Here is a 57,671-nt window from a genome sequence, read left to right on the forward strand (position 1 = left end):
CAGCACCTCGATCTCGCGCATGGTCTGGAACGGCCACAGCACCATGTCCCACGGGCCTTGCGCGACCAGCTGGGCCAGGGTGGCGTCGTCGAGCCATGAATCGACGACGTTCAGCACGTTCTGGCCGGCCGCCTGGACCTGGAACATCGAATCGACTTCCGCATCCATCGCCTCGCGCGGCGTCACGCGCAGTGGCCCGACCTGCACCGCCTCGTTCAACCGCAACGGCGTCACCCGCGTGAACCCCAGCTGTTTCACCATCTCGAACAGCTCGTCGAACACGCAATAGATGTACAGAGGCGTGCCGCGCTCCAGCAGGTCGAGGCTGTCGAGGGAACAGTGATCGTCGTGGAAGTGCGAGATGAAGACGGCGTCGAAACGCTGCTGGCGGATCGCCGCGACGTCGAAGCGCACGTCCGGGAACGCATGGCAGTTGCGGCTGAACGGGTTTTCGAAGATGGGGTCGAAGGCGATGCGCGTGCCGGCGCATTCGAATACGTAACCGGCATGCAGGATGCGGGCGATGGTCAGGGCTGGCTGGGTCATGGGAGTCTCGGTTTCGGCCGCATTGTAACCCGCCGGCCGAGCCGTGCGACCGGCGATCACGGAATCGGGGCACCATAGCCACGTCAACGACAATCACCGACGAAAGGAACACGATGAAGCGAACCACCAGACGTATCGTCATCACCGGCGCCTCCAGCGGGATCGGCGCCGCCACCGCCATTGCCTTTGCCCGCCAGGGCTGCCAGCTCGTGCTGGGCGCACGCGGCCGGGCAGGACTCGAAGACATCGCCAGCCAGTGCCGCGCGGCCGGCGGCCAGGCCCAGATCGGCATCGTCGATGTCACGGACGCTGCCGCCGTGCGACGTTTCGCGGCCGAGGCGCGCGACGCGCTGGGCGGCATCGACCTGTGGTTCAGCGACGTGGGCATCGGCGTGGTGGGCAAGTACCTGGACGTGCCGATCGCCGACCACCAGCGCGTGATCGAGGCGAACCTGCTCGGCCATATGAACGACGCGCACGCGGTGCTGCCGATCTTCCAGCAGCAGGGCCATGGCATCTGGGTCAACATGATTTCCATCGGCGGCTTCATCACGTCGCCGTACGCGGCCGCCTATGCGGCCAGCAAGTTCGGCCTGCGCGGCTTCAGCGCGGCACTGCGCGGCGAGCTGCGCGACTGGCCGGACATTCATGTGTGCGATGTCTACCCGACGTTCGTCGACACCCCGGCGATCTACCACGCCGGTAACTACACGGGAGCCCGGCTGACCTTCCCGCCCGGCGCGCTGACGCCCGAGAAGGTGGCGGACGCCGTGGTGAAGCTGGCGCGCCGCCCGCGCGACACGACGGTGCTGGGCGCGCCGGAGAGTGCCTTGCGGCTGGGCGAGTTCGCCAACCCGGTGGCGGCCTCGCTGATGAACCGCTTCATGGACGCATGGTCGAAGAAGGCCGCGCCGGCGCGCCCCACCACCGGCACGATGTACGCGCCGCCGGCAGGCCCCAGCGGAGTGCGAAGTGGCAGCGGCAGCGGCCAGCAACGCTCCAGCCAGGGCAGCCATACCGCGCTGCTGGTCGGCGCGGCGGTGGCCGCCGCCGCGCTGGGGATGCGGCTGGCGCGGCGCGCGCCGTGAAGCGCGGCTGTCTTACTTGATCCAGACCGCGTAGTTGGTCCCGGAGGTCTGCAAGGTCCAGCCGCTGCCCGGGCTCCAGCTGTTCGGGCCGATCTTCATGGCCAACTGGCGCGTGCCGCCCGTGACGATGGCGGCGTACAGCCCCTGCGTGGCCTGCTGGATCGCCACCGGCGACGTCGACGTCACGCCGGCCGCCTTGCGTGCGTTGATCAGCGCGCCGATCTGCGCCTTCAGGCCCCAGTCGTAGACGTGCGGGTAGAACACGGTCGGAATGCCCGGGTGGGTCAGGATGTAGGCATAACCCTGCATCACGCTGCCGCATGGCGCCGCCCACAGGTTCTGCCCGCTGCCGCAGCTGGCGGCCGGGCCGGTGTCGTGGTTGTCGACGAACGTCACCGACATCGCCGGCCACCAGCCGATGGTGCCCTGCGGCTTGCCGTCGGTGGCTTTCAGGCGCCAGTAGTTGCCGTTGGCGAGGGCATCGTTCAGGATGCCCTTGGTGGTGAAGTCGAAGGCGCCGCAGGCATTGCCGGTGCCGTTGATCCAGTCCATGATCATCTGGCGGTTGGCGTTCAGGTTGTTCAGGTCGAAGTCGGGCCACACCTCACCCACGCAGAAGTCGGGCGCGAAGGCGTTCGCATACTGGCCCGCGTAGCCGGCGCCGAAGCCGCGCACGTAGTCGAAGCGCAGGCCGGTGAAGCCGACCGGCTTGATCGTGTAGTTCAGCCAGTGCTTGATGCCGTTCTGCGTTTCGCCCACATTGGTGTGATCGAGATCGCGACCGGCCGAGAAGCCGGTCCCGGTGTCGCCACTGCCCATGCCGCAGTTGCACTCGTCGCCATTGACGACCGTGTAGGTACTCCAGGTCGGATTGGTGAAATCGGCCCAGCCCTTGGTGCCGACCCGATGATTGACGACGATGTCGGCGATGGACTGGATGCCCTGCTCCTTCAGCGCACGCACTGCTTCGTACAGGTCGCCCGACGTACCGTAGCTCGAGTCCAGCACGTCGAGGCGGCGCGGCAGGTAGCCTTCCGGCGCCGCCGAATCCGACGACGGCGGGAACCACACGTGCGTGATGCCCAGCGCGGCCAGGTCGGTGGCATTGCCGCGCAGCCGGTTGTACCAGTTCGGATTGGTGGCGCTGGCCGACTGCCAGTGGAAGCCCTGCAGCAGGATGGCCTTGCTGGCGCCGGCTTGCTGGGTAGGGGTGGCGGCGCTTGCGTTCGGCACGGCGGCAAACGTCCCCGCCGCCAGGGCGGCGGCCAAGATGTGTTTTTTCATTGTTGTCTCCAAGGTTGAACGCCGAACTACAGCAGTCGTGTAGTCGGACTACTCTCCTCGGCCTGCCTCTGTTGGTCGAGGCTCGGTCCGGGATGATGCGATTGTTCGCCATACGCGCACGCACGTCAATCGAAATCCGGCAGGGTTAGTAGTTTTGGTACAGTAATTCTGACAGGTGACTTCGCATATGTAGTCTGAATACACTGCCATCGCACAGGCACGGCAACGCCGTCCCACGCAATCGTGCGGGCTGGGATCGACCTGAACTGATACTCTGAGTATTAGTTGATGCCGGCATTGGCGCCGGCACGGATGACCCATGCGCCCCCACTCTCCTTGCTCCGATCGCCCCGTTTCCTTGGCCCTGCTGCTCGCCCTGCTGTGCTGCTATCCACTGTCCCTGGTGATTCCGCCCGCCTGGGTGTGGGAAAACGGTATCGTCGAGGACGGTGACGTGATTGTCCTGGGGCTCGGTTGCGCGTGGGCGTTGGCCGCGTGGCTGCGCGAGCGCCCCGCCCCGGCGGCGCTGCTGGCACGCAGCGTGGTGCCGCTCTGGACGATCCTGATCGGCCGCGAGATGAGCTGGGGTGCCGTGCTGTTCGCCCCGGATCACATGACCGTCGCGGGGCCGGTCTTCACGTCGCACCACTTGTGGTATCGGCCCGCGGTCACGCCGCTGCTGGTGCTGCTGTTTGCCTGGGCGGCATGGTCGGCCTGGCGCTGCCGGCTCGACCGCCAGCTGTACGGCGTGCTGGCGCGCGGGCGCTTCCCGTGGCCCGCCCTGATGGTGGTGCTGGCAGCGGCCGTGGGCTCGAGCTGTGCCGAATCGCACCTGCCGGCCTGTGTCGCTTCCCTGCAGAACCAGCGCTTCGAGGAATTGGCGGAACTGGTGGGCTACATCGCGCTGGTGGCCGTGCAGGCGCGCGTGCTGGCGCAGTGCCGCACCACCTCCCCCGCGGCGGCGGCGACGCCGGCGCGCGCCGGTTGACACAGTCTAGGTGCCATCCGGATCGCGCAGCCGCCCCGCCTCGACCGCCAGTTGCCACGCCCGCGCCGCCAATTGACGGCGGCGCTCCGGGTCGCGCGCATACAAGGCCCCACCCAGCAGGGCCGCCAGCAGCAAGGCGTCCTCGGCCTGGAAGTCGGCGCGGCACGTGCCCGCGGCGCGCGCCCACGCGACCGGCTGTGCGAATGCGGCAACGAAGCGCCGCTGGGCAAGTTGGAACTCGGCGCTGTCATGGTCGAACGCCTGCCAGTACTCGGCCAAGGGCGCGCGCGCGACCATGTGCTGGGCCAGGAAACGCAGCAAGCGCACCAGTGCGTAAGGATCGCCGGGCGCACTAGCCGCCTCGGTCTCCAGCGTGGCCAGCGTGCGCTGCAACAGGCCGGCGATCAGCGCGTGACGGTCGGCGAAATGCCGGAACAGCGTGGCACGGCCAATGCCGGCCCGCTGCGCGACCGCGTCGAGCGGTGCATTGACACCGCTTTCGAGGAACACGGCTTGCGCCGCGTCCAGCAGCCGATCGCGATTTTCGACCGCGTCGGCCCGTCGGCGGGCGGCGACCTTCGGCTGTGACGGCGTCGCACTCATGCGCACGACGCAGCGCGAGCGCGCGTGGGAAAACTGTCAACCGGGCGGAAACGGGGCGGAACGGTCATGACGTGTGCCGATGCTTGGGAGCCGGCAGTATGCGCGCTGCCTCCTGCCATGGCAAGCGTGCGTTCGACCGATCCTGCGCGCCGTCCCGCCCTCCCCATTACGGCTGCGGCTCCCACCCCGCGCCGCCGCCATACCCCGCGAACACCTGGGCGCGGCTGGCGAAACCGGCCGCCACCTCGTGCGCGCGCAGCTGGTAGCCGCCGACGCGGGCGGACAGGTCGAGCGGGTTGCCGGCCAGGTCCATCGTGCCGTATTCGCGCCAGCCCGACGTGGCGTTCGGCGTGGCGGGATGGGGCGCCGGCTGGCCGTTCACGCCCTGGCCGGCCCATCCGGCCGGTGCCACGTGCCGGTCCATGCGGCAGTGGATGAAGGCGATATTGTCCCAGCTGGCCGTGCCGCCCGGGCTGCGCGCCAGGTAGGTGGCGCCGGCCGGCACGTCGCCGTGGCGCGGCCCCGGGCCGGGGCCGTGCGTCAGGCGGCTGTTGAGGAACACGAAGCCCTTGTCCGTGGCCGCCGGCACGCGCGCCTGCAGCACGTAGCCGCCGCTGGTGGCGCTGGTGGTGTCGCCCACCGAGCGGATCTCGCTGTCCTCGAACAAGGCGGCGCGGCTGCCGCCCCAGATGAAGTCGACATTGCCCGCCACCAGCGTGCGGTAGAACCATGACCAGCCCTTCAGGTTCAGCGTGTCCTGCTCGCTGAGGAAGGCCGCGTCCTGCGCAATCAGGCGGCCGGCATCGCTGTTGAAGTACAGCGTCTCGGCCTGGCCGGCCATGCCGGCCGCACGCAAGGTGGTGTTGTTCAGCGTGAGCCGTTGCAGCCGTAGCATGTCCGCGCCCTCCACCAGCAGCAGTGCGCGACCGCCATTCGTGCCGCTGCTGGCCGGCCCCTGGCTGGCGCCCGTGCCGGGGTTCAGCGTCTCGTTGTTGGTGTAGCGGATCACGACGCCGTCGCGGGTCTCGCCAACGATGGTGACGTTGTCCTTGCCGCGCAGGTAGAGCAGCTCGTCGTAGGTACCGTTGCGCACGCCGATCGTGACGGGCGTGGCTTTTGGCACGTATTGCATCGCGTGGTTCAGCGCGCCCTGCACGGTGCGGAAGTGGGCGCTGCCGTCGTCGTCCACCACGAAGGTGGTGCCGTCGGGTGCGGCGGCCCGGGTCGTGAACGTCCAGTTGGCGGCCTCGCCGATCCCCCGGAACGGCACGCCGCCCAGCTTCGTGTTGGTGAACACGCCGTCGGCGACCGCCACGTAGTACTCGGTGTTGTAGGCCAGCTTGTTGCCGTGCAGGTGAATCGTCGCCGTGTTGCCGTCGATGCGGATCGGCGCCGTGCGCACCTTGCGCACCTGGGCCTGGCCAGGGTAGCCCAGCACGTCGGTCTCGCCGCTGGTACGCACCACGTCCACCAGCACATCGTCGATCTTGCGGTACACGCGCACGCTGCCGCTGCCCAGCGTGGGCGGCGTGTCGAACGCCAGCCGCAGCGGCGTGTCGACCGGTTCCACCCCGCCCGCCGGGGCCGGATAGGTGGCGCGCTCCAGGCCATAGGTCTGCGTGGGCTGCTCGAAGCCCGGGGCGACGCTGACGACGATCGTCCGCATCAGTGCCGGGTCCGAGCCGGAGCGCAGCACGATCTCGGCGCTGCCGGCGGCCAGCGGCGCGATCGCGACCGTGTTGCCGTCCAGCGTGACACTTGCCACCGTGGGATCGCTGGAGGCGGCCGTGAAGCTGTCGGCGCCGCCGTCCGGCGCCACCGCGTTGACCGAAAGGCGGTATGGCGCGTCGCCCGCCTCCGCCTCGATGCTGGCGATGCCTGGCGCGAGCGTCAGCTGGGCGGGCTTCCTGGCGGGGTCGCCGATGCGCACGTCGTCGATCTGGAACGATTTATTGGCCGTGTACAGGCCCACGAGGCCGCGCGCCGCGAAGGTCTCGTCCGTGATCGAGCCCAGGTTTTCGCCATCCAGGTACACCGTCAGCGTGCTGCCGGCCAGTTCGAAGCGCACCGTGTAGAACGGTCCGTCCATGGCGATGGACTTCTTGACCTGCTTCGGCCGGCTCAGGCTCCCCGCCAGCATCCGCGCGATCTCGACCTGGGTGCTGGCCGTGCTGCTCTGCACGTTCAGGCCGGCGCCATACCAGTTGTTCGCATCGACATAGCGCGTGAGCAGGTACAGCTGCTTGTTGCCGGTGGTGCCGTTGGTGAGCGGCCGGATGCGCGCCTCGACGTAGTAGTCGCCGCCTGGCACGGCCGCGAGCGCGCCGGGTTTCAGCAGCGCCAGCACGCCGCCGGTGCTGGCGGCCGTGTACTGCAGCAGCTTGTTCGCGCTGCCGGCCACTTCGTCCTGCACGCGAAAGGCACCGTTCGGCCCGGGCAGCGGCAGCAGGTCCCACTGGGCCGCCGTGCCGGCCTGGAAGTCGTCGCAGAAGTACAGGCCGGACGGCGGGCAAGCGCCGACGGGCCCCGTGTCGATCGTCGTGCTGCCCGTGCCCGTCACCGCGCTCTGCAGCTTGCCGCCGCCGGCCTGCGCCAGCGCGTTGGCCTTGACGAGGCTGGGCGGGCGCACGCTGAACGGGTAAGGCGGCGTCCAGGCCACATCGGCCGACACGCCACAGGCCCCCAGCGGCGCGCCGTTCAGCAGCGAGCCGCTGTCGCGGAACGCGCCCGGCACCGCGCCGCCGAAGTCCTTCACCACGTCGCCGCAAGAGTGCGCGCCCACCACCTCGAACAGATTGTTCTGCGCCAGGATCTTCGCCGCATGCGCCACGCCGACGCTGTACGACACCGGGTAGACGGGATGCGTCTTCGAGCCGGCGAAGTAGTTGTTGAACAGGTGGACCTGGCCGTAGCGCACGCGCGGCGCGCGGCTGGCCACGTCGCGAAACACGTTGTTGCTGAAGGTGACGCGCAGGCGGCCTTCGTCGCCGCTGGCGCTGTCGCTGCCGCCGACCAGGTTGTTCTTGTTGTGCTGCTCGAACAGGTTGTACGACACCGTCACGTAGTCCGAGCCGTTGGTGATGTCCAGCGCGCCGTCGTGGCATTGGCGCACGTGGCCGTTCTCGACGGGCAGGAACGCGTCCGTCAGCGGGGCGTCGGTGAAGCTGACGTGATCGACCCAGACGTGATCCGAGTTGGAGACGCCGATCGCGTCGAACGCGGCGTTCCAGTTGCCCGTGGCGCCGTCGTTCGGGTCCCAGACGGGCCCCACGTCGCAGGCGTTGACCAGCTTCAGGTTGCGGATGATGACCTGCGACGCGTTCGACACCAGGATATGGCCGTTGACGATGCCGGCGTTGGCGCCAGCGCCGATCAGGGTCGTATTGCTCTTCAGGCGCACGGCGCCGCGCGCGGCCTGGTCGGCGCTGCTGGTGAACGGCTGGCCCTCGCTCATGTCGACGATGCCGGTCAGCTTGATGATCTTGGCATTGGTGCCGCCGTTGTAAAGCGCGGCCAGCAACTGGGCGCGGTTGGCGACCGTGTACACCTGGCTGGCCGGCGCGGTCGAGCCGCCCAGGGTGCCGCCCGCCTGGCTGGCCCACCCGTCCGGCGGCGCGGCCTGGCGCGCGGGGTCGGTCGCATCGGCGGCGTGGCTTGCCGTGGCTCGCAGAAGGATAACGGCGGCCAGTGCCGCGATGGATGGCAATGGGCGCATGTCAGCCTCCCTTGGCACGGCGCGGCTTGCGCGTGCGCGTTGCCGCCAATGCGGCCAGGCCGGCCAGCAGCAGCGCGGGCGTGGCCGGTTCCGGCACGGGCGCGGCGGCACTGATCTCGGCCGTGACGGAGCCGAACTCGCTCCACGCCACGTCACCCAGCTCGAGCGCGAAGCTGTCATCGTCCAGCAGCGTGGCCACCGGAATGCCGCTGGCGCCGGCGGCGCTGGTGAAGGTGATGGCGCCGATGGCCGCGGCCAGCCTGCCGCCGAAGTCGAAGCGCATCGTGTAGGCACCGGCGGGAATGGCGCCGTTGGCGATCACCGTCATCGCGCCGCTCGGGGCAAAGTCGATGCCGAACAGGTAGTCGGCGGTCAGGAACTCGACGCCGCTGTCGCTCGGGTCGAGCCGGGTCGTGTTCGAGCCAGGCACGGCGGCGAAGTCATGGTCCAGGCCGAGCATGCCGGCGGCGCTGCCGTTGTAGGTGGCCGTGATGACGGCGTCGCGCAGCGCGATGGGTGCCGCATGGGTAGCGGTGGCGGCGCATAGCGCCAGCACACCAGCAAGGTGTTGGGGTTTCAAGGTGTCTCCGATCTGATTGTTGTGATGGTCGGAAGCGCCGCCGGGGACGGTCGCCGCAGGACACCTCGCGTGTCCCGTGCCAGGTCGAGGTTGCCGGGTGCGGGCCTAGGTCGACGCAGGTAGGTGCCGGAACATCCGGTCAGGCCTATTCTAGATTGGTCAGGCCAGTTTGACAATCAGGCCGACTACAGCCGGGGCTGTAGTGGAAAGTTTGCAACATTGCATGAGCTTGCGGAAGGAGCGTTACCGCAGCAGTAGTATTATTACATCGAGCGTCGCGCGATCGCGCCGTTGAAACGCTCTTCACAAGAATAGACAGGAGACACGATGAACATCGGAAGTAGTTTAAGTTCACGCTTTGGCGTCGGCCTGGCGTGCGCCGTCCTGCTGGCCGGCTGCGGCGCCGGCGGCGACGACAGCGCTGGCGCGGCGCCCACCAGGCTGTCCGGCGGCGTGACCGCCTCGGCGGCGGCAGCGCCGGCGGTCGCCCCCGGCAATATCCGCATGCATTTCCACCGCATCCAGAACGACGCGGCGCAATGGGGCGTCTACTCGTGGGACGGGCCGCAGCATCCCAGCCCGGCCTGGATCTCCGGCCGCTTCATGTTTACCGGCAGCGATGCGTTCGGCGGCTATGTCGACATTCCGCTGGCGGCCGGCAAGAGCGCCATCTGGTTCCTCGTCACGGACGGCAACGGCAGCAAGAACTGCGGCGCCGACCAGCACGCGGACCTGCGCCCCGACGTGATGACGGCCGGCCAGGAGGTGTGGATGCTGGAAGGCGACTGCACCGTCTACACCAGCCAGCCGGCGCTCAGCTTCGGCAACCTGGGCAGCGCCAAGGCGCACTGGCTGTCCGCCACCGCGCTGGCCTGGCCGGGCGCTCCGGCCGGTGCCACGTACAAGCTGTTCTACGCGGCCAACGGCGGCCTGACGGCCAGCCCGGACGCCAACACCGGCCTGGCCGGCGCGGACGGCAGCGTCACGCTGCAGGTGGCCGCCCTGCCCGACGCGATCCGCCAGAAATTCCCGCACCTGGCCGGCGCCACCGGCCTGCGCATGACCGACGCCGATGCCGCCAGGCTGGCGCGGGTCGTCAGCGGCCAGTTCGCCATCGCCCAGTTCGACGGCGACGGCAAGCTGGTACAGGTCACGTCGCTGCAGCAGGCCGGCATGCTCGATGCCGTCTATGCGCCGCTGGCCAGCATGGCGCAACTGGGCCTGACGTTCAACCGCCAGGGCGTGCCGACGTTCCGCGTATGGGCGCCAACGGCCAAGTCGGTGCGGCTCGACCTGTATGCCAGCGCGGACGCGACGACGTCCACGCCGGTCGCGATGAAGCATGATCCCGCCAGCGGCCTGTGGAGCTATACGGCACCGGACGCCTCCTGGACCAACCGCGCCTACTACACCTACACGGTGCAGGTGCTGTCGCGCTGGGCCAACAACACCCTGGTGACGAACACCGTCACCGATCCCTACTCGATCAGCGTGTCGGCCAACAGCACGAAGAGCTTCGTGGCCAACCTGGACAGCCCGGCCCTGAAGCCGGCTGGCTGGGACGAGCAGCGCATCCCGAAACTGGACGCGCCGACCGACATCGCGCTATACGAGCTGCACATCCGCGACTTCTCGGCGTCCGACAGCACGGTGCCGGCCGCCCACCGCGGCAAGTACCTGGCGTTCACCGACACCGAGTCGGCGCCGATGCGCCACCTGAAGTCGCTGCAGAAGGCGGGGCTGACGCACGTGCACCTGCTGCCCGCGTTCGACTTCGCCAGTGTCGACGAAAAGCAGTGCGCGACCCCGGCGATCCCGAACGGCGCCGCCGACGGCACCGTCCAGCAGGCCGCCGTGGCGGCCACGCAAAACGGCGACTGCTTCAACTGGGGCTACGACCCGGTCCACTACAACGCGCCGGAAGGCAGCTACGCCACCGACACCAGCGACGCCGCCGTGCGCGTGCGCGAGTTCCGCGCCATGGTGCAGGCGCTGCACGAAAATGGCCTGCGCGTGACGATGGACGTGGTCTACAACCACACCAGCCAGTCGCAGCAAGGCCCGCTGTCGGTGCTGGACCGCATCGTGCCGGCCTACTACTATCGCCTGGGGCTCGACGGCAACCAGCTCAACGACAGCTGCTGCGCCGACACGGCCCAGGAAAACACGATGATGGCCAAGCTGATGGTCGATTCGGCCAAACTGTGGGCGACCAAGTACAAGATCGACAGCTTCCGCTTCGACATCATGGGCTTCACGCCGCTGGATCTGATGCAGCGCATCCAGAGCGCCGCCAGCAAGGCCGCCGAACGCCCGATCTACATCTACGGCGAGGCATGGAACTTCGGCGCCGTCGGCAACGACGCGCGCTTCGTGCAGGCACGTCAGGCCAATATGTTCGGCACCGGCATCGGCTCGTTCAACGACCGCATCCGCGACACGGTGCGCGGCGGCGGCTGCTGCGACACCGGCAGCGCGCTGGTCACGCAGCAAGGCTTCGTCAACGGCGCCTGGTTCGACCCGAACGGGCAGTCGACCCAGACGCGCGACGACGCGCTGCGCCTGGCCGACCTGGCGCGCGTCGCGCTGTCCGGCACCTTGCGCGACTACCGCTTCACGGACCGCTTCGGCAACGTGCGCAGCAACGCCCAGATCGACTACTTCGGCCAGCAGGCCGGCTTCGCCGGCAGCCCGGCCGAGACGATCAACTATGTCGAGGCGCACGACAACCAGACGCTGTTCGACGTCAACGCCCTGAAGCTGCCGCAGAACACGCCGCTGGCCGAACGGGTGCGCGTGCAGAACCTGGCCAATGCCGTCAACATCCTGTCGCAAGGCATCCCGTTCTTCCACGCGGGCCAGGAGATCCTGCGTTCCAAGTCGCTCGACCGCGACAGCTACAACGCGGGCGACTGGTTCAACCGCCTGGACTACAGCTACGCGTCGAACAACTTCGGCGTCGGCCTGCCGATGGCGGGCGTCAACGAGGGCAGCTGGCCGGTGATGGCGCCGGTACTGGCCAATCCACTCATCGCGCCGGACCGCCGCGCGATCCTGGCCGCCAAGGCCGGCTTCGAGGAACTGCTGGCGATCCGCAAGGACAGCACGCTGTTCCGGCTGCGCACGGCGCAGGACGTGATCGAGCGGCTGAAGTTCCACAACACGGGGCCGAGCCAGGTGCCGGGCATCGTCGCCATGAGCATCGATGGCAGCGCACCGTCGGCCTACCCGGGCGCACAGTACAAGCAGGTGGTGGTGGTGTTCAACGTCGACAAGGCAGCGAAAACCGTCGCCCTGCCGGAGCTGGCCGGCCGCAAGCTGCAGCTGCACCCGATCCAGCGCAATGGCAGCGATGCGGTGGTGAAGGCGGCCGCCTACGACGGCCGCACGGGCAGCTTCGCGATCCCTGGCCGGACGACGGCCGTGTTCGTGCGGAACGCGGCGGACTGACGGGCCGCCAAGGCCGAGTTCGTGTCAACTTCGGGGTCAGGCACGAATGCTGACACGAGCTCGTCCTTACAGTGCACTGCACATGGCAGAGCCCGTGTCCCGCCTTGGGGTCACACCCCGACAAGGACACGGACTCAGCCACGAGTAAGCTGCATCAATGCAGGGCCCGTGTCAGCTTTTGTGCCTGACCCCTCGGTGCGACACGAGCCCAGCCTTGGACTGCGAGGCCTCGGACCAGCGTTGCGCTCAGCGCTCCCCCAGGCAGATGCCGAGCTCGCGCGCCGTCGCCAGCGTGTCGTCGCCCAGGGGCACCGCGCGCGCGTGGCCCGCGACGGCCGCCAGCGGCACCGTGCCGATGGCATCGCCCTGCAGCGCCACCATCACCCCTGACTGGCCGGCCGCCAGCGCCCGTATCGCCGCGGCGCCAAAGCGCGCCGCGATCACGCGATCGAACGCGGACGGCGCACCGCCACGCAGCAGGTGCCCCAGCACCACCGTACGACATTCCTTGCCCGTGCGCCCGGCCAGGTGTTGCTCGAGCCAGGCGCCGATGCCACCCAGGCGCTCGGCGTGACCATCCCGCGGCGCGGCCAGCACGCCAACGCTGCCGTCGCGCGGGTGGGCACCCTCGGCAACCACGACGACCGAGTGGCATGCGCCGGCCGCGTCGCGGCCAAGGATGCAGGCCACCACCACGTCGAGGTCGAAGGAAATCTCCGGCAGCAGGACCACGTGGGCAGCTGCCGCCAGGCCGGCGTGCAGCGCGATCCAGCCGGCATGACGGCCCATGACTTCCACCACCAGCACGCGATGCTGGCTGTCGGCGGTGCTGTGCAGCCGGTCGATGCACGCGGTGGCAAACGCCACCGCGCTGTCGAAGCCGAACGTTTGCCATGTGCCGGCCAGGTCGTTGTCGATGGTCTTCGGCACGCCCACCACGGCCATGCCCTTGCGCTGCAGGCACTCGGCGATGGCCATGGTGCTGTCGCCGCCCGCGATGACGAGCGTCTCGATGCCGCGCTGGCGGCAGCGCCGTACCACGTCGTCGCTGCGGTCCTGCATGACGGGCTGGCCGTCCGGCCCGGGCACCGGATAATGCAGCGGGTTGCCGCGGCTGGTGCTGCCCAGCATGGTGCCACCCAGGTGGGCGATGCCGCGCACATCGGCCGGCAGCAGGCGCAGCACCGGCTCGCCCTCGCAGCGCTCGGGCGCCAGCAGGCCGTTGAAACTGTCGCGGATACCCCAGCACTCCCAGCCCAGCCGGCAGGCCGACAGCACCACCGCGCGGATCACGGCATTCAGGCCCGGCGCGTCGCCGCCGCCGGTGACGATGCCGATACGCCTGGGCAGCAGTGCCATGGCCGTTCCCTCAAGGCGCGACCGGCGGCCGCGGCGCGATGCCCAGCGCCCACTCCACCTCGACCAGGTGGCGCACGGTCGCCACCACCGAATCGGGATTCAGGCTGATGGCGTCGATGCCCTGCTCCACCAGGTAGCGCGCCATCTCCGGGTAGTCCGACGGCGCCTGGCCGCAGATGCCGATGTGGCGGCCGTTGCGGCGGGCGCCGGCAATGGCCTGGCGCAGCATCTCCAGCACGCCGGGGTCGCGCTCGTCGAAATCGAAGGCGACGATGTCGGAATCGCGGTCCACGCCCAGCACCAGCTGGGTCAGATCGTTGGAGCCGATCGAGAAACCGTCGAACAGCCCGGCGAACGCGTCGATCTGGATCACGTTATTGGGGATCTCGCACATCATGTAGATTTCCAGCCCGTGCCGGCCGCGCTCCAGCCCATGCTGCGCCATGGTGGCCAGCACGGTGACGGCTTCCGGCACGCGCCGGCAGAACGGCACCATCACGCGCACGTTCGGCAGTCCCATCTCCTCGCGCACCCGGCGCAGCGCCCGACATTCCAGCGCGAAGCCCGGCGCATAGGCCGGGTGGCCATAGCGCGCCGCGCCCCGGAAGCCCAGCATCGGATTGGCCTCGACCGGCTCGAAGGCCGTGCCGCCCAACAGGCCGGCATACTCGTTGGTCTTGAAGTCGGACAGGCGCACGATGACCGGCTTCGGATGGAAGGCCGCCGCGATCGTGGCGACGCCCTCGGCCAGTTCGCGCACGAAATAGTCGGCCGGCGCCGCATAGCCGCGCGTCAGGCGGGCGATTTCCGCGCGCGCCGCGGGGTCCGCCACCCGCTCCGGATACACCAGCGCCATCGGGTGCACGCGCACATGTTCGGCCACGATGAATTCCATGCGCGCCAGGCCGACGCCGTCGTTCGGCAGCCGGCACGTGGCGAACGCCGCGTCCGGATTGCCGATGTTGACCATGATGTGCGTGCGCGGCAACGCCAGCGCGGCCAGGTCGGTCGTCTCCTTGTGGAAGGGGACCGATCCCGCGTACACGTGGCCGAGCGCGCCCTGCGCGCACGACAGCGTGACAACGTCGCCCGTGCGCAGCGCCATCGTCGCGTTGCCGCAGCCGACCAGGGCGGGCATGCCCATCTCCCGCGCGACGATCGCCGCGTGGCAGGTGCGCCCGCCCCGGTTCGTGACGATGCCGGCCGCCGTCTGCATGACCGTGCCCCAGTCCGGCATCGTGGTGTCGGCGACCAGCACCTCGCCCGGCCGCAGCGCCGAAAGTTCGGCGACATCGGCCACCACGCGGGCAGCGCCGGTGACGATCTTGCCACCGACGGCGCGGCCGGAGACCAGCACGGCGGCGCTGCCGTCCAGGCGGTACTCCTCGAGCGCCGCCCCGATCTGCCGGGACGCGACCGTTTCCGGCCTGGCCTGAACGATGTACAGCAGGTCGTCGACGCCGTCGCAGGCCCACTCCACGTCCATCGGCACCGGCCGCCCGGCCCGCGCGCTGTAGTGCTCCTCGATCGCCAGCGCCGCCCCGGCCAGTTCCAGCACCGCCGCGTCCTCCAGGCAGAAGCGGACCTGGTCGGCGGCGGCGGTCGGCTCGTTGCAGGTGGTGGCGACGCTGTCCGGCTGGCCGTACACCATCCGCACGGCCTTGCTGCCGAGCCGGCGGCGCAGCACGCTGCGCAGCCCCGCGCGCAGCGCCGGCTTGAAGACGTAGTACTCGTCCGGATCGACGGTGCCCTGCACGACGTTCTCGCCCAGGCCGTAGGCGCCGGTGACGAGCACCACGTCGCGAAAGCCCGTTTCCGTGTCGAGTGTGAAGATGACGCCGGAGGAGGCCAGGTCGGAGCGCACCATCTTCATCACGCCGACCGAGAGGTAGACCGCGTCGTGGCGGAAGCCGTGCTCGTGGCGGTAAACGATGGCGCGGTCGGTGAACAGGCTGGCGAAGCAGCGCCCCACGCTGCCCAGCAGCGCCTCCTCGCCCTGCACGTTCAGATAGGTCTCGTGCTGCCCGGCGAACGACGCGCTGGGCAGGTCTTCCGCCGTGGCCGAGCTGCGCACCGCCACGGTCAGCCCGGGACCATACTGCGCCACCAGCTGGCGCCAGGCGGCGCGGATACCCTGCTCCAGCGCGGCCGGCAACGGCGCCGCGCGAACGATCGCGCGCGCGGCCGCGGCACGCCGCGCCAGGTCGTCGATATCGGCCGGGTCGAGGCCATCGAGTGCCGCGTGCAGGCGCTCCCATGCGGCGGCGCCGTCCAAGGTGGCGCGATAGGCCGCCGCCGTCACGGCAAAGCCGTTCGGCACGCGCACGCCGCGCGCCGACAGCTCGCGATACATCTCGCCCAGCGAAGCGTTCTTGCCGCCGACCGCCGGCACGTCGGCAATGCCGAGTTCCCCGAACCAGCGGATGAATGAGTCAGTTGACATGATCGGTTCCCTCCTGCGGCGGTGGTGGCGCGGGCCGGTCTGGCCCGGCGGCGGCGCCCAATGGCCAGGCCAGCAGCAGCAGGACGAACCAGCGCCACCAGTGCGGCCAGCCCGACCGGCGCCGGCGTTCCAAGCTGGCCCGGCGGCGCATGCTCAGGCCCTCCCGTCCAGCGCCATGGCGGCCGGCGCCGTCAGCAGCATGCAGTCGCGCGCCATCGTCCACTCTTCCCGCGCCGGTTCGACGGCCACGATGACGCGGCTGTCCGTGCTGCTGATGCAGCCGGCGCCACGCTCGTTGCGCTGGCTATCGCACTGCACCCCGAGCCAGGCCAGCGCGGCGCAGATGCGCTGGCGCAGGACCGGCTGGTGCTCGCCCACGCCACCGGTGAAGACCAGCATGTCCAGGCCGCCCAGCAGCGCCGCCACGGCACCGATCTCGCGTACGACCTGGCGCACGTACAAGGCCAGCGCGGCATTGGCGGCCATGCCGGCCGGCCCGCCCGCGGCTTCGTGGCGCAGCAACAACGCCGGATCGGCCGAGGCGCCGGACACGCCGAGCAGGCCGGACTGTTCGTCCAGCAGCGCATCGAGCCGCGCCGCGTCGGGCACCATTTCGGCCAGGCGGCGCACGGCCGTGGGCGGCAGCAGGCCGGCGCCGGTGCCAGTCATGAGGCCGTCCATGCCGGACAAGCCGTCGCTGACGGCGCTGCTGCGCAGGCGCCGCAGGCCGCAGACGCTGGCGCTGTGGCCAAGGTGGGCGGCCACCACCCGGCCGCGCGCACGCTGGCCGAAATGGCGCGGCAGCACGCTGGCGAGGTAGTCGTAGGAGAGCCCATGGCAGCCGTTGCGGCGCAGCCCGGCCTGCCAGAAGCGCTGCGGCAGCGGCAGCATGCGCTCGCTCAGCGGCAGGGTGCGGTGAAACCAGGTATCGAACGACGCCACCTGCGGCACGCCGGGCCAGCGCGCCGCCACCAGCCCGGCCAGCCGCAGCGCCGCCTGCTGGGATGCCGGTGCGCCGGCGCCATCGCGTGCCAGCGCGGCGCAGGCGGCTTCGTCCAGCAGCATGGGTTCGCCCGTCGCCTGCCCGGCTTGCAGCAGCCGGTGACCGATCGCCCGCACCGGCTGGTCGCCCAGCCATGCCAACGCGCGCGCCAGCAGGTATGAGAACGCGGCCAGCAGCGGGTCCGGATCGCCCGCGCTCGCAACCGCCGCCTCGTTACCCTCGCTGTCGCGCCAGCAGCAGTCGGGGTGGCCGATGGCGCTCACGCTGCCGCGCCAGACCGGCCGCTGCGCCGGCATGCCGGCGTCCGGCTCGAAGATCGCGCATTTCAGGCTGGCGCTGCCGGCGTTCAGCAGCAACAGCGCTTCCCGTTCGGGCAGCAGGCCGGCGTCGTCCTGCGCGCCGCCCGGCCCGATCATGGCTGGCGGGCGGCGATGGCCAGCCCCTGCAACAGCCCCTGACTGGCGGGCGCATTGGCCAAGCCGGCGCCTGCATCGATCTCGCGGTCGTTCAGCACGAGCCGCGCCAGCAGCGGCTTGCCGGCCAGGTCTGCCAGCGTGTCCAGTACCGCTTCGCCGCCGCGGCCCCCCATCGTGCAGAACGCGGCCAGGCGCCGGCACCGGGAGCCGTACTCGGCGACGAAGGTGCGCACCGGCGCGGCCGGCCGCCCGGTCCACACGGGTACGCCGACCAGCACGGTCTCGTACTCTTCCGGCCGGTACCGCAGCGGCGCCAGCGCCGGCTTGCGGCGCAGCAGCGCATCCAGGGCGGCGCGCACATAGCCCCACTGGCCCGCATAGCCGCGCAGCGGCAGCAGTTCCTCGATATCGGCCGCGCCGGCGTGTGCCAGCGACTGCGCAACGCGGCGCGTGTAGCCGGTGCGTGAATAGTAAACTACCAGCAGAGGTTTCATGGCGACTCTCCCGACGTTCGGCAGGGCTTAGCATGCCTGTCAACCCAATGTACTGCGGCGCGCCAGGCGATGCCGTGATCGCGATCAAATTTGCCTTGCTTCGCGCTGGCGCATCGCCGCCGCCCGTATAGATTGAGCGCAAGGCCCACGCGGCGTGGGCATGGCGAGGACCCCATGGAAGAGCGCGGCGCTGCGGTGCCCGGCATGATGCGCGCGATGCTGCTGTGCCAGCCCGGCCAGCCGCTGCGGGCCGGCCTGCTGCCGGTGCCGGCCGTGGGGGCGGGCCAGTTGCTGCTGCGGGTGGGCGCCTGCGGCGTCTGCCGCACCGACCTGCACATCCTCGACGGCGAACTGGCGCCGCACCGGCTGCCGCTGGTGCCGGGCCACGAGATCGCCGGCACCGTTGTCGCCGTCGGGTCCGGCTGCGGCGACTGGGGTGTCGGCGCACGGGCCGGGGTGCCCTGGCTGGCCGCCACCTGCGGCGCCTGCCCGGCGTGCCGGCGCGGCCAGGAAAACCTGTGCGACAAGGCCCGCTTCACCGGCTACGACGTGCACGGCGGCTATGCCGAATATGCGCTGGCCGACGCGGCGTTCGCGGTGCGGTTGCCGCCCGGCTACGACGATGCGCACGCCGCCCCGCTGCTGTGCGCCGGGCTGATCGGCTATCGCGCCTATGCCATGGCCGGCACCGCCGAGCGTATCGGGCTGTACGGCTTCGGCGCGGCGGCGCACCTGCTGGCGCAGGTGGCGCTGGCCCAGGGCCGCTCCGTGTATGCCTTCACCCGGCCGGGCGACCTGCGTTCGCAGCAGTTCGCGCGCGAACTGGGCGTGGCCTGGACCGGCGGTTCGGACCAGGCCGCGCCAGTGGTCCTGGATGCCGCGCTGCTGTTCGCCCCCGCCGGCGCCCTCGTCCCGGCCGCGCTGCGGGCCGTGCGCAAGGGCGGCAGCGTGATCTGCGCCGGCATCCACATGAGCGACATTCCGTCCTTCCCCTACGCCCTGCTGTGGGGCGAGCGCTGCGTGCGCTCGGTGGCGAACCTCACGCGCGCCGACGCCGCCGCATTCATGGCACTGGCAGAGTGCATCGCGCTGGCGGTGCACGTGACGCCATATCCGCTGGCCCAGGCCAACGAGGCGCTGGCGGCGCTGCGCGCCGGCAGCATCGACGGCGCCGCGGTGCTGGTCCCATGATGGCAAGCGCTACCACACTACGGCCGGGTGCGCCTTGGCCCAGGTCCGCGCCGACGCGACAAATCGACACGATTTTGATCGCGCGCAACGCCGCCGCACGGCGGGCGGCGCTAGCATGCAGTGACCCACACCGAACCCCAAAGGAGCCATCATGAAAGCATTAACGTCTGTCCCGGCGGCGCTCGTCTGCGCCGCGTTGGCATTGCCGGCCGCGGCGCAAGCCCCCGCGCCAGCCGCCGACACCACCTCGTCGGCCGCCGCGCAGGAGAGCACCGCCGCGAAGCACGTGAGCGCCGCGGCCGACGTGGCGCGCAAGCTGGAAGCGGAGGAACGCATGCGGGCGCTGTTGCGCGCCGCCAAGGGCGTCTTCATCGTGCCTGCCTACGGCCGCGCAGCCCTGGGCGTCGGCGGTGCCGGCGGCGCGGGCGTGCTGCTGGTGCACCGCAGCGACGGCACCTGGAGCGACCCGGTGTTCTACAACACGGGCGGGCTGTCGCTGGGGCTGCAGGCCGGCATCGAGAGCGGCGCCTATGTTCTGGTGCTGAACAACGACAAGGCCGTGCAGGAATTCCTGAAGAAGAACAACTTCGGCCTGAACGCCAAGGCCGGGATCACGGTGGTCAACTGGAACAAGATGGCGCAGGCATCCGGCGGCACCGGCGACGTCGTCGCCTGGTCCGACACCAAGGGCCTGTTCGGCGACGTGCTGACGCTGGAGTTCAACGATATCCGCTTCAACCAGCGCCTGACCAACGCCTACTATCGCCGCACGCTGTCGGCCAGCGACGTCGTGGCCAGCAAGACCAGCAATGCCCAGGCCGCGCCGTTGGTGCAGGCCGTGTCGGCCGCGGCCGGCACGACCCGCTGAGGCGATGACGCGTCTCGCGCGCCAGCGCTTGCTGGTCGCCGGGCTGGCCAGATGGCTGCGCCACGCGCAGGGCGCGTGGCCGACCGTATTCGAGACCCACATCTCGTGGGTCATCGTGACCTCGCGCCAGGCATTCAAGATCAAGAAAGCCGTGCGCCTGCCGTTCCTGGACTGGCGCGCCGGCGCCGAACGGGCACGCTGCTGCCGTGCCGAATTGCGCCTGAACCGGCGCTACGCGCCCTGGTTGTACCTGCGCGTGGTGCCGGTCACCGGGTCGGTGGCCGCGCCGCGCCTGGGTGGCGGAGGGCGGGTGCTGGAGTATGCGGTGGCCATGCGCACCTTCGAGCAGGGCGCGCTGTGGTCCGCCAGGCTGGCCGCGGGCAGCCTCACGGGCGGCGAAGTGACGAGCCTGGCCAATGTGCTGGCGGCGTTCCACGCGCGCGCGGCGGTGGCGCCGCCCGGGTCGGCCTGGGGCACGGCGGCGCAGGTGGCGGCGCGCACGCTGGCCGACCTGGACGAGTTGCGCGCGCTGCTGCCCGCTGAAAGCGATGCGCTGGCCGCGCTGGCGGCGTGGCATGCACACGCCGCCAGGGGGCTGCGGCGGCTGTGTGCGTGGCGCCGGGCCGGCGCTGCCGTGCGCGAATGCCACGGCGATCTCCACTGCGGCAATATCGTCACGTTGCGCGGCGTTGCCGTCCCGTTCGACGGCATCGAGTTCGCGCCCGCGCTGCGCTGGATCGATACGATGCAGGACATGGCATTTGCCTGGATGGACCTGCATTGCCACGGCCGCGCCGACCTGGCCAGTACGTTGCTGTCGGCCTACCTGGCGGCCAGCGGCGATTACGCCGGCCTGGCCCTGCTGACCTACTACACGGTGCAGCGTGCGCTGGTGCGGGCCAAGGTCGCGGCACTGCGCGGCGATACGGCGCTGGCCGCGCGCTACCTGCGCTGCGCCGGCGCCTGGAGCGGCCGCCGCCAGCCCGCTCTGCTGGCGACGACGGGCCTGTCGGGCAGCGGCAAGTCGACCGTCTGCGCGGCGCTGGCGCCGGCGCTGGGCGCCATCGTGCTGCGCGCGGACGTGGAGCGCAAGCGCCTCGTGCGGCAGGCCGGCGGTGCGCGGCCAGGCTATGCGCCGGCCGAGACGCGGCAGACCTACGCGCGCCTGCGCCGCGTGGCGCGCCACGCACTGCGCGCCGGCGTGCCGGTGCTGGTCGACGCCGCCTGCCTGCAAGGCTGGCAGCGCACGCTGTTCGTTACGCTGGCGGCACGCCTGCAAGTGCCGTTCCTGCTGCTGGCCGTGACGGCGCCGCCAGAGGAACTGGCGCGGCGCCTGCGCCGGCGTGCCATGATGGGCAACGATCCGTCCGATGCGGACGAGACCGTGCTGGCGCGCCAGCTGGCCGATGCGCAGCCGCTGGCAGCGGCGGAACTGGCCCAGGCGCTGCCGGTCGACTCCGCGGTGCCGTGCCTGCCAGCCGTGCTCGAACGCCTGGCGCCATGGTATCCCCACGCGGCCGGTCCCGCTGTGCCGGCAACCTGACCAGGCGCGCCGCCATGGCCGCGATGGCCGACACTCGGCCGCTACCGGCGCGGCGCCAGCAGCGGCTTGACGGCCTGGGCCAGCGCCAGGTACACCAGCAGCAGCGCCGCGACGGCCGGCCAGTAGGCCCAGGGTAGCGCGACCAGGCCCAGTGCGTGCGCGAACGGCGCGTACGGCAGCCACACCCCCACGGCGCAGGCCAGCAGCGTGGTCAGCGCCAGTGTCGCCGTGCTGCGGCTTTGCAGCAGCGGCAGGTGCGCCGTGCGCAGCACGTGCACCACCAGCGTCTGCGACAGCAGCGACTCGACGAACCAGCCCGTCTGGAACAGCGCCGGCTGGGCGGCGCCGCCCAGCACGAACCACAGCAGCGCGAACGTCAGGTAGTCGAAGACCGAACTGAGCGGGCCGAGCACGGCCATCGCGCGCGTGACGTCGCGCGTATGCCAGCGGCGCGGCTGGCGCAGCCAGGAGGGGTCGACGCGGTCGCCGGCCAGGCCCGAGTGGGCCAGATCGTACAGCAGGTTGTTGAGGAGGATCTGGGCCGGGGCCATCGGCAGGAACGGCAGCAGCAGGCTCGCGCCCACCACCGAGAGCGCGTTGCCGAACACGGAGCCGGCACTGATGTGCAGGTACTTGACGATGTTGCCGAATACCAGGCGTCCCGTGCGCACGCCGGCGCCCAGCGCGAGCAGGCTCTTATGCAGCAGGATGACATCGGCCGTGTCCTTGGCGATATCGGCGCCGTCCGCGACCGCGATGCCGACATCGGCGGCGCGCAACGCCTGGGTGTCGTTGATGCCGTCGCCCAGGTAGCCCACCACGTGGCCGCGCCGCTGCAGCGCGCGGATGATATCGGCCTTCTGCTGCGGCGTGACGCGGGCGAACACGGTCGCGGCCTCGGCCTGCCCTTCCAGCACGGTGCCGCTGCCCAGCGCCGTGCCGCCCAGCGCGGCGGTGACCGGCAATCCGACGTGGCGGCACACGCTGACGGTGGTGCCCAGGCTGTCGCCCGTCAGCACCTTGACGGTCACGCCGGCGGCGGCCAGTTGCGCCAGCGCCAGCGCGGCCGTGTCCTTGGGCGGATCGAGGAAGGCCAGGTAGCCCTGCAGCACCATGTCGGACTCGTCGGCCACCGTCACTTGCGCGTGGCCGGCCGGCAACTCGCGGGTCGCCACCGCGATGACGCGAAAGCCGTCCGCATTGAGCGCGTCCACTGCACCGAACAGGGCGCCGCCGTGTTGCGGCAGCAGCGCGACGGCCGTGCCGCGCTCGTCGACGCTGCGGCAGCCGGGCAGCACCGCCTCGACGGCGCCCTTGCAGACCAGCACATGGTTGCCGTCGCGCCTGGCCACGACCACCGACATGCGGCGCCGCTCGAAATCGAACGGCAGCTCGTCGACCTTGGCCTCGCCGTCGTGCGGGCGCAAGTGCGGCCGCTCGCCGACGTAGCGCAACACCGCGTCGTCCAGCAGGTTGCGCAGGCCGGTCTGGAAGTGGCTGTTCAGCCACGCGCAGGCCGTGACCCGGTCCGAGTCGCGACCACGGTAGTCGACGTGGCGCTCCAGGATCACGCGGTTCTGCGTCAGCGTGCCGGTCTTGTCGGTGCACAGCACGTCCATCGCGCCCATGTCCTGGATGGCCGGCAGCCGCTTGACGATCACCTGCTGCCGCGCCATGCGCAGGGCCCCCTGCGCCAGGTTGGCCGTGACGATCATCGGCAGCAATTCCGGCGTCAGGCCGGCCGCCACGGCGACCGCGAACAGCAGCGCCTGCAGCCAGTCGCCCTTGCCCGCCAGGTTGCACAGGAACACCAGCGGCATCAGCATGGCCAGCAGCCGCACCACCAGCCAGGTATAGGGGCGCAGGCCGACATCGAACGCGCTGGGCGGCTCCATCTGCGCGGCGGCCACGATGCCGCCGAAGGTCGTGTCCGCGCCGGTCGCGAACACGAGCGCGGTGGCGCTGCCGCTCAGGACATGGCAGCCGGCAAACGCCAGGTTCGGCAGCGCCAGGGGCGGCAGCGCGGCGGTGTCCGCCACCGTGTCGGCATGACGCTCGACCGGCATGGCCTCGCCCGTCAAGGTCGAGGCGTCCAGGAACAGGTCGCGCGCCGCGATCATGCGCAGGTCGGCGGGAATGGTGTCGCCGGCGCCCAGCAGGACGATATCGCCGGGCACCAGGTCGGCGGCGGCCACCTCGGCGCGGCCCGCCGCGCTGTCGGGGCGCGCCACCACCACGGTGGTGCGCACCATCGCGCGCAGGCGCTCGGCGGCCCGGGCCGAGCGGCCCTCCTGCACGAACGCCAGCAGCGTGGACAACAGCACGATCGCGGCCACCAGCGCCGCTTCCCAGCGCGCGCCCGTCGCGAAACTGGCCGTCGCCAGCGCCAGCATCGTCAGCGCCAGCGGATTGGCCAGCTGCCGCAGCAAGCGGCGCCAGCCGCGCTGGCGCGGCGCCGGTGCCACTTCGTTCGGTCCGGCGTGCCGGCGCCGCGCCAGGGCTTGCGCCGCCGGCAGTCCCGCCGGCGTGCTCTCCAGCAGCAGCAACGCCTGCGCCGGCGCCAGCGCCGCGATCGCGCCCGGGTCGAGTACGGCCGCCACGATCAGCGGGCCCGCCGGTCAGCCGGCGGCGCCATGGTCGCGTGCCCAACGCTTGTTCATCTCGCCCTCCTCCGTTTGTCGCGCGCTTCGATTCGCCACCGTAGCCGCACACCCGGAAGTGTCCGGCCGATTTGATCCCGGTCAAGTCGCGCCGCCGCATTGGCGCGCCGGCGCACCTACACTGGTTGCAGACCAACTCGAGGAGTCAATCATGTACAAGACCATCGTCGTGCATGTCAGCGACAATCCCGCCTTCGACCGCCGCCTGGCGGTCGCGGCCCGCCTTGCGCTCGAGCACGATGCGCACCTGGTGGGCAGTGCCGTCACCGGCATCAGCCTGCAGGCCTTTCTCGTCGTGACCGCATCCGCCGTGACCATGCTGGCGCCCGACTTCGACGTCTTGCGCCAACGGGCCGACAGCCAACTGGAGCGCTTCGCCGACGCCGCGGCGCGCCTGGGCGTGACGTCGATCGAGCGGCGCCTGATCGAGGACGACGCCGAACGGGCGCTGCTGCTGGAGTCGCGCTATGCCGACCTGCTCGTGCTCAGTTCCGGCACGCCGCCCGAGGCCCGCGGGCACCTGGCGGCCGACCTGCCGGACTACCTGGCGCTGCACGGCACCCGGCCCGTGCTGGTCGTGCCGCCCGATTACGGCAGCGACACGGTCGGCCGCACCGTGGTCGTCGGCTGGGACGCGGGACCGGAAGCGACCCGCGCCGTGACGGCGGCGCTGCCGCTGCTGCGGCGCGCGCACAACGTCATCGTCGCCCTGGTCAACGCCGACCCGCTTACAGGCGGCCATGGGCCGCAGCCCGGCGCCGACGTGGCCACCTGGCTGGGCCGGCACGGCGTGCCGGTCGAAGTCGTGCGCGAACATGCGGGCGACGGCGCCGCGACGGCGCTGCTCGGCATCGCTCGCGACACCGGTGCCGACCTGATCGTGGCCGGTGCCTACGGTCACAACCGGATTCGCGAATGGTTCATCGGCGGCGCGACCCGGGAACTGCTCGATGCCGCCAGCGTGCCGCTGCTGCTGGCGCACTGAGCCGGTACCAGCAGGACGGGCGTCTCGCACGCCCGTCCCGTGGCGCCAGGGCGGTCAGGAGATCTGCAGCTTGCGCCCGCTTTGCGGAGCCTTTTTCGGCAGCGTCAGGCGCAGCACGCCGTCCTCGTACTTGGCGACCGCCGCCGCGTCGTCCACCGCGTGTTCCAGCGTGAAGCTGCGATAGCGGTGCCCCTCGTAGCGCTCGCTGCGCACGCTCTTGCCGTCCTTTTCTTCGGTTTCCTTGTGCAGCTCGGCGGTGATGGCGACGCGGTTGCCGTCAACGTCGACCTTGATGTCTTCCTTCTTCGCGCCAGGGATGTCGGCGCGCACGGTGTAGGCCTTGTCGGTCTCGTTCACGTCCAGGCGCATCGCGCCATCGCCGTCGCCCGGCACGCGGCGGCGCAGATCGCGCCACAGTTCGTCGATCTCACGCAGCGGTGCATAGGTGGCGAGGTCGGTAAAAGGGTCGAAACGGGTCAATAGGTTTGCCATGATTCTCTCCAGTTCTGTTGCCGATAACGGGATTCGACGGCGCCGCGATCGGCCGGCGCGGCGCCGTTGCCGCGCACTGGCGGCATGTGCCGCGGGGCGCGCTGGTGCTGCGGCGACACGATCTCAGTATCGTTGCACGTGGGCGGCGCGGCTAGCGCGCATCCCGGACAGCGCTTGTCGGTGTAACCCTGATTTCCCTGTAGGGATTCCGTTACCCGGCCTCAGGGCACCGGCGCGGCCGATCGTCGCTGCGATTTTGATCAGGGTCAAATGGCGCCCGTGACCGGCCGGCCGCCGGGACTACGGTGACATCGTCCCTGCGAGACGGATGCCCCGATGTACAAAACCATTCTGCGCCACCTGGCCCGCGACGAGGGCATGGCGGCGCGCACCTGATCGGTTGCGCCGCGACGGCCCTGCCGGAACCGGAGCGCGCGGCCGCGGCCGCCGCGGCACTGCGCCATTTCAGCGTTACAGCGGGCAGCCGGGCACCGACCTGGCGGCCTGGCTGGGCCGCCATGGCGTGCAGGCCGAGGTCGAGGTCGGCAGCGCAAACGGCAATACCGCCGCGGCCCTGCCGCAGGCGGCCCGCGCGGGCGGCGCCGACCTCGTGGTGGCCGGGGCCTACGGCCGCAACCGCTTCCGTGAACTGGTGGCGGCGACACCACGCCCGCATTACTGGACAATGCCGCCACTTGCGTGCTGCTGGCGCGCTGACGGCGGCCGTGGCCGGCCTACGGCGGCGCCGGCGCCATGACGATACGGTCGCGGTCCCGGTCTTGCCCCTTGGCGCGATACATGGCGTCATCGCTCAAGCGCAGCAGGCGCTCGACGTCGGCGCCGTCGCGCGGGTAGCAGGCCAGGCCGAGCGAGGCCCCGACGGTAACGCAGCCGGACAGCAGCGCCACCGGTTCGGTCAGCGCGGCGCGCACGCGCTGCGCCACTTCCAGCGCCTCGGCCTCGTCCACCAGCGCCGTCAGCACGATGACGAATTCGTCGCCGCCGGTGCGCACGACCGTATCGCGGCTGCGCACGGCGCCTTGCAGGCGCTGCGCGCTTGCCACCAGCACGGCGTCCCCGGCGGCATGGCCATGCGCATCATTGACGGCCTTGAAGCCATCCAGGTCGACCATGCAGACCGCGGCGCACCGCCCCGTCGCAGCGGCATCGCGGATGGCCACGCTCAGGCGCTCGGCCAGCAGGCGGCGGTTGGCCAGGCCGGTCAGCGGGTCGAGGAACGCCAGCCGCTCCACCTCGTCCTGGCGCCGCCGCATTTCCGTGATATCGGAAAAGAGGGCAACGTAGTGCGACAGCGCGCCATCGGCGCCGTGCACCGCGCTGATCGTGACGAGCGCCGCGAACAGGCTGCCATCGCGGCGCCGGTCCCACAGCTGGCCGCGCCACTGCCCTTCGGTGCGCAGGGACGCCCACATCGCGGCGTAAAAGGCCACGTCGTGCCGGCCCGACTGCAGCATGCGTGGATTGCGGCCGATCAGTTCTTCGCGGCGGTAGCCCGTCATGCGCCCGAACGCCTCGTTCAGCGCGAGAATCTGTCCTGTTGGCGACACCAGCAGGATGCCCTCCGCGCTGGCGTCGAACACGCTTGCCGCGAGACGCAGGCGCGCCGCCTCCCGCTCCGCCTTGGCCACGCGCCGCCGCAGCGGCGCGGCGGCGCGGCGCCAAGCCAGCCACCCCAGCGCCGCGGCGGCGAACGGGGCGATGGCAAGCGCCGCGAACGGCCGGTCCCAGCCGCCCTGCTCCGCATGTGACGCGGCCGCCAGCGCGGCGCCGGCTGATCCCATGAGCAGCCACGCCAGGCGCGACCGGAGGCAAGTCATCGTGGGGTCCTCGCTGTTTGCTGTCCTATCGCAAAGCTTAGCGAGTCTTCTCGCTCACAGGTTTGAGCTGCATCAAAAATGGCTAAACACGATGTGCTAGGTTGAACCGGGCCCATCCAGACTGGCGTGCCGCTGAAGCCGAGCCCGTGTGCTGCTCCGGGGTCGCACCCCGACAAAGACACGGCTCAGCCACAACCGCCGCTGGTAATGCCGAGTCCGTGTCAGGTTTTGTCCTGACCCGGGTGTGCGACACGAACTCGGCCGTCGATCGCGACGCGCCGTGGCTGTGCCACTGTCCCTATCGGGTGTGACCAGATGGTGGACACGGGCGCGGCATTGCGCGGAGTGCTGTTGTGCCCGTGTCCCGTTTTGGTGACTGACCCCGCGGCGGGACACGGGCTGTGCCGTGATGGCGCTAGCGCAGCACCGCCAGCTCGATGGCCGTGCGCGGCAGCGCCGGGGCGAAGCGGTGCCGCGTCGTCTTGTAGGGCAGCACCTGGCCGGCGCCGAGGATCGGCTCATAGATGCGGTCGACGCGGAACGGCTCGCCCGTGCGCCAGTGCGTGACGCTGACGCGGGCGTCGTCATAGCTCAGCAGCACGCAGGGGACATAGCGCAGCCGCAGCAGCGCCGCCGCGCGGGCACGGTGGTTGCCGTCCATGATGATGCCGGTTTCCCTGTCCACCGGAATCGGCGTGGTCCACACGCCCGTGTCGGCAATGGTTGCCGCCAGCTTGTGCACGTCGGCCACGTTGACGTGTTCGGACGAGCGGAAGAACTGGAGCGGCTTGATCGCGACGCAATACGACAGTTCATCGGACATGTGCATTTCCTCCCAGCGGCTGCCGCGCGCTGGCGCGGCGGATCGCAAGCATGGCGAGGACGGCCAGCCCATACGCCAGCGCCACCCAGCCGTAGGTGTACTGCAGGCCCACGCGCTGCATCAACAGGCCGCCCAGTGCGATGCCGGCGATCGACGAGAATTGCGAGACGCTCTGCGCGATGCCCAGCACATGGCCCTGGCGCAGCGTGCCGGCCGCCTTCGAGATCAATGCCATCAGCACCGGCGTGGTCGCCCCCAGCAGCACGCCCCAAGCCAGGTGCAGCGCGGCGAACAGCGCGAACGAATGCGTGCCGGCGGCGGCGGCCGTCAGCGCGACGCAGCCGGCGGCCACCCACGTCATCCGCCGCAGCACGTCGGCCTGGCCGCGCCGTTCGAAGTGGCGCGCCCACAGCGCCGCCGACAGCACGAAGCCCAGCGCCTGCAGGCCATAGCACAGGCCCGTCAGCCAGTTGTCCACGCCGAAGGTCTCGTGCACGTACAGCGCGAACGGCGTCTGCGTGATCGTGCGGCTGACCAGCAGCAGGCCCAGTACCAGCAACAGCCCTGGCAGCACGGAGGCTGGCGGAACCGGCGTCGCCACCGGCGCGGCCACCGGGCGCGGCGCCGTGCCGGCGGCAACCTCCGGCTGGCGCGGCAGCCACAGTGCCACGGCGGCCGCGCACAGGCCGCACAGCAGCGCCGCCGAGACGTTGATCCAGTAGAAGCTGGCGTTGTCCAGGATCGCGCCGCCCGCCACGGCGCCGGCGAGCGAGCCCACGTTGGTCGCAACCTGCAGGTAGGCGAACAGGCGCGCGCGCCGCTCCGGCGCCGTGATGCCGACGCCATAGGCCTGGGCCGGCGCGATATAGCCGGCGCAGGCGCCCTGCACGAAGCGCAGCGCCAGGATGGTCCAGACATCGGCCGCGTGCGCCAGGGCCAGCTGCGTCAGCGCCAGGCCAAGCAGCGCCCGGATCATCATCAGCTGGTGGCCATGACGGTCGCCGACGCGGCCCCAGAACGCGCTGGTCAGCACGATGCCCAGCATCGGTCCGACGTAGACGGCCACGCCGGCAAAGCCGAACAGCGCGTCGGAGCCGGTCAGCGCGCGCAGGTGCACGGGCCAGAACGGCCCGCTCATCTCCATCGCCCCCATCGACACCAGCTGCAGCACGAACAACAGGTGCACCAGGCGCCCCGGCGGCGCCGCCGGCCCCGTCATGCCGGGCCGCCGGCCGGGGCCAGGGAAGTTCGCAGCGGATTGGGTAATTCGTGCGTCAGGCGGTAGTCGGCGTACTGCTGCAGGTGCATGCGCAGCACCGACCGGGTGGGCCACGGTTGCTGCAGGAAGGCGGCGCGCTCGGCTTGCCAGAACGCCGGCTCGACCCGGTCCGCGACGGCGTCGAAGGCCGCCGCCGTCTCCTCGCCCAGGATGCGCCACAAGCGGTCGTCGGCCAGGCCATGGGCGCGCGTCAGCAGCAGCGCCAGCTCGTGCAGGTGGCACACGAAGCAGGCGTCGATGACGAAGGCGCGCACCGGCGTGATGTCGCCGTCGAACACCGTCGGCAGGATGCCGGGGTGGACGTAGGGCTGCAACTGGTGCCCGCGCGCCGCCAGCAGCGGCGCGTAGGTGCGGCCGTCGCCGAAGTCGCGGATCAGGATGCTGGCCGCCAACCCGTCCGCGCCGAACAGCACGGAGGTATTCTGCTGGTGCGCCTCCAGCGCGATGCCGTACAACAGGTAGATCGCCACCACCGGGCGGGTGACCACGCGCGCGTACTGGCGGAACCAGGCTGCCACGTCCCCTGCCCCGACCAGTTCCGAGACCAGCGGCCGGCCGTCCGGCGCCTCGGTCAGCAGCGCCGCCACGGTGACGGGCAGCAGGCCGTCGTCGCGCTCGAACGCGGCGCGGCTGCTGCGGTAGGCCACCGAGAGGTGCCGGCCTGGCCGGTCCTCCTGCTTCACCGCGTGGCGGTAGTGCAGCGCCACTTCCTCGGTGAAGATGGCCAGCTTGCCGTCGAAGCCCCCCTCGTCGGCCAGGATGCGCTCGATCACGGCGCTGATGCGCGGGCCCATGTGGATCGACTTGGCCTGCAGGCTGCGCTGCTCGCTGGTCAGCCACAGCGCCAGCGGCAGCTTGATGAAGGGCGCGTCGGCCGGCGTCAGCGGCATCATCGTGCGGAACGACATGGTCGGCCACGTCATCACGTCCGGGCCGTCCAGCAGCAGGATGCCTTCCGCGATCTCGGCGGCATACTCCTGGCGCACGAAATGCTCCAGCTGCCACGCGTGGATCGGCAGCGGCAGCCAGCCGGCGGGATCGAGGCCCTGCGCGCGCAGGCCAGCCGACCATTCTTGCCACAGGGCCGGGAAATGGCTGGCGAACCAGTCGTGGTAGCTGGCCACGTGCGGCATGCGTTCGAGATATGCCATGTCGCCGCGCAGGGCGCCGATACGCACGGCGACCTCGGCACGGAATTCCGGCGAAAGCTGCGCCACCTGCGCCGGACTCAGGTCCGGCTTGCACTTCCAGGTCGGATAGAACGGGTGTCCTTCCAGCGCGCCCCACTGGTCCAGCAGCACGGCCGCATCGCGTACGCTGGGCTGGCGGCGCTGGTGGTCGAACAGGCCGGTCGCACCCTCGGCTTCGATCGCCTCGGCCAGTTGCGCGTTCCAGGCCTGCCGGTGCACGCGCGCCAGCGCATCGTTGGCGACGCTGTTGTCCACGTCGGCGTGCAGGCGTGCCACACCCGCGTCGGTGGGCGCGAAGTCGAAATGCTCGCGCAGCAGGTCGATCAGCTGGCCGGGTTCATCGATGACGGTGCGGCTGGCGTCCGGCTGCACCAGCGTGATGGCGCCGCGGTTGACGAAGGTGTTGGCCGGCGCGACCCACAGGTCGTCGAAGTGCAGCAGCGCCTGGCGCGGCCACAGCGGCAGCCATGCGCCGCGCTCGCCCGGCGCCGTGACCAGTCGTGCGGGGTCGATGATGTGTTCGGCGAACAGGCAGCGCACCAGGCGCCGCAGGGCGTTGCGGCGGGCGCCGGCCAGCGCCACGTCGTTCTCGGATTCCGGCTGCGACAGCAGCGAAGATTGGTTCATGATGTTCATAGTGTCAGCTCAGGCAGGCCAGGTGGCGGGGAAGTAGTCCAGCGCGCAATCGCGCAGGCCACCCATGTACTCGACGTTCCAGCGGAAGATTTCCTCGATGTGCGGCAGCGGCACCTGCAGGCGCCGTCCCATCTCGACCAGCAGCGCCAGGCCGTACGCCACGTCTTCGTGGAAGGCACGGCTGCTGCGGTCGATGCGATAGCCGTCCGCTTCGCGCACCAGCGGCGCGACAATGGCGTCGTAGGCACGGTTGGTGCGCAGTACGGAGAGCATCGTGCCGCTGTCGGCGATCTGGTCGCCGTAGGCATCGACGATCTCCTGCTTCAGCGGCAGCACGGAGCCCAGGTCGACGCCCAGGCGCCGCTCGACGGCGCGGCACAGCGCCTGGCTTTCCTCGTCGCTGCGCTCGAGGAAATAGGCGGACAGCTCGGCGCAATCGGTCCACCAGCACAGCGGCTTCTCGAACGGCCGCTCGTGCCACTGGCCGTACGGCCCGATCAAGCCGTACACGACGGAAGGATGCATGATCGGATTGCCCGGTGTCAGCGTGATCTCCAGGTAGTGCGCCAGCAGCTCGACCGGCGCCGTGTACAGCCGCCGCAGGTGGCCCAGCAGCGCCTGCCGTGCCTCGTCGCTTTCGCGCTGGTGCGCGCCCACGTACAGTGTGCTCTTGGCGCCGCCCATCCGCACCGACACGCCAGGCGCCAGGTCGAAAGCAGTATGCGGCACGTCCTTCATGCCCCAGATGACGGCGTTGGGCCGCTGCGCCAGCGCCTGTTCGGCCAGCCAGTCGAAACCGCAGAAGCCGGGAATGGCGCCCACGTACACCGGCTTGTCGGCCGGCAGGTGCGGTGCCAGCTCGCGCAGCAGCGCCGGGCGCGCGTGCGCCGGCACGGTGACGATGACGACGTCGGCGTCGCGTGCGGCCTGCGCCGGCTGGTTCGTCACCAGGTCGGGCGTGCCGCTCAGCTGGCCGCCGTCCGGCAGCAGCGCGACCAGCGCGGCGTCCGGACTGCCCAGCCGCTCCACCACGTCGGCGCGGCTGGTCAGCATGGCCACGCGCACGCCCGGCTGCTGTTTGTACAGCACGGCGTTCAGGTGGCCCGTGCGGCCGCCGCCGCAAATCAAGACGTTCAGGTCCCCCATGCTCATACCACGCTCAGCCGCGGCATCGCCGGCTCCGCCGCCTGTTCCTGGCCCAGCCAGATATCGAGCTGGACGCCGATGGACGGATCGAGCAGGCCCCGTTCGGCCAGCCAGCTTTCCGAGAACACCGTGTGCAGGTATTTTTCGCCGCCGTCGGCCACCGCCGCGATCACGTTGCCGCCGATGACGCCGCGGTGGATGTATTCCAGCGCCTTGTAGATCACGCCGCCGGTGGAGCCGCCGACCAGCAGGCCGGTGTGGCGCGCCACGTAGCGCGCCGTCTCGAACGCCTGCGCGTCCGTCACCTGCACGCCCAGGTCGATGCAGCTGTAGTCCAGCACCAGGCCGACCGTGTCGCCGGCCGGGGTGCCGGTGCCGGACTGGTAATAGGGATGGCCGGGCTGGCCGAACACGATCGAGCCGTCCGGTTCGACGGCCAGCACGGTGGCCTTGGGGTTGTGCAGTTTCAGGCCGCGCGCGATGCCCGTCATCGAGCCGCCGGTGCCGACGCAGCCGACATAGGCGTCGATCTGGCCGCCCACCTGGTCGATCACCTCACGCACGAAGTCGAAGTAGCCGCCCGCGTTGGCGATATTGTCCGACTGGTTCATGAAGATCGCGCCCGGGATCTTGCCGGCCAGTTCGGCGGCCAGGCGCTGGCGTTCCACCACCGCCACCTCGTCCTCGCGGAACGTGCCCTCCACGTAGCGCACCTCGGCGCCCAGGGCGCGCAGCACGGCGATCTTGTCCTGCGCCGCGTGGTGGTCCACCACCGCGATGAAGCGCAGGCCGAATTCGATGGCGGTGATGGCCAGCCCGATGGCCGTGTTGCCGGACGAGGACTCGACGATCACGCCGCCCGGCTTCAGGCGGCCCGACTTGAGCGCGGCGATGACCATGTTGCGCGCCATCCGGTCCTTGATGCTGCCGCCTGGGTTGTTCTTTTCGATTTTAAGAAGAAGCCTGGCATGTTTCGCTGGGACGGGGAGACACAGGATCGGGGTATTGCCGATCAGGTCGGTCACTTTGCTCAAGATCATTGCGGCGATCCTTTCTAGTCGGGTGAAAACTCCATGGCGCCGCGCGCGTTGACATGCACCACGATCCGGCGCGGCATCGGATGGCGGTGGAATTCGTTTTCGAGCAGGTCCATCTGGTAGCCGGCCGTGTTGGCGTACACCAGCAGGTCGCCGGGCGCGGGGCGCCGGTCGAAGTCGAGGATGCGGTTGGTGATGACGTCGTCGTCCAGGCAGCTGTGGCCGGCGATGTAGGCTGCAAACTGCGCGGCACAAGGAGCGCCGTCCGCCGCACGCTCCGGATCGGCCGGCAGCAGGACCGGATCGACCAGGAACTCGGAACCGAACCAGGTCTCGCAGGCGCTGAAGCCGCTGCCTTCGACGAAGACGACGTGCTTGCCGTCGGCCAGCGCCTTCACCTGCGTGACGCGGAACGCCGTCACGGCGGCCTGGTCCACCAGGCTGCGGCCCGGTTCCAGCGCCAGCGCCAGCCGCTCTCCGTTCAGGTACTGCGCCACCGTCCGGCCGTCGCCGATCGGCGCCGCCAGCACGTTGTGGAGCCAGGTGGCCGCGTCGATGCGGCCACCGTACGGGTAGTACGACGTCGGCACGCGGCCGGTACGGTAGTCGGCCGGCTCCTGCGCCGGCAGGAATTCGTCATAGGCGTCGCCATCCACGTAGCGCACCGGCAGGCCGCCGCCGATGTCGAGCATGCGCGGCGGCAGGTCCAGTTCGCGCGCCGCCGCCACGCTGGCGGCCAGCTCGCGGATGGCCTGCACGCGCGTTTCCCAGGCGTAGCCGCCCAGGTGGCAGTGGAAGCCTTCGAACGTGACGGCACCGCGCAGGGCCGCCAGGCGTTGCAGGCAGTGCTGGAGCGCCGTTGCGTCCATGCCGAAGCGGCTGTTGCGGTTGGACTCCGGCCGGTAGCGCAGCAGTACACGGGCAAGGGCACGGGCACGCGCCGGTGCCGCCAGCGCCGCTTCCAGCGCGGCGAGTTCCTCGCACGAATCGACCGAGATCAGCGCGCCGCACGCCAGCAGCTCGGCATGGAAGACGCGCGTCTTGGCCGGGCCGGTGGCGACCACGCGGGCCGGGTCCACGCCGGCGCGCAGCGCGTCGCGCAGTTCGTACACGCTGGAGACGTCCACGCCGGCATCGGCCTGCACCGCCGCGCGCACCAGCGCTTGCGACTTGTTGACCTTGGCGCCGTAGAAGATTTCGTGGCGCACGTCGTGCGCGCGCAGCACGGCGCGCAGCGCGTCGACGTTCTGGCGCAGGATGTGGGGCCAGACCACGTTCAGCGGTGAACCGTGCTGCTCGACCAGGGCTACCAGCTGGCGTGGCTCGGCATGCAGCAACGCCGCCACGGCCTGGTCCAGCAGCGCTACCAGGGGCTTTTGCATGACGCTTCCTTTCGGGGTCAGAGATCGATGGTGGCCGACAGCAGCAAGGTGCGCGGGGCGCCCTGCACGAAGGCGCCGTACGAGGCCACGCCGGACCAGTAGTCGCGGTTGGCGACGTTGGTCACGCTGGCGCGCAAGGTGGTGTCGCGCCCGGCGATCCGGGTCTGGTAGCGCGCGCCCAGGTCGAGGCGCGTCCAGGCCGGGATGCTGGCGGTGTTGGCCTGGTTGACGTATTGCCTGTCCGTGTAGGACACGCTGCCCGTCAAGGTCAGGCCGGCGAGCGGCGCGTCCCACTCCGCGCCCAGGTTGGCCTGCGACGAAGGCACGCCCACCGGCGTCTTGCCCAGGGTGGCGGCGCTGTTGGTCCGGGTCAGTTCGGCGTCCAGGAAGGTCGCGCCGCCCGTCAGGCGCAGGCCCGGCATGGCCTGGCCGAACACGGCCAGCTCGATGCCCTGGTTGCGCTGCTCGCCGTCGACGGCGTAGACATTGCCGGTCAGTTGGCCGCTCGGCTTCTCGATGCGGAAGGCGCTCAGCGTGGCCGCCAGGGTGCCGCGCTCGAACTTCATGCCGACCTCGTTCTGGCGCGATTTGTACGGCGCGAAGATCTCGCCGGCATTGGCCGCGGTCGGTGGTGCCGTGTCGCCCTTGGAGAGACCCTCGATGCGGTTGGCGTACAGCGCGAGCTGGCGCCATGGCTTGAACGCGACGCCGATCATCGGCGTGGTGGCGCGGCGGTCGTATTGCGCCGTGGTGGCGCCGCTGGCATTGAAGTTGTCCGCCTCGACCCGCTGGCGGCGCACACCCAGCGTGACCAGCAGGCGCTCGTCCAGCATCGTCATGGTGTCGGCCAACGCAACGCCGGACAGGTGGGTTTCCGATACCTTCGGCACCTGGGCCGGCGCCGGCACGTCCTGCGCCGGGCCGGCAAGCGGCATGTACAGGTTCGACAGCACCGGCCGCCCGCCGACGGCGGCGCGATCGAGCTGGTCGCGATAGCGGCTGGCCTGCAGGGTGACGGCATGGCGTACGCCGGCCGTGTCGAACGCGGCGCGCAAGCCGCCATCCAGCGTGGCGCGCTCCGCGTCGAGGCGGAACTGGTCGGGCGTGACGCGGGTGTCGCCCGCCGCGTTCAGGATCGTCGGCGTGCCGAACAGGCGCGCCACGTGGGTGCGGGCGCCGCCCGTGTTGGCGAACACGGTCAGCGCATCGGTGATGTCGTATTCGGCGCGCAGCAGCAGCGAACGGTCCTCGATCTTGGCCCACTCCCATTCCTGCGTGACGTTGCGTTTGCCATCCGGGGCGGGCGGGACCGCCACGCCGGCGGCGACCAGGAACGGGCGCGACGGCGCATCGAAGCGCTCCGTCTGCGCCAGCGCGTCCAGCGTCACGCGCAGCCGCTCGCCCTGGTAGTCGAGCGCCAGCGCGCCCACGTCGGCGCGGCGGTACTGCTGGTCGAGCTGCGTGTCGCCCTGCTGGCGCCGGCCGTTGACGCGCACGCCGAACTCGCGCTTGGCGCCGAAGCGGCGGCCGATGTCGATGTGGGCGCCCAGCTGCGAGTCGCCCGCATAGTCGAGGGTCAGCCGCGTCAGGTCATTGGTCTGGGCGCGCTTGGGCACGATGTTGACGACGCCGCCGATGCCGCTGTTGGGCGACATGCCGTACAACAGCGCGGCCGGCCCCTTGATCACCTCGACCCGCTCGGCGTAGTCGGCGAACACGCGGTAGTTGGGCGCCACGCCGTACTGGCCGTCCAGCGCGATCTCGCCCACGTTGCCCTCGCCGATGGCGAAGCCGCGGATGAAGAAGGCATCGAGGATGCCGCCGCCCTGCCCCGTGGCGCGCACGGCCGGGTCGCGCGCCAGCACGTCGGCCACGCTGACGGCCTGCTGGTCGGCGATGGCCTGCGCCGTGTAGCTGCTGACGTTGAACGGGGTGGACATCACGTCCATATTGCCCAGCATGCCCAGGCGCGCCTTGCGCGCCACTTGGCCGCCGGCGAAGCTGTCATTGCGCTCGGCGCTGACGACAATTTGGGGAATTGCCCCTTCGACCGCGGCGCTGTCGTCGGCATGGGCATAGGGGATGGCGCCTGCGCTCAGCAGGGCAAGGACGAGTGGAGCAAGTTTTGGACGCATTGAAATTTTTTGGTAATGAGAATCATTTGTATTTGGATGTTAGCATAAGATCAAAGGCTGGCAATAGGCCTGCAGACTTTGACAGGTAAGTGAAAAAACCGGTGACAGTCACCGGTTTTGCGGCGGGCGCGGGTAGAAGCGGCGACTGTTGGCGTTTTTCGGGGCCGGTCAGTAGATCGAGGCGCGCTTGGCCGTGTTGGCGATGCCGTACTGGCCGTACCAGACGAGATTGCCCCAACTCGTGGTGCCGGACCAGCCGGAGAGCAGGTCGAGCCAGGCGTTGGGGCCGTCGTTGCCGGCCGTCGACCAGGCCACGGTGCCGACGCCGAACTGCTGGGCCCATTCCATCAGCCGGGCCGCATCCACGCGGGAGTTCAGGTTGTTGGCGCCGTTGTTGTAGTTGTAGCCGAACTCGCCGATCAGGAGCGGCAGCTGGCCGTTGCGGTAGTTGACGATCGTGTTGTAGATGTCGTCCGGATTGTTGAACGTGCTGTACATGTGCACCGAGAACAGCAGGTTGTGGCGCGGGTCGTGCTCCAGCAGGTCCTGGCCGTACCACAGGCCGCCGTTCGGATTGCCGCCGTAATCCGGGTTGTCGATCACGAGGGTGGTCGTCAGGCCCGTGTTGCGGATCGTCGTGATCGGCCGCTTGTAGTCGTCGCGCCATTGCAGCGGCGTCTTGCCGGCATCGCCCCACTCGTTGGCGATATTGATCATGGTGCTGCGCTCGTGCTTCCTGAGCACCGCCACCACGTCCGCGCGGGCCCAGTAATCGGCCATCGCCTGCAGCCTGGCCGCGTCGTTGCTGCCGGTGCCGTCGTGCAGCTCGACGATGGACACCATCTTGTGGGACTCGATGGCGGACAGGATCTGGTCCAGGCGCGCCGGGCTGCCGTTCATCGTCCATACCACGCGTATCAGGTTGGTCTTGCGCGCGGCCAGGTTGCCCAGCACGTTGTAGGACTGCGTGTCGAACCACGCGTGCGGGTTGTTGACGCCGCGCGCGACGAAGGCGTTGCCGTTGGCGTCCTTGACGACGTTGCCGGCCACGCGGAAGCCCTTGAAGACGACGCGGCACGACATGCCGCCCTCCCAACCCCAGCCGTCGCCGTCGGGGTCGGACGCGGCATTCGCGCAGTCCGGCGCCGCCGGCGCGACCTTGCAGGACTGGTTGTTTTCCCAGCCCCAGCCATCGCCGTCCGGGTCCGACGCGGCGCTGGCGCACGTGGGCACCGCCAGCGCCTGCCCGGCCACCGACAGCAGCAGCGCGGTCGCCGCCAGCCAGCCATAGATTCGTCCTGTCATGTCTTGTCTCCTGTGGTTTGTGGAGCTGCGGATTATAGGAACGGAGCAGGCCCGCGGCGTTACCGGACCCGCACGGGACGCGCAGTTTAGCGCGGGCGGCGCTAAACGGCCGTGCCGTGCCGCGCTTTTACAGCCGGCCGCGTTACCATGACCACCTCGACATGATTGGAAGACCAAGCCGATGGGACGCTCATTCGCCTTGTACCTTGCTTGCTGTGCGTGGCTGGCCGCGATCGCCACACCGGTGTCGGCCGCGCAGCCCGCGCTGCCGCTGTGGGAAGCCGGCATCGTCGCCGGTGCCGCCTCGACGCCGGCCTACCCGGGCGCCGACGACCGCTCCACTCGCGCCCTGGCGCTGCCGCTGGTGATCTACCGCGGCAAGGTGCTGCGCGCCGACCGCTCCGGCATCAACGCCCGGCTGTTCGACAGCGACCGCGTGGAACTCGACGTGGGCTTCGCCGCGTCGCTGCCGGCGCGCTCGCGCGACGTCGCGCTGCGCGACGGCATGCCGGACCTGCGCTCGCTGGTGGAATTCGGGCCGCGCCTGAAGGTGCTGCTGGCGGCGCCGGACGCCGTCAGCCGCGTGCGGCTCGAACTGCCGCTGCGTGCGCCGTTCGAGCTGGGGCACGGCTTCCGCCGCCACGGCTTCGTGTTCGAGCCGCGCATCGTCTACGAGACCGGCAGCGATGCCGGCACCTGGCAGGCCGCGGCCAGCGTGGGGGCCATCGCCGGCAATGCACGTCTGCACGCCTACTTTTATGACGTGGCGCCGCAATACGCGACACCCTGGCGCCCGGCTTACCGGGCCCACGGCGGCCTGCTCGCGACACGCGTGGGGCTGAACCTCTCGCGCCGGCTGGCGCCGGACTGGCGCGTGTTCGGCTTGGTGCGCTACGACCACCTCGGCCAGGCGGCCAACCGAGACAGCCCGCTGCTGCGCCGTGACGGCGGCTGGTCGGCCGGCGTGGGCGTCACGTGGACCCTGTACCGATCGGCGGCGCGGGCCTGGGACTGACTACAGCGCGATGCGCGTTTGCAGGAAAGCGAGATATTTGGGGTCGTCTTCCATGAAGATGTCGACGCCGCCGCCCATGTAGGCGCGCGTGAGCTCGTCGGCGGCCCGCTCGAGGTCGCCCCGTTCCAGGCAGAGCTGCCCCAGGCGCAGGTGGATGTAGGGATTACCGACGCCATGCGGGCACTGCACGGCGTCATGGAAGCACTTGAGCGCCTTGTCGTGGTCGCGCAGCTTGAGGTGCGCGTCGCCCAGCGCGACATGGATCCAGGTGGCGGCCTCCCAGTGGCGACGCTCGCCGGGCAGCAGTTGCAGCGCCGCCAGGTAGCAGCCCTTGGCCGCCTCCAGCTGGCCGGCCGCCGCGAGCGCATCGCCGTCCTGGCATGCGGTGACGATGCGCTCGTGCAGCGCCTCGGGCAGCGTGTCGCTCATGGCTGCCGCCGATCCGCTTCGTCGACGAACAAGCCTACCCAGGCATCCAGCGTTGCCATGAAATCGACGGCTTCGGGTTCGGCCGGCTGCTCGTGCCACCAGATCATGCCGCTGGCCGGCGTCACGCCATCCTCGGCCACGTGCAGGCAGAGATAGTCGCCGGCGCCGTTGTGGAAGACCGCCAGCACTCTGGCGGGATCGACGGGCATGCGGCGCGCGGTGTCGGCGTCGATGTCGAAGCGGTCGTCGGACAGGAACGCCCAGTCCGCGACCGGCAGTGGGCCCATCGAATTGGAGGGGACGAAGGTCCAGCCGTCGTGCAGGTCCAGGTAGAACCGGCGCAGGGTCTCGGGAAGCTGGGGCCAGAGCGCCGCGAAACGTGGGGGTGGGCCGGCCAATGGTGGACGGCCGTGGTAGAAGCATGGGTCGCCGTTCACGGTGTAGGCGTACGTCAGGGAATCCGCTGCGCCTCCCGGCACGAGAGATACACCATGCACCGCCGACGACAGAAATGCCAGAATCCGCGGGGTCTCGTTGACGAGGTCGAGCCACGCCCGTGGCAGTCCGCTGGGCAGGGGCTGCCAACCGGGCGGCACTGCGGCATCGGCGCACGACACCAGCGGCTCGCCGTCCAAGCCCTGCACGTTCCATGCCGTACTTGCGCAGCGCTGGTCGGGTGGCGATGGCATCGTGTCGCTTCAGTCGAGAATCAGCATGCTCGGGATGGGCTGGAGCAGGTCACGGAGCTCGTCCAGCGTGATACCGGCCTTGCGTGCCAGCCGCGCCGCGTCACCGGCGATGGCGACGCATTCGGAGTCGTTGTCCGTATAGATGTCGAGGATGACGCCAACCTTTACGGGCCATTTGCGGCTCAGAACGAAATCGCGCGCCAAGATAGGATGGGTCAACGTGAAGCCCGGCCATTTTGGGAACTTGATTGTATCGATATCGCAATGCAGGAAGCGGCAGCCGTCCAGTTTGGCTTCCGAAAAATCGCAATTCGCCACGTGTGGCCGTACTGGGGCATCCCAGTCACCGAAATCGCAGTCGGTGAAACTGCCTCTGAAAGTAACCCCTGAGAAATGCGCTTTCTTGAAGCGCGCCTCGATCAGTGCGCGGTGCTGCTGGGTAAAACCGCCCTCCCTCATATCCAATCCCGCCATCACCAGCGCGGCGCTGGCGCAATCGGAGTACACGTCGCAACGTTCCAGCGTGGCGCCTGGGCCAAGGATATTCACGTCGAGGTTACTGAGCGTTAGTTGCTGGCCCGTCACTACCGTGTCGTGTATTTTCATCAGTGCGGCGCGACAGGTAAATTAGTCGCGTATCCGGATTCCCGGGATGGCGAGCAGCCGCTCACGCAGGTCCTCGATCGCAATGCCATCCCGCTTGGCCATACGGGACGCATCGCCAAGCGATGCGGCACACTCGGGATCCACATCCGTATAGACGTCGAGCGTGATCCGCGTTTTAGCAGGCCATGCATTGCCCATCACAAAGTCCCGGGCCTCGGCAGGGTTGACGATCGCAAAACAGGGCCACTTCGGTAACGTGATCGTTTCGATGTCGCAATTGAGGAACCGGCAATCGTCGAGCACCGCCTCCGTGAAGTCGCAACGTGCGATCAATCCCTTGTCCGTCGAATCCCAGTTGCCGAAGTCACAGCCGATGAACCTTCCCACGAACTTGACGCCGTCAAAGTGTACACGGTCGAACTGGCAGTCCACCAGGTCGCGTTCCTGCTGCACGAAGCGACCGCCGTGCATGCGGACTCCGCTCATGACAAGGGCGTTCTCCTGGCAATCGGAGAAGATCTCGCATTCTTCCAGGATCAGGCCAGGTCCGAGTTGGTTGACCTCTACGTCGCTGAGCCAAATCTGCTCGCCCGAGAGTTTAGCAGAGTGAATTTTCACGTATCTACCGAAAGTGCTTAGGTTTGCTTGCACTTAAACTGACCGACTGACTCAGGTATACCTGTGTACCACCGAAGCGTCTTACGCATGATTTTTGATAACTCAGCTTGTAACCTGGCTTATCCCTTGATCACAGGCCTCATCACGTCCTCTCAACGCGTATCAGATCGTTGTACTCGCCGAACTCAGGTCTCGGAGAATAGTTCGGGGCAGGGTCGAAGGGTGACGTTGCAGTTTCCACCCGGTGAGGGTTGAAGAATTCGTGTCTGATGTGGACGACGCCATCCGTCTTGAAGACATAGTTTGCGCCGCCGCTGACCTTATCAGTCTCGGCTTCGAACTCGCGGTGAGTGGCCATGGAAAGAAACAACCTACCCTGCTCGACTTCTTTAAAAACATAAGTCAAGGATTCACGCAGGGCGTCGTCAAGGAAGCCGACGACGACCGCAGTATCCGCTACCTCGATGAAGCAGTATGGTCGCTCGATGCTGCCGACTAGTGCTGTATATTGCTCTCTGTTCGCATGCGCGGCTTGGGCTTGTTCGACCGACCATACTTCAGTGGGCTTTTTCTTTGCACGAAACCAGCTTTTGCAATAATAGATGTCTTGTCTCATTAGTATATCTTGCCATTAACGTCGCGGATCACGACGCCCGCGCGCTCCGCAGCATCGAGCACAGCCTGAGGAATCGGTCGAACCTGAACCGGAACTTCCAAATAGTGCTGACCTGCCAGTTTCTCCCCCGCCAACTCCCCACTTGACGGCACCTTTGCAATTGTCGCATCGACCGGATATTTAGCCCCAATTTCATTAATATAACCGATTGCAGTTTTTTCCTGGATCTCGGAAAGCTGAGTATATTTTCGAGAAACTATTTCCCCCGCAATCGGATTATAGGAATCAAGCCTAGTATACCCGCTCCCCTTCGGACTATCTATGTAAAGCTCGTTGTAAGGGTATTCGGGCGCGCGCTCTGCGTTGAAATCGTTACCCTCATCAAGACGCCGCAACCATTCCGGCCTGCTGCTCTGCCGTGGCACTTCCGCAGCGAGAACCTCGTTTGGGGTCTCCGGCTTCAGGGAGAATTTTACATTACCGCCATTCATGCCCAGTGTTCCTGGCTCTACTGTAACCTGGATTCGTTGGGCAAAATTCCACGCCCCCGGCGCCGCCTTGGCACCCAGATAGCCGCCCAGGAAGCCGCCGGCAATGGCCGACCACTTCTGCCCGTCCGATCCCTCGCCGAATATCTTGCCGCCTGCCCAGGCACCGCCGTAGCCGCCCGCATACGCGCCGATCAGGCCGCCAACAGCGATCACGGGGCCGGCCAGGATGATCGCCGATCCCACGCCCACCACCAGCAGCGAAGCGTGCACCCAGCCGGGCACCAGGTCCTCCGGATGGATGTCGTCGGTCTGCACGGTCCCGCCGCCGATGTAGACGTTACCGGAGCCCTTCGTGATGACGGCGCTGCAGCCGGTCTTGTCGTCCACCCGCGCCGCCGGCATGCCGTTGATGAAGACCTGGCCGCTGCCGGTGGCGATCGGGATCGGTCCCGGGTGCTTGGTGCACGCCACCATGTCCGCATGGGCCCGGGCCGCCGGTAGGTTGTTGACGAACACATTGGCCGAACCGGCCATCGCGATGGCGCCCGTGACCTCCTTGGCCGCGAAGCTCATCGTGCTCATCGCCTCGCCCAGCCCGGCCCCCATGGCCGCACCCGCCCCGACGACGGCCACGGCGGCAAGTCCGCCCGTGCCCACGATCGCCACGCCAGCCACCGCGATGGCGGCGCCGATGAGCAGCCCCTTCAGGAGCCAGCTCATCGTCGGGCTGTGCCCGATGGGGTCGGTCAGTCGCGCTGCGGCAGGCATCGATACGTCCTCACGGTGCTATCGGAATTGGCTTTCGCACCGCCGGCGCCGGACGAGGTCGGCGGCAGGATGCAAGCGAGCTCATTGTATCGCCGACAACGTTTTTCGTTAAGCGCTAAGTTTGCTTCAGCCAGTACGCGGCGAGCCTGGCGCGGCACGCTTGGCCAGGCCCATCAGCTATGGCCCGCCTTCGTCGGCATCGCCTTGGCCGACCCGATCTCGACAATCCGGACACCGAGCGCCTTCAGCCGTGCGATGACCGCCGCGGCCAATGCGTCGTCGCTGATCGGCAGGTCGAATTCCCTGCCCTCCGCATTGCGATAACAGAGCATTTCGAAGACGGGTGTCCGTTCTATGAAATAGTCGCTGACGCGACCGCCATTCCCAAAGATGAGCTGGTTCACCAACTCGTCCGGCACCTCGCTCATGCTGCCCCCCGTACGGCTTCAACCCGTCAGCGGGGCTGCTGGCACCGGTCCGTTCCACACGTGTGAAGTCTTCGTATTCGCCGAATTCAGGCCTGTTGGCGTAATGCTGCGCGGGGTCAAAGGATGACGTGGCGGCTTCCACTCGATGAGGATGGAACAGTTCGTGCCGGATATGCACGATCCCATCAGTCTTGAAAATATAGTTCGCTCCACCCTTGACTTTATCGGTATCGCCGTCGAACTCGCGATGGGTCGCCATGGAAAGAAAAAGCCCACCTCGCTCCGACTCTTTGAAAACATAGGTCAGATATTCACGCCGCAAGTTGTCGAGAAAACCGACCACCACTGCACTCGCCGCCACTTCGAGAAAGCAACGGGGCCGCTCTGGGCTGCCGATTACGACGCCATAAGGTTGCTTCTTCGAATGAGCCGCACGCGCCTGCTCCTCGGACCATGACTCGGTCGGCTTCCTTTTCGCTCGAAACCAGCTTTTGCAAAAGTAGACGGGGTGCTTCATTACGCATCGCGGCCTATCAAAATTGAAGAATGGGCCTCGTAGTCTTTATCTCGGCAGCTTATTGTTGCGAGGCTCTCGGCGCGTCTCCTCCAAACGTCTGCATCAGCTGTCCCGCCCCCGTTCGATCAGCTCTCGCAGCAAATCGCGGCCGTCGACAATCCAGAACTTCGCGGCGCTCGGGTACAGCTCCTCAGGATAAGTATTGGCGAAATCGGCAAACTCGCCCTCCCAATCGTCGGGGACGTAGCGCTCCAGGCGGGGCCCGTCCTGATAGAAGCCGGCAAACCGCCGATTGTCGAAGTCGACAAACGCGATCGGGAACAGGAACTCGACATCCCACCAGGACTGGGCGCTGTCGAAACGCTCGAGCAGCGAATTGCGCAGGAAGCCTGGATCGATCCGGTGCACGCCCGGGGCATCCAGGAATAATTCGACGGTATCCTGATCGAGGATGGCGATGCCGGCACGTTGCTGGGCCATCGCGCGCAGCTCAGGCATCGCGTGGCCGGCCGCCACGAACTCCTCGCGCCGCTTGTTCCAGTCCAGGATCCAGTTCTCGCGGTCGGACAGCCGATATTGGATTTCGCCCCTGTAACGTATGACCGCCAGCACGTTGTCCGGCTCGAGCATTTCCGGCGTCGCCGGTCCCAATGTTTCTTCTAGATTCGTCATTTCACTTTTCCTGATCCCGGGATGGCATTTTCTTCCAGCCACTTGGCCCACACGGACGGCAGTTCATAGGAGCGTCCCGGCGTGGTCGGGTCCACGATTTTCGGCGCCAAGCCTCCCTGATTTGCCGGATTGCTGCGATAACCCGATTGTGGAATTGCCGTCTCCTGGATAAAACTGTCCAGCCAAGCGGGGATTTTAAACGACACGATCTTGCTGCCGGGTCGCAAGGTCTGGAAATATTCCGCGTGGACCGGATCGCCGATGCTGATGTTCAGCGTCGTGCTTTGGATCGTCGGGTTGCCGTCCGCGTCGATCGAGATGATGTTGCGGCTGGCACGCGGCGGCGTGCCGCCTTGCACGCGGAACACCGTGGCAGGCTCGCCAGGCGCGGGGACGACAGGATCCGCAGCCTTTGGCGGTGGCGGTAACGCGGGTTTGTCGACACTGGCTGGAGGTACACCCGCCTTCGGCGCGCCACCCCGCGCGAACTCCCAAGCCTTGGGTGCGCCTTTCGCTCCGAGGAAACCGCCCAGAAAACTACCCGCAATCGCCGACCACTTCTGCCCATCCGACCCTTCGCCAAAGACCTTCCCACCCACCCAGCTGCCGCCATAGCCGCCGGCGAACGCCCCCACCAATCCGCCCACGGCAATCACCGGCCCGGCCAGGATAATGGCCGAGCCCACGCCCACCACCAGCAGCGCGCCATGCACCCAGCCCGGCACCAGGTCCTCCGGATTGATGGTATCGGTCTGCACGGTGCCGCCGCCGATGTAGACGTTGGCCGAACCCTTGGTGATCACGGCGCTGCAGCCCGTCTTGTCGTCCACCCGCGCGGCCGGCATGCCGTTGATGAAGACCTGGCCGCTGCCGGTGGCGATCGGGATCGGTCCCGGGTGCTTGGAGCACGCCACCATGTCCACATGGGCGCGCGCCGCCGCCAGCGTGTTGACGAAGACGTTGGGCGAGCCGGTGGCCGCGATGGCGCCGGTGACCTCCTTGCCGGCAAAGCTCATCGTGCTCATCGCCTCGCCCAGGCCGGCGCCCATGGCCGCACCGGCGCCGACGACGGCCACGGCGGCAAGTCCGCCGGTACCCACGATCGCCACGCCTGCCACGGCAATGGCCGCGCCGATGAGCAGCCCCTTCAGGAGCCAGCTCATCGTCGGGCTGTGCCCGATGGGGTCGGTCAGTCGTGCCGCTGCCGGCATGTCAGCCCTGCGCGACCTGATCCAGGTGCGCGCGCACTTCCGTCAGGCTGTAGAACGGCACGCTCGACGAGCTGGCCTGGATGTACTGCGCCAGGTGCAGCCGCTCGCCCAGCGTCGGCCCCTGCGATTCGGCCGTGCGCGCCAGGGTCAGGTTCCCGCTCGGCCGCAGCAGCGACAGGCCGCCGCCGCCCTTGGTGACGCTGGCCAGCAGGCGCGTGCCATGCGCGTCATAGAATTCCCAGCGGTCCTGCTCCAGGTCGCGCGCGCCCAGCTTCGCCGCGGCTTCCTCCTTGTTGGCGAACACGTGCAAGGTCTTGCGCGGTTCGGACAGCGCGAAGACCGTCGGCAGGGTCGGCGCCGCCGACACGGCGACCGGCGCTGCCGGCGCCGACGCCAGCGGACGGCGCAGCTTGAAGCTGTCCACGATGGCCTCGAACGCGGCGTTCCATTCGTCGCTGAAGGCGGACAGGCAGGTGGCCGCGATCAGCAGCGCCTCGCGCGTGCCCGGCTTGGCGCCGGCCACCAGCGTGATGACCTGGCGCTGGTGCATGGTGCCCGCTTCGTTGCGCCAGCTGTAGACCAGCTCCAGCGCCGGGGTGCCATCGACCTGGCGCTCCGTCATGGCCTTGAGCTGGAAGCGCGGCAGCGCGCGCGTCAGCTCCATGGCCAGGCGGTCGCCGAATTCCTCCAGCCGTTCTTCCGGCTTCACGTCCGCGTGCGAGATGACGACGTTGAATTCGCTGGGACCGTCGTCGCGCAAGGTGAACATGTGCATCGTCTTGTCCTTCAGTTGCGCGGGCAACTCGAAGGTGGCGTGGTTGGCGTGGTACAGCTGGGTTTCTGGCATAAGATTCTCGCTTGCTACGGTTCCGCTCATTTGTTCAAGTCGATCCGGCTGCTGCCGATCACGGTAACGTTCACGCCCTGGATCAGGATGGTGCCGTCCTGCTGCAGCACGATCTTGCTGCCGCCCACTTCCAGCGTGATGTCCGTGTTGGCCTTCAGGTGGATGTGCTCCGTCTGCGACGTCAGCTCGATGTTCTGCTTGGCGGTCTGGTGCAGGTGGGCGTTCTGCGCCACCAGCTCGATATTGGTCTTGGCGGTCTGGTGGATGTAGTCGTCCTGGGCCGTCAGCTCGATATTGGTCTTCGCGGTCTGGTGGATGTGCGCGTCCTGCGCCGTCATCTCGATATTGGTCTTGGCCGTCTCGTGGATGTGGCCCGTCTGCGCCGTCGTCACGATGTACTGCTTGACCGTGTTGGTCTGGAAGCCGCTGCTGACGGTATTGGTCTGGTGCGGGCCGTTGACCACCGTCGCCTGGGTGTTCTGGACGGTCGTGACCATATCCTTCTGCGAGTGGATATTGATCAGCTCCTTGCCCTTCTGGTCATGGATGACCATCTCGCAGAAGCCGCCACCACCCGGTGTGGAACGGCTCTTGAAGCCCATCATGTGGGCGCCGTCCGGCAGGCCGTACGGCGCCGGCTGGTCGGCATTGAACAGGCGGCCCGTGCAAACCGGGCGGTCCGGATCGCCTTCCAGGTAGTCGATGATCACTTCCTGGCCGATGCGGGGAATCGAGATCGTGCCCCAGCCCTGCCCCGCCCACGGCTGCGACACGCGAATCCAGCACGAGCTGCGCTCGTCGCGGCGGCCGTAGCGGTCCCAGTGGAACTGCACCTTGATGCGGCCGAACTTGTCGGTATGGATTTCGGTGCCCTTCGGCCCCACCACGGTGGCCGTCTGCGGGCCGGGCATGCGCGGCATCGCGTGCACGCGGCGCGGCCGGAACGGGATCTTGCGGCGGATGGCCGTGAAGGTGTTCTGGTAGACGTCGCCCTGGCCGCGCTCGAAGTAGTTGTTGCGCGCGGTGTACTGCACCGACAGCACCAGGAAGTCGTTGTCGCCCTCGCCGGTCGGATCGAACCAGTGATGGCCGGTCAGCTTGAAGGTGTGGCCCGGCACGAGGCCGCGGCAGTCGGAGGCGCCGGAGAACACCTTGGCCTGCCATTCCAGTACCTCGAGCCGCTGGCGCGCTTCGCGCTGGCCGTGCTCCTTGTCCTTGTACGAGAAGGCCGGGTTGCCGTCGTAGATCTCCATCGTCGGCATGTCGCCCTGCTGCGTGACGGTCGGCACCTCCACGTACTGCAGCGTGTTGGGCGACTTGAAGTCGAACGTGTTCAATGCGACCTTGGTCGACTGCAGCTTGCGTTCGGCCGCCAGGGCCGTGATGCTGTCCTGGTCGTGCCAGCGGTTGCCGCCGTTGAACTCGACCTCGGCATGGTCTTCCTGCGGCGGGCAGAACGTGGCCGAGCGCGAGTCGTCGCTGATCACCATCACGTGGCCGTTCGGTTTGTGCTCGAAATAGTAGAACAGGCCGTAGCGTTCCATCAGACGGCAGACGAAGTGCTCGTCCGTCTCGTCGTACTGGACGATGAAGTTCTCCGGCTTGTAAGTCTGGCCGGTGCGCAGCTCGTAGTTGGCCAGGCCGTTGTAATCGGTCTTGAACACCGTATCGAGCACTTCGAGCACGGTCTGGTCCTGGAAGATGCGCGAATTGACGCGCCGCTTCAGGTAGCTGAGCCACGGCACGATCTGGGCGTGGTAGAACGCGAAGCCGCCGTCCGAGTGGCTGAAGCCGAACGAGTGCACGTAGCCGTTGATGAAGTGCTCGCTGCCGTCGGCCAGCTGGACGCTGACGCTGACGTTCTTGCCCATCATGTCCTTCAGGTCGATCTCGGCGTTCTCGGAGATCAGGCTGAGGTTGAAGCCGAAGTGTTCGGAGATCCCGGCGGTGCCGCTCAGCGATTCGATCAGCAGCGTCTTGTTGCCGGAGAGCGGCGAGTAGAAACGCAGCAGGCGGCGGCCGTCGCTGAAGCGCGCCAGCGCGGCCGCGACCATGTCGGCCTGCTGGGCCGGGTCGATGGCGGGCGGCACGAACGGGGCTTCCGCCACGGCGAAATCGCTGACCGCCTGCCCCGCCAGCGGATGCTCGGCGATGACGAGGTGTTCCAGCGCTGCGGGCGCGGCCTCCGCCACCGCCTGCGGCGCATCCTTGACGAGCGCGGCGGCCTGCTGGGCCGGCGCGGCGACCATGTCACTCTTCTGCGCCAGGGCCTGGACCTGGGAAGCGACCTGCAGCGCCTGCCCCAGCTGGGGATTGGCCTGGCCGGCCAGGCCGGTCAGGCCTGTCGCCAGCGCGCCCATGCCGGAGCCTCCCTGCAGGACCGTGGCCGTATCGAGCGCCGTGCTGGCAAGGCCGAGCGCCTTGGCATCGGCGCCGGCCAGCGCCGCCGCGCTGACCGCCAGCTTCCCGGCGGCCGGCAGGGCGGCAGCTGTGGCGTCGGTTTCCGGGACGAGGCCGGACTTGGCCGGGCTATCGAGCGAATCTGAGGACATATTGCGACTCCTGCATCTGTACTTCCGAGCTGACGCGGCCATGCACGGCAGGCGCCGCTCGGAACGGCGCGTGCCGTGCGCACCGGCGCCTGGGACGGGCCGGTGCGCAATATTAGGTTTTTGATAAATCCTGTTTATACTATCAGAAATGCACTGTTCGCTAAACCGGTTCCGTCGACCGGTGGCCCTAATCACCATGCCAGATTCCCGCAACAGCTTCTTCGAGTTCACCCGCTCGCTCGACACGATCCAGCGCCAGTATGCCGAGCTGGGCGCCCAGACCCGCGCCGATATCGCCGAGCGCCTGGAACGCTGGTCGAACCAGGCCGGCGCGTCGCTGGCCGCCGTCGGCCATGCGGCGCTGCAGCTGGACAGCGTACGCTCGGTGCGGGCGGTGCAGGAAGCGCTGGACCGGTCCCGCCCCCGCTTTGCCGCGCTGCTCAAGCAGCAGTTCGAGGGCATCGACTTCACCATGGTGACCCACCTGCTGCACGAGACGATGAAGCAGATGGCGCTATACCTGGGCGGCGGCGCCGTGCTGGGCGCGACGGCCGGTGGCGCCATCGGCGCATTGGCCGGCGGTGTCGGTGCCATTCCCGGTGCCGCCGTGGGCGCGCAGGCAGGCCTGGCCATCGGCACCGAGATCCTGGTCTGGATGGGCCTGGGCATGCTGGTGATGGACATGAGCCGCACCGTGCCCGACCTGTGCAAGCTGTTCGCCGAGGGCTTCGCCACCGCCTGGAGCGCCGGCGAACTGCCGGAGGATGCGCACGGCAAGCACGTCGAGCTGATGTACCGCGCCACCGATTGCTTCGCGCGCGGCGAGCTGCTGCTGGTCAAGGCGATCCTGACGGCGCTGGTGCTGTACCTGTCGCGCGGCCAGGTGTCGAACTCGATGCTGGTGCAGAACCTGTCCAAAAGCCGGCTCGGGCCGCGCTTCGCCGAATGGGTGGGCCAGAACCGCGACAAGCTGCTGCACCATCCGAACCTGCAGCCCAAGGTCGCCAGCGCGCAGGGCGCCGCCGAGGGCGGCGCGCCGAAAACCGTGGCCGCGAAGCCGGAAGCGCCGAAGCCGGCCGAGACCGCGCCCATCAAGCGCGGTGAAGCCAAGCGCGAGCCACCCTGCCTGCTGGTCGGCCAGCCCGTCAATCCGAACACGGGCAGCAAGGTGCTGCTCGGTGAGCAGGAGCTCGATTTCACCTTGCCGGCGCCGCTGCCCATCGTCTGGCAGCGCAGCTACAGTTCCGCGCTGCGCAAGGTCGGCTGGCTGGGCCAGGGCTGGTCGCTGCCGATCGGCGACACACTGCAGGTCAGCGCCGACGAAGTCGTCGTCATGGATGCCTTCGACCGCGAAATCACGTTTTCGCTGCCACGGGTGGGCGAATCGATCCATTCGCCCTCCGAACAGATCACGCTTCATCGCACGGATGAAGGTGCGTTCGAGCTGGTCGACCACAACGGCCTGCGCACGCAATTCACCATCCTGCACGGCGGCGGCATCGCCCGCCTGACGGGCTGGCGGGACGCCAACAGCAACCATATCCGCATCGAATACGACGCCCGCCAGCTGCCGGCCCGCATCGAGGACAGCGCGGGCCACGCCCTGGCGCTGGAGTTCGGCCAGGTGCGCGGCGACGTGCGGCTGCTGTCCGTCACCCTGCTGCCAGCGTCGCCGGAGCAGGCGGCGCGAACGCTGGTGCGCTACGAATACGACGAACAGGGCGACCTGCGCCGCGTGCGCAACCGCGCCGGCGACGTGGTGCGCCAGTTCGCCTATCGCCACCACATCCTGGTCGAGCACGGCCAGCCGGACGGGCTGGTGTCCCGTTACGAATACGATATCGAGGACCCCAGCGGCAAGGTGCTGCGCAACTGGACCAACCTGGGCCAGTGGTGGCAGTTCGAGTACCTGCCGCACGAGACGGTCGTCACCGACCAGCTGGGCCGCATCGAAAAATACCGCTTCGACCTGCGCGGGCGCCTGATCGCGAAGCTGGATGCGGCCGGCGGCGGCACCAGCTACAAGCTCGATGCCAACGGCAACCTGCTGCAATTGAAGGACCCGGCCGGCCGCACGGTGCGCTACCGCTACGACGAGCGCAGCCGCGTGATCCGTGTCGAACGCGGCGACCGGGGCACCGGCATCGTCTACGACGGCCGTTTCGACAAGCCGGCATTGATCACGGATGCCCTGGGCAACACGACCACCTTGCGCTACGACGCCCTGGGCAACCTGACCAGCGTGACGAACGCGCTGGGCCAGCGCACGGCATATCAGTACGACGACCGCGGCCTGCCGGTCAAGGTGACCGACGCGCGCGGCGGCGTCAAGCTGCTGGACTACAACCGCGCCGGCCAGCTGATTTCGTACACGGACTGCTCGGGCAGCACCAGCCATTTCAGCTACGACCCCGAGGGCCGGTTGGTGCGCGCGCTCGACCCGCTCGGCAACGCCAGCACATATACCTACGACGCCCTCGGCCGCCTGCAAGCGGTGACGCACGCGGACGGCAGCACGGAGCGTTACGAATACGACCGGCTGGGCCGCCTCGTCGCCCACATCGACCCGGCCGGCCACCGCACCGCCTACGAGCTCGATCGCGACGGCAAACCGTTGAAACGGATCGACGCGCGCGGCGGCGTGCTGGAATACCGCTACGACACGGCGCGCCGCATCGCCCAGCTGATCAACGAAAACGGCGACGTCCACCGTTTCATCTACGACGAGCTGGATCGCCTGGCCGAGGAAACCGCCTTTGATGCCCGCCTGACGCGGTATCAATACGACGGCAGCGGCCTGCTGGTTGGCAAGGAGGAACTGGGCTGCGCGCCGCGCACCGAGTACACGCCGATCGCCACGACCTACGTGCGCGACAGCCTGGGCCAATTGGTGGAGAAGGAAATCTCGCGCGTGACCGGCATCGCCCAGGCCCAGCAACTGCGGCTGCGCTTTGCCTACGATGCGCTGGGCCGCATGACCCAGGCGATCAATGCCGACGCGACCGTCACGATGGCGTACGACGCTTTGGGGCAGCTGATTTCGGAGCAGACCGAAGCCTCCGGCACGACGTCATCGCTGCGCCACGCCTATGACGAGCTGGGCAACCGTGTGCAGACCACCCTGCCCGATGGGCGCGTATTGAACAATCTCTATTACGGCTCGGGGCACCTGCACCAGATCAACCTGGACGGAGAACTGATCACCGATATCGAACGGGATCGGGCGCACCGGATGGTCAGCCGGACGCAAGGGGCGCTGGTCAGCCAGTTCCAGTACGATCCGGTGGGCCGGCTGTTGTCGCAGACCGCCGTCGCGCCGACCGCCGGCGAAGGCGCTGCGCCCGTTATCGCGCGCAAGTACGAGTACGATGAGGTTGGCAACCTGGTGTCGATCGACGACCAGCGCAATGGCGTGACGCGCTACAGCTACGATCCGATCGGGCGCATCCTGTCGGCGGTGCAGCCGAACCTCACCGAGCGCTTCGCGTTCGACCCGGCGCACAACCTGCTGGACAGCACTGTCGCTTCCGTTGGCCGCGTTGAAGGCAACCGGATCCGGGTCTACGAGGACAAGCGCTATGACTACGACGAGCATGGCAATGTCGTCGAGAAGCTGATCGGCAAGCATACGCGGATGCGGTTCGAGTGGAATGCTGCGCATCAGATGGTCAAGAGTGTCGTGGCGCGGAACTCTTCCGATACTGCGCAGACGGTTCGGTATGCGTATGATCCGTTCGGGCGGCGGATTGCGAAGAAGGATGCGTTTGGGGTTACGCGGTTTGTTTGGGATGGGAACCGGTTGCTTTGTGAGCAGCGGGGGAGTTTGGCGCGGACTTATGTCTATGGCGAGGAAGAGTTTGTACCATTAGCCCGGTTAGATGCGATGCTTGCGACAGACGGTAGGCCCGTTGCTGAAGTGCGTCATCTTCATACAGACCATCTAGGCGTACCTCGTGAGTTAACAGTCACTGATGGGCAAATAGCCTGGGCTGCAGAGTATCGTGCCTGGGGAAACGCCCTTATTGCAATTGATGAGCGGTTAAGTCCTACTTTGCACGATGCAACAGTCGGCTTAGCATCTAGCCAGCCAATTCGGTTCCAAGGACAGTATTGTGATAGCGAGACAGGCCTCCACTACAATCGCTTTCGTTACTACGACTCCGACATTGGAACCTTTGTGTCCACTGATCCTATCGGACTTGCAGGTGGCGCTAATGGATATCGGTACGCACCCAATCCCACTGGCTGGGCTGATCCCCTTGGGCTTGCGCCATGCAATAATGGCGGGAATGCAGTTGAGAACAAGAACACCTCAGCAAAGCTCCCGAGCGCAACCCAAACTATAACGAACCCGCCGCAGGCCCCTGTAATACCACCACACTGGGAGAGCAGGCCAGGTAAAAATGGTGGCGAGATATTCTTCCCGCCTGGAACAAACCCTGCTGCTGGCGAACACATACGAGTGATGCCACCCGGCTCTTCACCTATACCTGGATACGAGCATGGTTATTGGCGTTGGGTGAATAATAATAAACAGCCAATGAACCCTGCCACTGGCAAGCCTGGAAAGGGGCAGGGAGACACGCATGTACCGTTGCCGCCCGATTCGATACCTCCACCGCGAAGGTAGGAAACGTCTAAAATCTCATCGCGATTTTGCGCTTAATATACTATGATAGATAAACTCAGCACTCTGGATTTCAACGCGCTATCTCATTGCTACCTTGAAATGATAAGTTTTGGGCCAGCGACTACGCGATTTGATTTTTCTCGTCCTCAAAAAAGCCCTGGAGATGCTAAATATAATGTGACGTTATGTGTTGAGGGTAAATTAAGCTACGGGGTTGGAGAGAGTAAAGGTCAACGGGTTTTCGATGATCCGGCTACATGCGCTCCTTTGATATCGTTACTTCTCCGTGATGTCACCCGTTTGGCGAAAGTCGGCGACGCGTCGCTTCGCATAGAGTTTTCCGAGGATTGGATTCAGGCAGATGTTGATCCAGACGCTGAGTTTGAATCATATTCGCTTTACTTGAGCTCCGGCGATATTCTTGTTGTTTAAAAAAAACGATTCGAAAGCTACGCTTAAGAAATTTAGCCCCAGGGAAACTGTTCAGGAAATGCGTGCGAGAGTTCGAAAATTTTGACGACTCAAAGCTGGTGATTAGTGAAACTGACTTTGGGGAGGTTTTCTTCTTCGATTATGCTGAGTGCAATGATGGAGAGTGCAGTATTAAAGTTCGTCTTCCTTCGGGTAAGTACCAGCAATACGCTGATGACTACTGTGAATTCATGATTAAGCGAATTGTGGCGCATACCAGTTAAAGTGTAGGTATGTCATTGCGAGGAAGGGTCCGAGGCAATTACTGAGGTTTTACTTCGATAGCGCGCAGGGCGCCGCCGAAGCCGGTCCGGAGAGGGCCGCGCTGGCGAAGGCCGAAGCACCGAAGCCGGTCGAAAAAGGTCCCGTCAAGGAAGGCATAGCGAAACAGCAGCCGCCGTGCAAGGTGATCGGCATGTCCGTCAATCCGAGCGACGGCAGCAAGGTCCTGCTGGGCGAGCTGGACCTGGATTTCACGCTGCCGGCGCCGCTGCCAATCGTTTGGCAACGCAGCTACAGCCCGGCGCAGCGCCGCGCATGCTGGCTGGGCCAAGGCTGGTCCCGAGCAGATTACGCTGGGGCGCACGGAGGAGTCGTCGTTCGAGCTGCTTGACAACAACGGTCTGCGCACCCAATTCGCCATCCTGTACGGCGGAGGAATCGCCCGGCTGACAGGCTGGGAGGACGCCAACAGCAATCATATTCGCGTCGAATACGACGCGCGCCAGCCGCCGGCACGTATCGAGGACAGCGCGGGCCACAGCCTGGCGCTGGAGTTCGGCCAGTGCGGGCTCGGAGCTCAACATGTATTTTTACCGGACACCCGCGCTAAAATTGGTAGCCATTGATGACAAGTTGCATGGCTCATAATTTCCTCGATTACTCGATTGAATAAATCCTGAAACCGCAGCCACATTGAAATATATCGGAGGGCAGTGGCGCAACGAAGGCGATTGACTCGTGCGCTCGAGAGCGAGCAAGCTCAATGTAATCCGGTTAAAATTGGAACGTGCACACGGCGGCACCGGCAATGCGATACCAGATGAATTCGCCGATATATTCAGACCAGTGATCTTAACCCCAATCGGGCCATGAATCTTCAGTTGATAAAACTTACCTGTGCGTCATGCCTTGGTGTGTTCGAGGCGCCCGACCTATTGTCGGGAGCGTACGGCGAATTCCTCTTGAGAAGTGAAGGAACTTTGGAAGTCGCGTATTTGAATGCGCTTGAAGACGCCGCGTATGGCGAAGTATATGACTTGATAAAGCAAAATCCAAGAATGCATGGCATGCGCGAGCATTTCATCGCGGATGTCCTACGTCAGATATATGCTGTGGTCGCGTGCGATCCAGACTCTGCAGGCTACTCATTTGGTATCGGACAGTTTCCTCGATGCCCGTTTTGCAGTGCCGGGAACGTAGCGCATTGGGAGGAAATAGACCCGCCAATCTTCATTGATCTGCCAGCGGATCCGGTTACACACACCTGCTGGGATGACCTTTCTAAAGATCAGAAAATAGCTAAAATCGATAATGAACTTTGGGCTATTGGATACATTTAGCGGACTGGTGCCAACCTGCGCATGAGCATTATGCCGGACGAGAACGGCAATGTCGACGTCCTTGAGTACATCGGGGGCAAGTGTTCAAATTGGAAGACCCCGACGGTAATTCCGTTACCACCGCTGAGCATTACAGAGGCGATGACGCGAGATAGGACGCTTGACGAGCTGATCGCGCATCGAAGGGGGACGCAGCCGAAATACAAAAACAAGCACTGGAATTCAGCATGGTTGCAAGCGTCGTATCAAGTAGAGGGCAGCCCCTCGCCATCGCGTCCCAAGATGCCACTAAGCAGCAACCACCTGCCCTTCCACCCCCTCCGCCAACACCCCACTCCTGAGCAACCCGGCAATATCCTTCAACCCGGTACCGGTCACCAGCACCACGGCCGTCTCGCCCGCCGCGGGCCCACCCCATTTGCGCATCCCGGCATAAGCCGCTGCCGCACCCGCCTCGGCAAACACGCCGCAGCTGCGCGCCAGCGCCGTCACGGCGTCGAAAATTTCCGCATCGCTGACGGTGACGAATTCACCGCCGCTGTGCTCAATGGCGCGCAGCGCCTTGATGCGGTCGCGCGGCAGCGCCACGCTGATGCTGCCCGCGGACGTGCGCGCCGGCCGGGCCTCGGCGCCGTTCGGTCCCGTGCCCGCCCTCCAGGCGCGGTACATGAAGTCGCTGCCGGCCGCCTGCACGCCCATGATGCGCGGCACGCGGTCGGTGCAGCCCATCTTGTACAACTCGTGGAACCCCTTGTAGACGGCGCCGACGATGCAGCCGTTGCCGACCGGGACGAACACGCGGTCCGGTACCTGCCACTGCATCTGCTCGGCGATCTCGAATGCGACCGTCTTCTTCCCTTCCGACATATATGAGTTGATGCCCGTGCTGCGGTTGTACCAGCCGTTTTCCTTGCAGGCCCGGTAGCAGGCGACGAATGCCTCGTCGTAGCCGCCCTCCACTTCGATCACGCTGGCACCGTAGGCGCGCATCTGGGCCAGCTTCTCGCGCGGCGCGCTGCTCGGTGCGAAGATCACGCAGCGCAGGCCGCTGGCCGCGCTCATGCAGGCCA

The 57,671-nt window shown here is 67.9% G+C and carries 46 protein-coding genes (2 of these 46 running past the window's edge); 14 read left to right on the forward strand and 32 right to left on the reverse strand.

Annotation, left to right across the window (positions count from 1 at the left end; translation table 11 throughout):
- On the reverse strand, positions 1-546 hold the beginning of the coding sequence (locus tag E7V67_014770) for an MBL fold metallo-hydrolase (protein ID WUR10984.1). The gene continues 807 nt to the left of window position 1, outside the view; only the first 546 of its 1,353 coding nucleotides appear in the window; its start codon is at positions 544-546; the stop codon falls past the left edge of the window.
- A gap of 113 nt (positions 547-659) precedes the next feature.
- On the opposite strand from E7V67_014770, the gene E7V67_014775 reads away from it, so the two are divergent.
- Entirely contained in the window at positions 660-1,634 is a 975-nt protein-coding gene (locus tag E7V67_014775; GenBank protein WUR10985.1) for an SDR family oxidoreductase, read from the forward strand.
- Positions 1,635-1,646: 12 nt separating this feature from the next.
- On the opposite strand, the gene E7V67_014780 is transcribed toward E7V67_014775, so the two are convergent.
- The gene (locus E7V67_014780; GenBank protein ID WUR10986.1) at positions 1,647-2,918 is read right to left on the reverse strand and encodes a DUF1921 domain-containing protein; all 1,272 of its coding nucleotides are present in this window, start codon (positions 2,916-2,918) and stop codon (positions 1,647-1,649) included.
- Positions 2,919-3,276: 358 nt separating this feature from the next.
- On the opposite strand from E7V67_014780, the gene E7V67_014785 reads away from it, so the two are divergent.
- Positions 3,277-3,906 (forward strand): hypothetical protein, encoded by a 630-nt coding sequence (locus E7V67_014785; GenBank protein ID WUR10987.1) that lies wholly within the window; start codon positions 3,277-3,279, stop codon positions 3,904-3,906.
- A 6-nt stretch (positions 3,907-3,912) separates the two neighbouring features.
- Here E7V67_014785 and E7V67_014790 read toward each other — a convergent pair whose 3' ends face one another.
- From E7V67_014790 to E7V67_014800, 3 genes are all read right to left on the reverse strand, one after another.
- Positions 3,913-4,509: a TetR family transcriptional regulator gene (locus E7V67_014790; GenBank protein WUR16287.1), complete on the reverse strand. Its 597-nt coding sequence runs from the start codon at positions 4,507-4,509 to the stop codon at positions 3,913-3,915.
- Positions 4,510-4,675: 166 nt separating this feature from the next.
- Complete coding sequence (locus E7V67_014795) at positions 4,676-8,224, reverse strand: pectinesterase family protein (GenBank protein WUR10988.1); 3,549 nt, start codon at positions 8,222-8,224, stop codon at positions 4,676-4,678.
- Position 8,225: 1 nt separating this feature from the next.
- A complete protein-coding gene (locus tag E7V67_014800; GenBank protein WUR10989.1) occupies positions 8,226-8,804 on the reverse strand; it encodes a PEP-CTERM sorting domain-containing protein in 579 nt (192 codons plus the stop codon).
- Positions 8,805-9,131: 327 nt separating this feature from the next.
- Here E7V67_014800 and E7V67_014805 point away from each other — a divergent pair, with 327 nt between their 5' ends.
- Positions 9,132-12,254: an alpha-1,6-glucosidase domain-containing protein gene (locus E7V67_014805; protein WUR10990.1), complete on the forward strand. Its 3,123-nt coding sequence runs from the start codon at positions 9,132-9,134 to the stop codon at positions 12,252-12,254.
- Between the two features lie 246 nt (positions 12,255-12,500).
- On the opposite strand, the gene E7V67_014810 is transcribed toward E7V67_014805, so the two are convergent.
- From E7V67_014810 to E7V67_014825, 4 genes are all read right to left on the reverse strand, one after another.
- A complete protein-coding gene (locus E7V67_014810; GenBank protein WUR10991.1) occupies positions 12,501-13,613 on the reverse strand; it encodes an ATP-dependent 6-phosphofructokinase in 1,113 nt (370 codons plus the stop codon).
- Between the two features lie 10 nt (positions 13,614-13,623).
- Complete coding sequence (gene ppsA / locus E7V67_014815) at positions 13,624-16,056, reverse strand: phosphoenolpyruvate synthase (GenBank protein ID WUR10992.1); 2,433 nt, start codon at positions 16,054-16,056, stop codon at positions 13,624-13,626.
- A 153-nt stretch (positions 16,057-16,209) separates the two neighbouring features.
- Complete coding sequence (locus tag E7V67_014820; protein WUR10993.1) at positions 16,210-17,475, reverse strand: acetate/propionate family kinase; 1,266 nt, start codon at positions 17,473-17,475, stop codon at positions 16,210-16,212.
- Positions 17,472-17,969: a flavodoxin gene (locus E7V67_014825; GenBank protein ID WUR10994.1), complete on the reverse strand. Its 498-nt coding sequence runs from the start codon at positions 17,967-17,969 to the stop codon at positions 17,472-17,474. The genes E7V67_014820 and E7V67_014825 overlap by 4 nt, the downstream gene beginning before the upstream one ends.
- 207 nt (positions 17,970-18,176) lie before the next feature.
- Here E7V67_014825 and E7V67_014830 point away from each other — a divergent pair, with 207 nt between their 5' ends.
- The 3 genes from E7V67_014830 (at position 18,177) to E7V67_014840 (ending at position 21,571) form a co-directional block, all read left to right on the forward strand.
- Entirely contained in the window at positions 18,177-19,160 is a 984-nt protein-coding gene (locus E7V67_014830) for a zinc-dependent alcohol dehydrogenase family protein (protein ID WUR16288.1), read from the forward strand.
- A 151-nt stretch (positions 19,161-19,311) separates the two neighbouring features.
- A complete protein-coding gene (locus tag E7V67_014835) occupies positions 19,312-20,028 on the forward strand; it encodes a lipid-binding SYLF domain-containing protein (protein ID WUR10995.1) in 717 nt (238 codons plus the stop codon).
- Between the two features lie 4 nt (positions 20,029-20,032).
- On the forward strand, positions 20,033-21,571 hold the full coding sequence (locus E7V67_014840) for an AAA family ATPase (GenBank protein WUR10996.1): 1,539 nt from the start codon (positions 20,033-20,035) through the stop codon (positions 21,569-21,571).
- A gap of 41 nt (positions 21,572-21,612) precedes the next feature.
- Here E7V67_014840 and mgtA read toward each other — a convergent pair whose 3' ends face one another.
- Positions 21,613-24,171: a magnesium-translocating P-type ATPase gene (gene mgtA, locus E7V67_014845; GenBank protein ID WUR10997.1), complete on the reverse strand. Its 2,559-nt coding sequence runs from the start codon at positions 24,169-24,171 to the stop codon at positions 21,613-21,615.
- A 211-nt stretch (positions 24,172-24,382) separates the two neighbouring features.
- Between mgtA and E7V67_014850 the strand changes: the two genes are divergently transcribed.
- Complete coding sequence (locus tag E7V67_014850; protein ID WUR10998.1) at positions 24,383-25,216, forward strand: universal stress protein; 834 nt, start codon at positions 24,383-24,385, stop codon at positions 25,214-25,216.
- 54 nt (positions 25,217-25,270) lie between these two features.
- Here E7V67_014850 and E7V67_014855 read toward each other — a convergent pair whose 3' ends face one another.
- Positions 25,271-25,708: an Hsp20/alpha crystallin family protein gene (locus tag E7V67_014855; GenBank protein ID WUR10999.1), complete on the reverse strand. Its 438-nt coding sequence runs from the start codon at positions 25,706-25,708 to the stop codon at positions 25,271-25,273.
- Positions 25,709-26,036: 328 nt separating this feature from the next.
- On the opposite strand from E7V67_014855, the gene E7V67_014860 reads away from it, so the two are divergent.
- The gene (locus tag E7V67_014860; GenBank protein ID WUR11000.1) at positions 26,037-26,465 is read left to right on the forward strand and encodes a hypothetical protein; all 429 of its coding nucleotides are present in this window, start codon (positions 26,037-26,039) and stop codon (positions 26,463-26,465) included.
- Here E7V67_014860 and E7V67_014865 read toward each other — a convergent pair.
- The 9 genes from E7V67_014865 to E7V67_014905 form a co-directional block, all read right to left on the reverse strand.
- Positions 26,443-27,546, reverse strand: a complete 1,104-nt coding sequence (locus E7V67_014865) for a sensor domain-containing diguanylate cyclase (protein ID WUR11001.1) — start codon at positions 27,544-27,546, stop codon at positions 26,443-26,445. The two genes, E7V67_014860 and E7V67_014865, sit on opposite strands and share 23 nt — an antisense overlap.
- A gap of 415 nt (positions 27,547-27,961) precedes the next feature.
- Entirely contained in the window at positions 27,962-28,369 is a 408-nt protein-coding gene (locus tag E7V67_014870; protein WUR11002.1) for a ParB N-terminal domain-containing protein, read from the reverse strand.
- Positions 28,359-29,588 (reverse strand): MFS transporter, encoded by a 1,230-nt coding sequence (locus E7V67_014875; GenBank protein ID WUR11003.1) that lies wholly within the window; start codon positions 29,586-29,588, stop codon positions 28,359-28,361. Before E7V67_014875 ends, E7V67_014870 begins: the two co-directional genes overlap by 11 nt.
- The gene (locus E7V67_014880) at positions 29,585-31,465 is read right to left on the reverse strand and encodes an IucA/IucC family protein (GenBank protein ID WUR11004.1); all 1,881 of its coding nucleotides are present in this window, start codon (positions 31,463-31,465) and stop codon (positions 29,585-29,587) included. The genes E7V67_014875 and E7V67_014880 overlap by 4 nt, the downstream gene beginning before the upstream one ends.
- 18 nt (positions 31,466-31,483) lie before the next feature.
- Positions 31,484-32,626 (reverse strand): NAD/NADP octopine/nopaline dehydrogenase family protein, encoded by a 1,143-nt coding sequence (locus E7V67_014885; GenBank protein WUR11005.1) that lies wholly within the window; start codon positions 32,624-32,626, stop codon positions 31,484-31,486.
- Positions 32,623-33,660, reverse strand: coding sequence for a cysteine synthase family protein (locus E7V67_014890; protein WUR11006.1), 1,038 nt, complete (start codon positions 33,658-33,660; stop codon positions 32,623-32,625). Before E7V67_014890 ends, E7V67_014885 begins: the two co-directional genes overlap by 4 nt.
- Before the next feature lie 14 nt (positions 33,661-33,674).
- Positions 33,675-35,039 carry a Y4yA family PLP-dependent enzyme gene (locus tag E7V67_014895; GenBank protein WUR11007.1) on the reverse strand — a complete coding sequence of 455 codons (1,365 nt, stop codon included), beginning with the start codon at positions 35,037-35,039 and terminating at the stop codon, positions 33,675-33,677.
- A 17-nt stretch (positions 35,040-35,056) separates the two neighbouring features.
- Entirely contained in the window at positions 35,057-37,174 is a 2,118-nt protein-coding gene (locus E7V67_014900; GenBank protein ID WUR11008.1) for a TonB-dependent siderophore receptor, read from the reverse strand.
- 168 nt (positions 37,175-37,342) lie between these two features.
- Entirely contained in the window at positions 37,343-38,479 is a 1,137-nt protein-coding gene (locus E7V67_014905) for a cellulase family glycosylhydrolase (protein WUR11009.1), read from the reverse strand.
- A gap of 181 nt (positions 38,480-38,660) precedes the next feature.
- Between E7V67_014905 and E7V67_014910 the strand changes: the two genes are divergently transcribed.
- Positions 38,661-39,494, forward strand: coding sequence for a MipA/OmpV family protein (locus tag E7V67_014910; protein WUR11010.1), 834 nt, complete (start codon positions 38,661-38,663; stop codon positions 39,492-39,494).
- On the opposite strand, the gene E7V67_014915 is transcribed toward E7V67_014910, so the two are convergent.
- From E7V67_014915 to E7V67_014945, 7 genes are all read right to left on the reverse strand, one after another.
- Positions 39,495-39,923: a tetratricopeptide repeat protein gene (locus E7V67_014915; protein WUR11011.1), complete on the reverse strand. Its 429-nt coding sequence runs from the start codon at positions 39,921-39,923 to the stop codon at positions 39,495-39,497. It lies immediately after the preceding gene.
- The gene (locus E7V67_014920; GenBank protein ID WUR11012.1) at positions 39,920-40,612 is read right to left on the reverse strand and encodes an SMI1/KNR4 family protein; all 693 of its coding nucleotides are present in this window, start codon (positions 40,610-40,612) and stop codon (positions 39,920-39,922) included. The genes E7V67_014915 and E7V67_014920 overlap by 4 nt, the downstream gene beginning before the upstream one ends.
- 9 nt (positions 40,613-40,621) lie before the next feature.
- The gene (locus E7V67_014925; GenBank protein WUR11013.1) at positions 40,622-41,218 is read right to left on the reverse strand and encodes a pentapeptide repeat-containing protein; all 597 of its coding nucleotides are present in this window, start codon (positions 41,216-41,218) and stop codon (positions 40,622-40,624) included.
- 21 nt (positions 41,219-41,239) lie between these two features.
- Positions 41,240-41,836, reverse strand: coding sequence for a hypothetical protein (locus tag E7V67_014930; GenBank protein WUR11014.1), 597 nt, complete (start codon positions 41,834-41,836; stop codon positions 41,240-41,242).
- A gap of 142 nt (positions 41,837-41,978) precedes the next feature.
- Positions 41,979-42,452, reverse strand: coding sequence for a hypothetical protein (locus E7V67_014935; protein WUR11015.1), 474 nt, complete (start codon positions 42,450-42,452; stop codon positions 41,979-41,981).
- On the reverse strand, positions 42,452-43,711 hold the full coding sequence (locus E7V67_014940; protein ID WUR11016.1) for a PAAR domain-containing protein: 1,260 nt from the start codon (positions 43,709-43,711) through the stop codon (positions 42,452-42,454). Before E7V67_014940 ends, E7V67_014935 begins: the two co-directional genes overlap by 1 nt.
- A 173-nt stretch (positions 43,712-43,884) precedes the next feature.
- Positions 43,885-44,139, reverse strand: coding sequence for a hypothetical protein (locus tag E7V67_014945; protein WUR11017.1), 255 nt, complete (start codon positions 44,137-44,139; stop codon positions 43,885-43,887).
- A 151-nt stretch (positions 44,140-44,290) separates the two neighbouring features.
- Between E7V67_014945 and E7V67_014950 the strand changes: the two genes are divergently transcribed.
- A complete protein-coding gene (locus tag E7V67_014950; GenBank protein ID WUR11018.1) occupies positions 44,291-44,596 on the forward strand; it encodes a hypothetical protein in 306 nt (101 codons plus the stop codon).
- A gap of 162 nt (positions 44,597-44,758) precedes the next feature.
- Here E7V67_014950 and E7V67_014955 read toward each other — a convergent pair whose 3' ends face one another.
- The 4 genes from E7V67_014955 to tssI are packed head-to-tail and all read right to left on the reverse strand — an operon-like array spanning position 44,759 to position 49,938.
- Positions 44,759-45,328 carry a hypothetical protein gene (locus tag E7V67_014955; protein ID WUR11019.1) on the reverse strand — a complete coding sequence of 190 codons (570 nt, stop codon included), beginning with the start codon at positions 45,326-45,328 and terminating at the stop codon, positions 44,759-44,761.
- Positions 45,325-46,491, reverse strand: a complete 1,167-nt coding sequence (locus E7V67_014960; protein WUR11020.1) for a PAAR domain-containing protein — start codon at positions 46,489-46,491, stop codon at positions 45,325-45,327. The genes E7V67_014955 and E7V67_014960 overlap by 4 nt, the downstream gene beginning before the upstream one ends.
- A gap of 49 nt (positions 46,492-46,540) precedes the next feature.
- Complete coding sequence (locus E7V67_014965) at positions 46,541-47,386, reverse strand: DcrB-related protein (protein ID WUR11021.1); 846 nt, start codon at positions 47,384-47,386, stop codon at positions 46,541-46,543.
- A 26-nt stretch (positions 47,387-47,412) separates the two neighbouring features.
- Positions 47,413-49,938, reverse strand: a complete 2,526-nt coding sequence (tssI, locus tag E7V67_014970; protein ID WUR11022.1) for a type VI secretion system tip protein TssI/VgrG — start codon at positions 49,936-49,938, stop codon at positions 47,413-47,415.
- Positions 49,939-50,134: 196 nt separating this feature from the next.
- Here tssI and E7V67_014975 point away from each other — a divergent pair, with 196 nt between their 5' ends.
- The 4 genes from E7V67_014975 to E7V67_014990 all read left to right on the forward strand — a co-directional run bounded on the left by E7V67_014975 (position 50,135) and on the right by E7V67_014990 (position 56,601).
- Positions 50,135-54,568 (forward strand): RHS repeat-associated core domain-containing protein, encoded by a 4,434-nt coding sequence (locus E7V67_014975; protein WUR11023.1) that lies wholly within the window; start codon positions 50,135-50,137, stop codon positions 54,566-54,568.
- A 42-nt stretch (positions 54,569-54,610) separates the two neighbouring features.
- Complete coding sequence (locus E7V67_014980) at positions 54,611-55,000, forward strand: hypothetical protein (GenBank protein ID WUR11024.1); 390 nt, start codon at positions 54,611-54,613, stop codon at positions 54,998-55,000.
- Positions 55,001-55,454: 454 nt separating this feature from the next.
- The gene (locus tag E7V67_014985; protein ID WUR11025.1) at positions 55,455-55,652 is read left to right on the forward strand and encodes a DUF6531 domain-containing protein; all 198 of its coding nucleotides are present in this window, start codon (positions 55,455-55,457) and stop codon (positions 55,650-55,652) included.
- A 478-nt stretch (positions 55,653-56,130) separates the two neighbouring features.
- Entirely contained in the window at positions 56,131-56,601 is a 471-nt protein-coding gene (locus E7V67_014990; protein WUR11026.1) for a hypothetical protein, read from the forward strand.
- A 288-nt stretch (positions 56,602-56,889) separates the two neighbouring features.
- Here E7V67_014990 and thrC read toward each other — a convergent pair whose 3' ends face one another.
- Positions 56,890-57,671: the 3' portion of a threonine synthase gene (gene thrC, locus E7V67_014995; protein WUR11027.1), read on the reverse strand. Its footprint extends 421 nt past the window's final position; 782 of the gene's 1,203 nt are visible here — the last part of the coding sequence; the start codon falls outside the window, past its right edge — the gene reads right to left on this strand; the stop codon is at positions 56,890-56,892.

Origin of the sequence: [Empedobacter] haloabium (assembly GCA_008011715.2) — a bacterium.
Classification (GTDB): Bacteria; Pseudomonadota; Gammaproteobacteria; order Burkholderiales; family Burkholderiaceae_D; genus Rugamonas; species Rugamonas haloabia.

What these genes read in the sequence shown, in the direction of transcription:
- E7V67_014955 (WUR11019.1), bottom strand. Translation starts at nt 45,328, where the DNA reads ATGACGAATCTAGAAGAAACATTGGGACCGGCGACGCCGGAAATGCTC.
- E7V67_014980 (WUR11024.1), top strand. Translation starts at nt 54,611, where the DNA reads ATGATAGATAAACTCAGCACTCTGGATTTCAACGCGCTATCTCATTGC.
- E7V67_014895 (WUR11007.1), bottom strand. Translation starts at nt 35,039, where the DNA reads ATGCAAAAGCCCCTGGTAGCGCTGCTGGACCAGGCCGTGGCGGCGTTG.
- E7V67_014890 (WUR11006.1), bottom strand. Translation starts at nt 33,660, where the DNA reads ATGATCTTGAGCAAAGTGACCGACCTGATCGGCAATACCCCGATCCTG.
- E7V67_014960 (WUR11020.1), bottom strand. Translation starts at nt 46,491, where the DNA reads ATGAGCTGGCTCCTGAAGGGGCTGCTCATCGGCGCGGCCATTGCCGTG.
- E7V67_014965 (WUR11021.1), bottom strand. Translation starts at nt 47,386, where the DNA reads ATGCCAGAAACCCAGCTGTACCACGCCAACCACGCCACCTTCGAGTTG.
- E7V67_014990 (WUR11026.1), top strand. Translation starts at nt 56,131, where the DNA reads ATGAATCTTCAGTTGATAAAACTTACCTGTGCGTCATGCCTTGGTGTG.
- E7V67_014850 (WUR10998.1), top strand. Translation starts at nt 24,383, where the DNA reads ATGTACAAGACCATCGTCGTGCATGTCAGCGACAATCCCGCCTTCGAC.
- E7V67_014985 (WUR11025.1), top strand. Translation starts at nt 55,455, where the DNA reads ATGTCCGTCAATCCGAGCGACGGCAGCAAGGTCCTGCTGGGCGAGCTG.
- E7V67_014780 (WUR10986.1), bottom strand. Translation starts at nt 2,918, where the DNA reads ATGAAAAAACACATCTTGGCCGCCGCCCTGGCGGCGGGGACGTTTGCC.
- E7V67_014805 (WUR10990.1), top strand. Translation starts at nt 9,132, where the DNA reads ATGAACATCGGAAGTAGTTTAAGTTCACGCTTTGGCGTCGGCCTGGCG.
- E7V67_014920 (WUR11012.1), bottom strand. Translation starts at nt 40,612, where the DNA reads ATGCCATCGCCACCCGACCAGCGCTGCGCAAGTACGGCATGGAACGTG.
- ppsA (WUR10992.1), bottom strand. Translation starts at nt 16,056, where the DNA reads ATGTCAACTGACTCATTCATCCGCTGGTTCGGGGAACTCGGCATTGCC.
- E7V67_014810 (WUR10991.1), bottom strand. Translation starts at nt 13,613, where the DNA reads ATGGCACTGCTGCCCAGGCGTATCGGCATCGTCACCGGCGGCGGCGAC.
- E7V67_014910 (WUR11010.1), top strand. Translation starts at nt 38,661, where the DNA reads ATGGGACGCTCATTCGCCTTGTACCTTGCTTGCTGTGCGTGGCTGGCC.
- E7V67_014820 (WUR10993.1), bottom strand. Translation starts at nt 17,475, where the DNA reads ATGATCGGGCCGGGCGGCGCGCAGGACGACGCCGGCCTGCTGCCCGAA.
- E7V67_014855 (WUR10999.1), bottom strand. Translation starts at nt 25,708, where the DNA reads ATGGCAAACCTATTGACCCGTTTCGACCCTTTTACCGACCTCGCCACC.
- E7V67_014940 (WUR11016.1), bottom strand. Translation starts at nt 43,711, where the DNA reads ATGCCTGCCGCAGCGCGACTGACCGACCCCATCGGGCACAGCCCGACG.
- tssI (WUR11022.1), bottom strand. Translation starts at nt 49,938, where the DNA reads ATGTCCTCAGATTCGCTCGATAGCCCGGCCAAGTCCGGCCTCGTCCCG.
- E7V67_014840 (WUR10996.1), top strand. Translation starts at nt 20,033, where the DNA reads ATGACGCGTCTCGCGCGCCAGCGCTTGCTGGTCGCCGGGCTGGCCAGA.
- E7V67_014885 (WUR11005.1), bottom strand. Translation starts at nt 32,626, where the DNA reads ATGAGCATGGGGGACCTGAACGTCTTGATTTGCGGCGGCGGCCGCACG.
- E7V67_014945 (WUR11017.1), bottom strand. Translation starts at nt 44,139, where the DNA reads ATGAGCGAGGTGCCGGACGAGTTGGTGAACCAGCTCATCTTTGGGAAT.
- E7V67_014905 (WUR11009.1), bottom strand. Translation starts at nt 38,479, where the DNA reads ATGACAGGACGAATCTATGGCTGGCTGGCGGCGACCGCGCTGCTGCTG.
- E7V67_014935 (WUR11015.1), bottom strand. Translation starts at nt 42,452, where the DNA reads ATGAGACAAGACATCTATTATTGCAAAAGCTGGTTTCGTGCAAAGAAA.
- E7V67_014950 (WUR11018.1), top strand. Translation starts at nt 44,291, where the DNA reads ATGGAACAGTTCGTGCCGGATATGCACGATCCCATCAGTCTTGAAAAT.
- E7V67_014835 (WUR10995.1), top strand. Translation starts at nt 19,312, where the DNA reads ATGAAAGCATTAACGTCTGTCCCGGCGGCGCTCGTCTGCGCCGCGTTG.
- E7V67_014875 (WUR11003.1), bottom strand. Translation starts at nt 29,588, where the DNA reads ATGACGGGGCCGGCGGCGCCGCCGGGGCGCCTGGTGCACCTGTTGTTC.
- E7V67_014865 (WUR11001.1), bottom strand. Translation starts at nt 27,546, where the DNA reads ATGACTTGCCTCCGGTCGCGCCTGGCGTGGCTGCTCATGGGATCAGCC.
- E7V67_014790 (WUR16287.1), bottom strand. Translation starts at nt 4,509, where the DNA reads ATGAGTGCGACGCCGTCACAGCCGAAGGTCGCCGCCCGCCGACGGGCC.
- E7V67_014795 (WUR10988.1), bottom strand. Translation starts at nt 8,224, where the DNA reads ATGCGCCCATTGCCATCCATCGCGGCACTGGCCGCCGTTATCCTTCTG.
- E7V67_014775 (WUR10985.1), top strand. Translation starts at nt 660, where the DNA reads ATGAAGCGAACCACCAGACGTATCGTCATCACCGGCGCCTCCAGCGGG.
- E7V67_014870 (WUR11002.1), bottom strand. Translation starts at nt 28,369, where the DNA reads ATGTCCGATGAACTGTCGTATTGCGTCGCGATCAAGCCGCTCCAGTTC.
- E7V67_014975 (WUR11023.1), top strand. Translation starts at nt 50,135, where the DNA reads ATGCCAGATTCCCGCAACAGCTTCTTCGAGTTCACCCGCTCGCTCGAC.
- E7V67_014925 (WUR11013.1), bottom strand. Translation starts at nt 41,218, where the DNA reads ATGAAAATACACGACACGGTAGTGACGGGCCAGCAACTAACGCTCAGT.
- E7V67_014860 (WUR11000.1), top strand. Translation starts at nt 26,037, where the DNA reads ATGCCCCGATGTACAAAACCATTCTGCGCCACCTGGCCCGCGACGAGG.
- E7V67_014830 (WUR16288.1), top strand. Translation starts at nt 18,177, where the DNA reads ATGCGCGCGATGCTGCTGTGCCAGCCCGGCCAGCCGCTGCGGGCCGGC.
- E7V67_014900 (WUR11008.1), bottom strand. Translation starts at nt 37,174, where the DNA reads ATGCGTCCAAAACTTGCTCCACTCGTCCTTGCCCTGCTGAGCGCAGGC.
- E7V67_014880 (WUR11004.1), bottom strand. Translation starts at nt 31,465, where the DNA reads ATGAACCAATCTTCGCTGCTGTCGCAGCCGGAATCCGAGAACGACGTG.
- E7V67_014825 (WUR10994.1), bottom strand. Translation starts at nt 17,969, where the DNA reads ATGAAACCTCTGCTGGTAGTTTACTATTCACGCACCGGCTACACGCGC.
- E7V67_014915 (WUR11011.1), bottom strand. Translation starts at nt 39,923, where the DNA reads ATGAGCGACACGCTGCCCGAGGCGCTGCACGAGCGCATCGTCACCGCA.